The sequence below is a fragment of the Halobacillus litoralis genome (assembly GCF_009856415.1).
Classification (GTDB): domain Bacteria; phylum Bacillota; class Bacilli; order Bacillales; family Halobacillaceae; genus Halobacillus; species Halobacillus litoralis_C.
In genome coordinates this window covers 56,182-113,852 of record NZ_WMEZ01000009.1, presented here as the reverse complement: position 1 = coordinate 113,852, position 57,671 = coordinate 56,182, and the positions used below count along the sequence as shown (strand labels likewise).

At 45.0% G+C, this 57,671-nt stretch carries 55 protein-coding genes and 4 riboswitches (1 of these 59 running past the window's edge); of the genes, 33 read left to right on the top strand and 22 right to left on the bottom strand.

The annotated features are described in order from the left end of the window. On the top strand, window positions 1-142 hold the 3' portion of the coding sequence (locus GLV98_RS17775) for a PAS domain-containing protein (RefSeq protein WP_337193773.1). Its footprint begins 665 nt before the window's first position; 142 of the gene's 807 nt are visible here — the last part of the coding sequence; its start codon lies beyond the left edge, outside the window; its stop codon occupies window positions 140-142. A gap of 99 nt (window positions 143-241) precedes the next feature. Here GLV98_RS17775 and GLV98_RS17770 read toward each other — a convergent pair whose 3' ends face one another. Then, window positions 242-1,534 carry a nucleobase:cation symporter-2 family protein gene (locus tag GLV98_RS17770; protein WP_160917387.1) on the bottom strand — a complete coding sequence of 431 codons (1,293 nt, stop codon included), beginning with the start codon at window positions 1,532-1,534 and terminating at the stop codon, window positions 242-244. Continuing rightward, window positions 1,531-2,118, bottom strand: a complete 588-nt coding sequence (locus tag GLV98_RS17765) for a xanthine phosphoribosyltransferase (RefSeq protein WP_160917386.1) — start codon at window positions 2,116-2,118, stop codon at window positions 1,531-1,533. The genes GLV98_RS17770 and GLV98_RS17765 overlap by 4 nt, the downstream gene beginning before the upstream one ends. Window positions 2,119-2,289: 171 nt before the next feature. Further along, window positions 2,290-2,391, bottom strand: a riboswitch (purine riboswitch). Window positions 2,392-2,529: 138 nt separating this feature from the next. After that, window positions 2,530-2,710: riboswitch (cobalamin riboswitch) on the top strand. Window positions 2,711-2,848: 138 nt separating this feature from the next. On the opposite strand from GLV98_RS17765, the gene GLV98_RS17760 reads away from it, so the two are divergent. Next, the gene (locus GLV98_RS17760) at window positions 2,849-3,319 is read left to right on the top strand and encodes an acyl-CoA thioesterase (protein WP_160917385.1); all 471 of its coding nucleotides are present in this window, start codon (window positions 2,849-2,851) and stop codon (window positions 3,317-3,319) included. A 131-nt stretch (window positions 3,320-3,450) separates the two neighbouring features. On the opposite strand, the gene GLV98_RS17755 is transcribed toward GLV98_RS17760, so the two are convergent. After that, complete coding sequence (locus GLV98_RS17755; RefSeq protein ID WP_160917384.1) at window positions 3,451-4,302, bottom strand: dimethylarginine dimethylaminohydrolase family protein; 852 nt, start codon at window positions 4,300-4,302, stop codon at window positions 3,451-3,453. A gap of 382 nt (window positions 4,303-4,684) precedes the next feature. Between GLV98_RS17755 and GLV98_RS17750 the strand changes: the two genes are divergently transcribed. Next, the gene (locus tag GLV98_RS17750; protein WP_160917383.1) at window positions 4,685-5,851 is read left to right on the top strand and encodes an acyl-CoA dehydrogenase family protein; all 1,167 of its coding nucleotides are present in this window, start codon (window positions 4,685-4,687) and stop codon (window positions 5,849-5,851) included. Window positions 5,852-5,893: 42 nt separating this feature from the next. On the opposite strand, the gene GLV98_RS17745 is transcribed toward GLV98_RS17750, so the two are convergent. Further along, window positions 5,894-6,415, bottom strand: a complete 522-nt coding sequence (locus GLV98_RS17745; protein WP_160917382.1) for a type 1 glutamine amidotransferase domain-containing protein — start codon at window positions 6,413-6,415, stop codon at window positions 5,894-5,896. 45 nt (window positions 6,416-6,460) lie between these two features. After that, window positions 6,461-6,847, bottom strand: coding sequence for a DoxX family protein (locus GLV98_RS17740; protein WP_160917381.1), 387 nt, complete (start codon window positions 6,845-6,847; stop codon window positions 6,461-6,463). Between the two features lie 522 nt (window positions 6,848-7,369). Between GLV98_RS17740 and GLV98_RS17735 the strand changes: the two genes are divergently transcribed. After that, entirely contained in the window at window positions 7,370-8,272 is a 903-nt protein-coding gene (locus tag GLV98_RS17735; RefSeq protein ID WP_160917380.1) for a DUF1002 domain-containing protein, read from the top strand. Window positions 8,273-8,354: 82 nt separating this feature from the next. Here GLV98_RS17735 and GLV98_RS17730 read toward each other — a convergent pair whose 3' ends face one another. After that, the gene (locus GLV98_RS17730) at window positions 8,355-8,933 is read right to left on the bottom strand and encodes an SCO family protein (protein ID WP_160917379.1); all 579 of its coding nucleotides are present in this window, start codon (window positions 8,931-8,933) and stop codon (window positions 8,355-8,357) included. A 155-nt stretch (window positions 8,934-9,088) separates the two neighbouring features. On the opposite strand from GLV98_RS17730, the gene GLV98_RS17725 reads away from it, so the two are divergent. Further along, entirely contained in the window at window positions 9,089-9,853 is a 765-nt protein-coding gene (locus GLV98_RS17725) for an alpha/beta fold hydrolase (RefSeq protein WP_160917378.1), read from the top strand. A gap of 32 nt (window positions 9,854-9,885) precedes the next feature. Here the strand turns inward: GLV98_RS17725 and GLV98_RS17720 are convergent, their stop codons facing one another. Further along, window positions 9,886-11,328, bottom strand: coding sequence for a hypothetical protein (locus GLV98_RS17720; protein WP_160917377.1), 1,443 nt, complete (start codon window positions 11,326-11,328; stop codon window positions 9,886-9,888). A 358-nt stretch (window positions 11,329-11,686) separates the two neighbouring features. Then, on the bottom strand, window positions 11,687-11,857 hold the full coding sequence (locus tag GLV98_RS17715) for a hypothetical protein (RefSeq protein WP_160917376.1): 171 nt from the start codon (window positions 11,855-11,857) through the stop codon (window positions 11,687-11,689). 529 nt (window positions 11,858-12,386) lie between these two features. Here GLV98_RS17715 and GLV98_RS17710 point away from each other — a divergent pair. The 13 genes from GLV98_RS17710 (at window position 12,387) to GLV98_RS17650 (ending at window position 27,765) form a co-directional block, all read left to right on the top strand. Next, a complete protein-coding gene (locus GLV98_RS17710) occupies window positions 12,387-12,986 on the top strand; it encodes an NUDIX hydrolase (RefSeq protein WP_160917375.1) in 600 nt (199 codons plus the stop codon). A 58-nt stretch (window positions 12,987-13,044) separates the two neighbouring features. Next, a complete protein-coding gene (locus tag GLV98_RS17705; protein WP_160917374.1) occupies window positions 13,045-14,190 on the top strand; it encodes a trans-sulfuration enzyme family protein in 1,146 nt (381 codons plus the stop codon). A gap of 73 nt (window positions 14,191-14,263) precedes the next feature. Continuing rightward, a riboswitch (SAM riboswitch) is annotated at window positions 14,264-14,374 on the top strand. A 136-nt stretch (window positions 14,375-14,510) separates the two neighbouring features. Continuing rightward, window positions 14,511-16,289 carry a PLP-dependent aspartate aminotransferase family protein gene (locus tag GLV98_RS17700; RefSeq protein ID WP_160917373.1) on the top strand — a complete coding sequence of 593 codons (1,779 nt, stop codon included), beginning with the start codon at window positions 14,511-14,513 and terminating at the stop codon, window positions 16,287-16,289. Between the two features lie 27 nt (window positions 16,290-16,316). Continuing rightward, entirely contained in the window at window positions 16,317-17,300 is a 984-nt protein-coding gene (locus GLV98_RS17695; protein ID WP_160917372.1) for an aliphatic sulfonate ABC transporter substrate-binding protein, read from the top strand. Window positions 17,301-17,317: 17 nt separating this feature from the next. After that, window positions 17,318-18,154, top strand: coding sequence for an ABC transporter permease (locus tag GLV98_RS17690; protein WP_160917371.1), 837 nt, complete (start codon window positions 17,318-17,320; stop codon window positions 18,152-18,154). Window positions 18,155-18,166: 12 nt separating this feature from the next. Continuing rightward, complete coding sequence (locus tag GLV98_RS17685; protein WP_160917370.1) at window positions 18,167-18,880, top strand: ABC transporter ATP-binding protein; 714 nt, start codon at window positions 18,167-18,169, stop codon at window positions 18,878-18,880. 15 nt (window positions 18,881-18,895) lie between these two features. Further along, window positions 18,896-20,581: an acetate--CoA ligase gene (gene acsA, locus GLV98_RS17680; RefSeq protein WP_160917369.1), complete on the top strand. Its 1,686-nt coding sequence runs from the start codon at window positions 18,896-18,898 to the stop codon at window positions 20,579-20,581. Between the two features lie 454 nt (window positions 20,582-21,035). Beyond that, entirely contained in the window at window positions 21,036-22,274 is a 1,239-nt protein-coding gene (locus tag GLV98_RS17675) for a dicarboxylate/amino acid:cation symporter (RefSeq protein WP_160917368.1), read from the top strand. Between the two features lie 983 nt (window positions 22,275-23,257). Continuing rightward, a complete protein-coding gene (locus tag GLV98_RS17670; RefSeq protein ID WP_146818422.1) occupies window positions 23,258-23,479 on the top strand; it encodes a hypothetical protein in 222 nt (73 codons plus the stop codon). Between the two features lie 323 nt (window positions 23,480-23,802). Further along, complete coding sequence (locus GLV98_RS17665; RefSeq protein ID WP_160917367.1) at window positions 23,803-24,360, top strand: methyltransferase family protein; 558 nt, start codon at window positions 23,803-23,805, stop codon at window positions 24,358-24,360. Window positions 24,361-24,377: 17 nt separating this feature from the next. Then, window positions 24,378-25,883 carry a phytoene desaturase family protein gene (locus tag GLV98_RS17660; protein WP_202410122.1) on the top strand — a complete coding sequence of 502 codons (1,506 nt, stop codon included), beginning with the start codon at window positions 24,378-24,380 and terminating at the stop codon, window positions 25,881-25,883. A gap of 149 nt (window positions 25,884-26,032) precedes the next feature. Beyond that, window positions 26,033-27,019, top strand: a complete 987-nt coding sequence (locus GLV98_RS17655) for a sodium:calcium antiporter (RefSeq protein ID WP_160917365.1) — start codon at window positions 26,033-26,035, stop codon at window positions 27,017-27,019. Window positions 27,020-27,117: 98 nt separating this feature from the next. Further along, window positions 27,118-27,765 (top strand): uracil-DNA glycosylase, encoded by a 648-nt coding sequence (locus tag GLV98_RS17650; RefSeq protein WP_337193772.1) that lies wholly within the window; start codon window positions 27,118-27,120, stop codon window positions 27,763-27,765. A 100-nt stretch (window positions 27,766-27,865) separates the two neighbouring features. Here GLV98_RS17650 and GLV98_RS17645 read toward each other — a convergent pair whose 3' ends face one another. After that, entirely contained in the window at window positions 27,866-28,513 is a 648-nt protein-coding gene (locus tag GLV98_RS17645) for a hypothetical protein (RefSeq protein ID WP_160917364.1), read from the bottom strand. Beyond that, the gene (locus tag GLV98_RS17640; protein ID WP_202410121.1) at window positions 28,506-29,072 is read right to left on the bottom strand and encodes a sigma-70 family RNA polymerase sigma factor; all 567 of its coding nucleotides are present in this window, start codon (window positions 29,070-29,072) and stop codon (window positions 28,506-28,508) included. The genes GLV98_RS17645 and GLV98_RS17640 overlap by 8 nt, the downstream gene beginning before the upstream one ends. A gap of 181 nt (window positions 29,073-29,253) precedes the next feature. Here GLV98_RS17640 and GLV98_RS17635 point away from each other — a divergent pair, with 181 nt between their 5' ends. Further along, window positions 29,254-30,207, top strand: coding sequence for a YndJ family transporter (locus tag GLV98_RS17635; protein ID WP_160917362.1), 954 nt, complete (start codon window positions 29,254-29,256; stop codon window positions 30,205-30,207). A 195-nt stretch (window positions 30,208-30,402) separates the two neighbouring features. Here GLV98_RS17635 and GLV98_RS17630 read toward each other — a convergent pair whose 3' ends face one another. The 5 genes from GLV98_RS17630 to GLV98_RS17610 form a co-directional block, all read right to left on the bottom strand. Next, window positions 30,403-30,495, bottom strand: a complete 93-nt coding sequence (locus tag GLV98_RS17630) for a putative holin-like toxin (protein WP_160917361.1) — start codon at window positions 30,493-30,495, stop codon at window positions 30,403-30,405. A 215-nt stretch (window positions 30,496-30,710) separates the two neighbouring features. Continuing rightward, complete coding sequence (locus GLV98_RS17625; RefSeq protein ID WP_160917360.1) at window positions 30,711-32,108, bottom strand: ammonium transporter; 1,398 nt, start codon at window positions 32,106-32,108, stop codon at window positions 30,711-30,713. 29 nt (window positions 32,109-32,137) lie between these two features. After that, on the bottom strand, window positions 32,138-32,479 hold the full coding sequence (locus tag GLV98_RS17620) for a P-II family nitrogen regulator (RefSeq protein WP_089654735.1): 342 nt from the start codon (window positions 32,477-32,479) through the stop codon (window positions 32,138-32,140). A 213-nt stretch (window positions 32,480-32,692) separates the two neighbouring features. After that, the gene (locus tag GLV98_RS17615; protein WP_160917359.1) at window positions 32,693-33,733 is read right to left on the bottom strand and encodes a ribonucleotide-diphosphate reductase subunit beta; all 1,041 of its coding nucleotides are present in this window, start codon (window positions 33,731-33,733) and stop codon (window positions 32,693-32,695) included. A gap of 18 nt (window positions 33,734-33,751) precedes the next feature. Then, a complete protein-coding gene (locus tag GLV98_RS17610; protein WP_160917358.1) occupies window positions 33,752-35,965 on the bottom strand; it encodes a ribonucleoside-diphosphate reductase subunit alpha in 2,214 nt (737 codons plus the stop codon). A 165-nt stretch (window positions 35,966-36,130) separates the two neighbouring features. Next, a riboswitch (cobalamin riboswitch) is annotated at window positions 36,131-36,304 on the bottom strand. Window positions 36,305-36,534: 230 nt separating this feature from the next. Here GLV98_RS17610 and GLV98_RS17605 point away from each other — a divergent pair. Beyond that, a complete protein-coding gene (locus GLV98_RS17605) occupies window positions 36,535-37,155 on the top strand; it encodes a class I SAM-dependent methyltransferase (RefSeq protein WP_160917401.1) in 621 nt (206 codons plus the stop codon). A 110-nt stretch (window positions 37,156-37,265) separates the two neighbouring features. On the opposite strand, the gene GLV98_RS17600 is transcribed toward GLV98_RS17605, so the two are convergent. Continuing rightward, window positions 37,266-38,114 (bottom strand): alpha/beta fold hydrolase, encoded by an 849-nt coding sequence (locus tag GLV98_RS17600; RefSeq protein WP_160917357.1) that lies wholly within the window; start codon window positions 38,112-38,114, stop codon window positions 37,266-37,268. 208 nt (window positions 38,115-38,322) lie between these two features. Here GLV98_RS17600 and GLV98_RS17595 point away from each other — a divergent pair, with 208 nt between their 5' ends. Further along, the gene (locus tag GLV98_RS17595) at window positions 38,323-38,748 is read left to right on the top strand and encodes a pyridoxamine 5'-phosphate oxidase family protein (RefSeq protein ID WP_160917356.1); all 426 of its coding nucleotides are present in this window, start codon (window positions 38,323-38,325) and stop codon (window positions 38,746-38,748) included. Window positions 38,749-38,788: 40 nt separating this feature from the next. Here the strand turns inward: GLV98_RS17595 and GLV98_RS17590 are convergent, their stop codons facing one another. Continuing rightward, on the bottom strand, window positions 38,789-39,673 hold the full coding sequence (locus GLV98_RS17590; protein WP_160917355.1) for a cation diffusion facilitator family transporter: 885 nt from the start codon (window positions 39,671-39,673) through the stop codon (window positions 38,789-38,791). A gap of 179 nt (window positions 39,674-39,852) precedes the next feature. Next, window positions 39,853-41,226: a DUF2254 domain-containing protein gene (locus GLV98_RS17585; protein ID WP_160917354.1), complete on the bottom strand. Its 1,374-nt coding sequence runs from the start codon at window positions 41,224-41,226 to the stop codon at window positions 39,853-39,855. Between the two features lie 247 nt (window positions 41,227-41,473). Here GLV98_RS17585 and GLV98_RS17580 point away from each other — a divergent pair, with 247 nt between their 5' ends. Then, window positions 41,474-41,917: a GNAT family N-acetyltransferase gene (locus tag GLV98_RS17580; protein WP_160917353.1), complete on the top strand. Its 444-nt coding sequence runs from the start codon at window positions 41,474-41,476 to the stop codon at window positions 41,915-41,917. A 67-nt stretch (window positions 41,918-41,984) separates the two neighbouring features. Then, the gene (locus GLV98_RS17575) at window positions 41,985-43,439 is read left to right on the top strand and encodes an aldehyde dehydrogenase family protein (protein ID WP_160917352.1); all 1,455 of its coding nucleotides are present in this window, start codon (window positions 41,985-41,987) and stop codon (window positions 43,437-43,439) included. 25 nt (window positions 43,440-43,464) lie between these two features. Here GLV98_RS17575 and GLV98_RS17570 read toward each other — a convergent pair whose 3' ends face one another. Both GLV98_RS17570 and GLV98_RS17565 read right to left on the bottom strand, forming a co-directional pair. Next, the gene (locus GLV98_RS17570; protein WP_160917351.1) at window positions 43,465-43,668 is read right to left on the bottom strand and encodes a hypothetical protein; all 204 of its coding nucleotides are present in this window, start codon (window positions 43,666-43,668) and stop codon (window positions 43,465-43,467) included. A gap of 232 nt (window positions 43,669-43,900) precedes the next feature. Continuing rightward, window positions 43,901-45,073: a pyridoxal phosphate-dependent aminotransferase gene (locus tag GLV98_RS17565; protein ID WP_160917350.1), complete on the bottom strand. Its 1,173-nt coding sequence runs from the start codon at window positions 45,071-45,073 to the stop codon at window positions 43,901-43,903. 137 nt (window positions 45,074-45,210) lie between these two features. Here GLV98_RS17565 and GLV98_RS17560 point away from each other — a divergent pair, with 137 nt between their 5' ends. After that, a complete protein-coding gene (locus GLV98_RS17560) occupies window positions 45,211-46,539 on the top strand; it encodes an FAD-dependent oxidoreductase (protein WP_160917349.1) in 1,329 nt (442 codons plus the stop codon). Between the two features lie 66 nt (window positions 46,540-46,605). Next, complete coding sequence (locus GLV98_RS17555; RefSeq protein WP_160917348.1) at window positions 46,606-47,697, top strand: nitric oxide synthase oxygenase; 1,092 nt, start codon at window positions 46,606-46,608, stop codon at window positions 47,695-47,697. 65 nt (window positions 47,698-47,762) lie between these two features. Here the strand turns inward: GLV98_RS17555 and GLV98_RS17550 are convergent, their stop codons facing one another. Beyond that, window positions 47,763-48,545 (bottom strand): carbon-nitrogen family hydrolase, encoded by a 783-nt coding sequence (locus GLV98_RS17550; RefSeq protein WP_160917347.1) that lies wholly within the window; start codon window positions 48,543-48,545, stop codon window positions 47,763-47,765. A 560-nt stretch (window positions 48,546-49,105) separates the two neighbouring features. On the opposite strand from GLV98_RS17550, the gene GLV98_RS17545 reads away from it, so the two are divergent. The 7 genes from GLV98_RS17545 to GLV98_RS17515 all read left to right on the top strand — a co-directional run bounded on the left by GLV98_RS17545 (window position 49,106) and on the right by GLV98_RS17515 (window position 55,574). Continuing rightward, window positions 49,106-50,851, top strand: a complete 1,746-nt coding sequence (locus GLV98_RS17545) for a sensor histidine kinase (protein ID WP_160917346.1) — start codon at window positions 49,106-49,108, stop codon at window positions 50,849-50,851. After that, a complete protein-coding gene (locus GLV98_RS17540; protein ID WP_160917345.1) occupies window positions 50,848-51,576 on the top strand; it encodes a LytR/AlgR family response regulator transcription factor in 729 nt (242 codons plus the stop codon). The genes GLV98_RS17545 and GLV98_RS17540 overlap by 4 nt, the downstream gene beginning before the upstream one ends. A gap of 140 nt (window positions 51,577-51,716) precedes the next feature. Then, entirely contained in the window at window positions 51,717-53,159 is a 1,443-nt protein-coding gene (locus GLV98_RS17535; RefSeq protein WP_160917344.1) for a carbon starvation CstA family protein, read from the top strand. 251 nt (window positions 53,160-53,410) lie between these two features. Further along, window positions 53,411-53,686 (top strand): GNAT family N-acetyltransferase, encoded by a 276-nt coding sequence (locus GLV98_RS17530; RefSeq protein ID WP_160917343.1) that lies wholly within the window; start codon window positions 53,411-53,413, stop codon window positions 53,684-53,686. A 14-nt stretch (window positions 53,687-53,700) separates the two neighbouring features. Continuing rightward, window positions 53,701-54,156: a GNAT family N-acetyltransferase gene (locus tag GLV98_RS17525; protein WP_160917342.1), complete on the top strand. Its 456-nt coding sequence runs from the start codon at window positions 53,701-53,703 to the stop codon at window positions 54,154-54,156. 29 nt (window positions 54,157-54,185) lie between these two features. Then, entirely contained in the window at window positions 54,186-55,067 is an 882-nt protein-coding gene (locus tag GLV98_RS17520) for a diacylglycerol/lipid kinase family protein (RefSeq protein WP_160917341.1), read from the top strand. A 63-nt stretch (window positions 55,068-55,130) separates the two neighbouring features. Next, the gene (locus GLV98_RS17515) at window positions 55,131-55,574 is read left to right on the top strand and encodes a YueI family protein (RefSeq protein ID WP_160917340.1); all 444 of its coding nucleotides are present in this window, start codon (window positions 55,131-55,133) and stop codon (window positions 55,572-55,574) included. Window positions 55,575-55,637: 63 nt separating this feature from the next. Here GLV98_RS17515 and GLV98_RS17510 read toward each other — a convergent pair whose 3' ends face one another. After that, window positions 55,638-55,829, bottom strand: a complete 192-nt coding sequence (locus GLV98_RS17510) for a hypothetical protein (RefSeq protein ID WP_160917339.1) — start codon at window positions 55,827-55,829, stop codon at window positions 55,638-55,640. 1,150 nt (window positions 55,830-56,979) lie between these two features. Here GLV98_RS17510 and GLV98_RS20315 point away from each other — a divergent pair. Then, a complete protein-coding gene (locus tag GLV98_RS20315; RefSeq protein ID WP_160917338.1) occupies window positions 56,980-57,621 on the top strand; it encodes a lytic transglycosylase domain-containing protein in 642 nt (213 codons plus the stop codon). The last annotated feature ends 50 nt before the right edge of the window (window positions 57,622-57,671 follow it).

Genomic DNA, 57,671 nt, shown 5'->3' with positions numbered 1-57,671 from the left:
GATGGGAACAAAGCTTGTGATTACAGGGATTAAACCATCCTTTGCCATCCAAAGTACTCCATATGCAGACTTTAGTGAATTGTCACTCCAAACCTACGCCACAGTGAAACAAGCCTTGAAAGTATTAAGGGAACAATCTTAGAAGAAAAGCAGCGCCGACCAATGAATAACTGGTCGGCGCTGCTTTTTTTGTATGGGGAGTGAATGTTAACTTCCAATATCTGTATGACCTGGTCAGGAACTAAGCACTCTTTTCGTGTAATAAGTGAACTTCTTTAGTCGTTCGTTTCGGAAGCATGTGGAAGACGATGTTGAGCGCGATGGCCGTCACGCTTCCTGCGACGATGCCGTTACTCGTAAGGATTTGTATGCTTTCCGGTAGTTTGGCAAACAATTCAGGGACGACGGTGACCCCTAAACCCATACCAACAGAACAAGCGACAATCATAGAGTTTTCATGTGATTCGGTCATGACACGGCTGAGCATTTTAATGCCTTGAGAGATGACCATTCCGAACATCGCGATCATGGCACCACCTAACACAGGGGTAGGGATGATGGTCGTAAAGGCAGCAATTTTCGGTATGAAGCCCAGGGCAATTAACAGACCACCCATAACGAAAATAACGCGCCTGGATTTTACGCCCGTCATATGCATGAGCCCGACATTTTGAGAAAAAGCGGTATAAGGAAAGGCATTGAATATCCCTCCGAATAGAATCGCTATTCCTTCTGCGCGATAACCACTGGCTAAATCCTTTTCATTCAATTTCTTTTCGGTCATTTCGCTTAATGCAAAGTAAACACCAGTAGATTCCACGAGAGACACCATGGCCACTAAAATCATTGTTAAAATGGCAGACCAATAAAAGCTCGGTGTTCCAAAATAGAAAGGCTCGACCATATGGAAGAAACCAGATTCATGGACAGCTGAGAAATCCACTCTCCCAAAAAGAGAAGCAGCAAGAGTGCCTCCTAAAATACCGATCAGAATGGCGATGGAGCGCATGAATCCTTTTGTAAAACGATAGAGAAGGACGATGAACAAAAGCGTACCAAAGGAAAGAGCAAGGTTGGCAGGTGAACCAAAATCTTCAGCTCCTTGCCCACCACCCATGTTGTTGATAGCAACAGGAATTAATGTAATTCCGATAATCGTTACAACGGTCCCTGTGACGACAGGTGGAAAGAATCGAACAAGTTTCCCGAAGAAGCGGCTGATCAGGATGACGAACAATCCGGAAACGAGAATGGAACCGTAGATGGCCGAAACCCCGTACTGACCTCCAATGGCGATCATTGGACCAACGGCTGTAAACGTACATCCAAGGACGACAGGAAGACCGATTCCGAAATAACGGTTGCGGACGACTTGCAAAATGGTAGCGACCCCGCACATTAAAATATCAATGGCAACAAGATAGGTAAGTTGCTCGGAATTCAGCCCAAGGGCTCCACCGACAATCAAAGGAACGAGAATCGCTCCAGCATACATCGCCAACAAGTGTTGAATGGCTAAAGCCGTTGTTTTCATGAAGATACCTCCTGTGTTTCAAACGTGATTGTACTGTCCTCAAGTGATGAAAGGGTGGCGAGGGATTCTACTTTGATTCCTTGGCGACGTAAGAGTCGTCCTCCTTCTTGAAAACCTTTCTCTATAACGATTGCCACGCCGGCGATGGATGCTCCTGATTGTTCCACAAGGTCAATCAACCCTTTTGCCGCCTGACCATTCGCGAGAAAATCGTCAAGGATCAAGACGTGATCATCAGCACTCATGAAGTCTTTCGATATGGAGATTTCATTTGTTTCTTGCTTCGTAAATGAATGGACCTTTGATGTGTAAAGGTGATCTTTCATCGTCAATGACTTTTTCTTCCTTGCAAAAATGGCAGGGACACCTAGGCTGAGTGCTGTCATTTGAGCGGGTGCGATCCCTGAGGACTCTAATGTCAGGATCTTGGTAATCCCTGACCCTTCAAAACGTTTAGCAAATTCTTCTCCTATTTCTTTCATGAGTACAGGGTCAATTTGATGATTCAAAAACGCGTCAACTTTAATGACGGAAGGAGATAAAACGTGTCCCTCTTCTATGATTTTCTTTTTCAACTGATCCATATCCAACACACCTTTCTAGTATTTATGTCATTACAAGTACAGCTGTCTAATTAAGCTAAGGGAATTTACTTTAAAATAAAAAAGCACGAAAAGCTTGTTTCCTCTATGGAAAGCAAGTCTTTTCGTGCTGGACGAAGACAAAAACAATGAAACCGTGGACAGGAAAGTCCCGGCGTCTTGTACGCTTTTCATAGTCGGTTCATTTACGGTAAACCGGTAGAAACTTGCAGGCCCTATCCCCGCGATTATATGAAAACTTATATTCGAATGATATGGATAGTATATCAGTTTATTGTTCGTAATCAACCCCTTTTATCGGATTTCATTATTAAATAACTAGATTTTGTTCGTGTTGACAAGGTTGTTTGTTTAGGAGATAGTGAATGAGAAGAGAGTTTTTCTCTTTCATTAAAAAGTCAATTGCCTTATGGTGGCTTCATTATAGAAGCTGAAAAGGGAAGTTTGGTGAAAAGCCAACGCGGTCCCGCCACTGTAATGGGGAGGTGCATAGATGACCCACTATTTTAAAAATGGGAAGGGCTATGTGCTGATGAACCTGAGCCAGGAGACCTGCCATAAGGAAGAACATGAATTCCTACGGGAGATAGGAGGATGTTACGTGTATTGGATTCATCAAGAATTTTTTTCGATTCCATGAATCTAAGGGAGAATCGTTGCTTGTATCTTTCCCTTGGCGGGCCATTCACTTTCAAAAAGGAGGAACCCATTCATGGAACCTTTATCTGTTCATTATTCTAGAATGACGCAAACAAGATTAGTGCTACCACCAGATACGAATCACCTGGATACCATTTTCGGAGGGAAAGTCCTCTCTTATATCGACGAAATTGCGGCCCTTACTGCAATGAAGCATTCAAACTGTGTTGTTGTTACGGCTTCGATCGACTCGGTGGATTTCTTATCTTCTGCTAAGGTAGGAGATGCTTTGACGTTAGAGGCTTGTGTGACGAGCACAGGACGTACATCCATGGAAGTTTATGTAAAAGTCTTTGCTGATGATTTACTGCAAGGGCGAAAAGTGATGACGACCGAATCATTTTTAACGATGGTCGCTGTAGATGTTGAAGGGAAGCCGACGCCGGTCCCTGCTATCATACCTGAGACAGTGGAAGATAAACGACTGTTTGAAACGGCTCCATCCAGGAGGGAACACCGAAAAAGCAGACCGGCGCTTCGATGAAAGATATTTAGTGGTCTGAAAACGTATCATCAAGTTCACAGACACCACACTTTAGGTGGTGTCTTATTTATGCTTTTATGGACTCCTTCTATTTAAAAAAAGCAGCCCCTTCTAAAAGAAGTAGGCTGCTTTTAAGTTCGTTTTAATGGCAATGTACAGCAACGGAACGACCCTCCGGATTTGATGATTTCTGAAAGGTCTACAGGAATCACATGAAACCCATATTCCTCTAACTGTGTATTTAGTTGCTCGTTTTGAGGAAGGCTGATCACTTTACGGTTGCCAATGGAAAGAACGTTCGGCCCCATGGTGAACTGTTCCCTATCGTTGACTTCAATGACTTTGTAACGTGCCTTAATGGTTTTTAGACTGTTTGTTGTAAAAGCAGGAGGGTAAAGAATCACAGTGGATTCATCGATAATGTTGAATACGCAATCCAAATGAAGGATGTCTCCACTCAAAGGGATGGGCACAACCTGATGGTCAGAAAGACGTGATTGGAGCTCATGAATCGCTGTACGGCATGTCCTCTTTGTTTCTCCGACCCACACCGTGTTCTCATCTACAACAATATCTCCGCCTTCAATCGATGAGGGGAGGTCTTCTTCTACATGGACGTTATTATCGCTCGCCCAGCTCCGAAGAACATCTGTTTCTTCTTTTCGGACCTTTTCACTCATAGAGCCGATAAACAACCGATTGTTTATCGTGAATCCGATATCTCTTGTAAATACCTGCTCATGGAGGTTTGGTTGACCTGGGAGTTGGATGACTTCAATCTGGTGATCTTTTAGAATTTGTACGAAATGCTCGTGTTGCTGAAGAGCTGAATTAACGTTTATGTTCTGATTTTTGTAATGTTTTTGAGTTTCGTTGATCACGTCAGTAATTTTCATATAAGAAGGTTTGGCGACCACGACTTTTTTTAGCGTTGAATATTCGGTGTCACATTGAACACTGTTTTCCGAAACTATTCCGACCATGTTGGAACCTCCTTTTATTCATATCCCTTTTCTTCCCCGGAGGGTGGATAATAAAACAATAAATTTATTGTAAAACTACCTTCGCGCGGATCTTTAGCATTTAGGTGATTATTTTCTAACGTGCGTTTTTCCAGTTTCCGTGGGCTTTGCCTATGAAACAGATGATTCGTATTTCGACATTTCCCGGGAAATGTCGTGGGAATGATTTGTTAAGCGGGCGCGCCGGACAAAAAATTACATGCGAAGAGGCATATGCTGATACAGAATGATTTTTTGTACATAGGGTATGTTGTAAGGGAGCGAATCAGACAAGCATGGCATTGGCTTTATCCCGAGTTGTTAGGTATGATTTAGTTATAATATAGAATCGGGAGTGGTAGGTTTGGCAGGTGTATGGAAACGATGGATAAAAAACAGTCGACAGCAGGAATTGTTTGAAAAAGCGGAGCGGATTGCGGAAGAGGCGCGCAAACATATTTCAGATACGGATCGTGAAGCCTCTTTTTCTTATGAGACGCTGAATGTCATCAAAGAAGAGAGATACCCATCCATGTCTTTACCAGAATCGGAAGGTGGAAAAGGGTTATCTTTATATGAATTTTTACTGATGCAGGAGAAAATAGCCGAAGGTGATGGAGCTGTCGCTTTGTCAATCGGGTGGCACATGGGGATCATGATGGAACTTTCTCAGGAACAATTATGGGAGAAAACGTCGTATAATCGCCTTGTGAATGAAGTGATATCAGAACAAAAAGTGGTTAACAGAGCGGCGACAGAACCTGCAACTGGAAGTCCGACGCGCGGAGGATTACCGGAAACCAAAGCGGTTCGGCGTGGGGATCAATACATTTTGAATGGAAGGAAATCATTTACCTCCATGGCTGAGCATTTGGACTATTACATTGTGTCTGCTTATGTAGAAGACAAGGATACGGTAGGATGGTTTTTAATTGACCGCCATCAGCCGGGGTTATCTGTTGATAAAACATGGGATACCCTTGGGATGAGGGGAACAGCGAGTGATGACCTTGTGATGGAGGATGTCGAGCTGCAGGAATCCGATCTTGTAGAACTGAAAAGTGGAAGCAAATCTTCGCCAAAGGGATGGCTCTTGCACATTCCAGCCTGTTATTTAGGAATTGCCGTAGCCGCTCGAAACGATGCGGTTGCCTTTGCAAAAGACTTCCAACCAAATAGTCTGGACACTCCTATTTCTGAAGTGTCCCACATTCAAGATAAGATCGGAGAGATGGAGTGGAAGTTGCTGCAAGCCCACTCTTTCTTATATTCAGTTGCAAGAAAATGGGATGAAGAACCAGAACAACGGAATCAGATGGGGGCAGAACTTGCAGCTGTCAAGCTGGCGGTGACGAATACGGCTAATGAAGTCGTCGATCTAGCCATGCGAATTGCAGGGGGTCGTGGCTTATCCAAAACGTATGCGTTTGAAAAATATTACCGTGATGTACGGGCAGGGCTGCATAATCCACCGATGGACGATGCGGTTGTGTCAATGCTTGCTAAACAAGCCATTGTGGAAGATGACTAAAAAACCAGAGCTTTTATAGCTCTGGTTTTTGTTCGTCTATGATTAATCAGCGAGCAGGTCTGCGAATGCTTTGGCATATGGAGGGAGGTCAGGTGGACGACGGGCGGAAACAATGTGTTCGTCTTGGACGACCGCTTCGTCGAACCATTCTGCACCTGCATTCATCATGTCATCTTTAATTCCCGGTGTGCTCGTCACTTTTCGCCCTTTCAGGATATCGGCAGAAATAAGCACCCAGCCTGCATGGCAGATTTGACCGATTGGTTTGCGTTCATTGTCCATGTGTTGGACCATTTCAATGACTTTATCATAACGTCGGAGCTTATCGGGAGACCATCCCCCTGGTACAAGAATTCCATCGTAATCAGCTGGGTTGATGTCTTCGAATGCATAATCCGCCGTGGCAGGAACTCCATATTTGCCTGGGTGTTCTTCACCTGCTTTTTCACCCACAAGGTGGACGGTTGCTCCTTCCTCTTGGAGGCGAAGCACCGGGTACCATAGTTCAAGATCTTCAAAATCTTTACTGACCAGTTGGATGACTTTTTTTCCTTCTAATCGCATAAACAACCTCCTTTTCCTTTTTACTTTCCCTATTTTATCAGACGGTTACACCTCTTTCGAATCTTTGGAAACGACAAGCACCCACCAAATAAGTAAAGGTTGGAAGAGGAGTCGTATCCATAAAGCGGTCTGATTGGTTTCTTCGCTCCATGGAGCCGGAATGCCATAAATGGCAGCATAAAAATTAGCAGGCCAGACGATGAATAGAAAAGCAGCCGTAGCGAACCCAGCCGCTCTCCGCGTTTGAGGGAAAACAAGCAGAAGGGCAAGTAGCCACTCCGTAATTCCTGTCACATACACAATGATCAATTTAAGCGGTACCCAGGAAGGGAGCATCTTGGCAAAGCCGTGGTCATACATGAAATGGGTAATTCCTGCGTAAAACAGAGCGATAGCAAATACATAAAGTCCGATTTGGCGTGCAATCTTCATAACAACGTCCATCCTTTCTTTCGTTTATCCATCCTATAAAGTAGTTGCATAGAAGCTCCCGATTGTGGAAGACTCCGTTACGAGACTTTTGTTGAGTGGATGGGGCTGCGGGGAATGACTCGCTTTCCGCGGGAGCGCGGTGAGCCTCCTCGGACTGCGTCCTGTGGGGTCTCACCATGCACTTTTTCCCGCAGGAGTCTCGCCATTCCCCTCCGTCCCTTTGACATAGCAGTGTCTCAAAACCACTCCCACAAATAGCAGAGCTTCCAAACCATCCCTGATACCTAACAAGGCAACGAACCCCGGAAAACATCTCGAAACCGAGTCTTACACAATCCTGTCATTCTTAAATAAATCTCATGGTTTAAAAGTGGGGGAGAGAAATATTTTTTGAAGCTGAAACTTTTTCTCCCTCTCGTACGTCTATTATGACAACCCGTGCATCTATGTGTCGGGTATAATAGATGGGAGGTTCCGCATAACGTAAGTGGGAATCTACCATTTTTACAAGGGGTCGAGAACATGAAAACACGTGTCAGTCTATGGATGTTGATCGTCGTTTTGCTTACAGCGTTCGTTTTGCCTTCGAGCATTTCTGCTTCGACAGGGGACCAGGGTATTAATGAAAAGTTGGGCCTGCCAATTGTCGTTTATGGAGAAGCCTTGTCTGAAGCACAAAAAGGTGAAGTGTCTGAGCTGCTTGAAGTTAATCAGCATGACCAGGTCGATGAGTTTACGGTCAATGGCCAGGATCTTGCCAACTATATCGGGGGCAACCCGAATTCGAATATGTACTCCTCTGTCAAAATCATTCACCAGGATAATGCAGAAGGGTTAAATATTGAGATCGTAACATCTGATAACATAACACAGGTGACGAAAGAAATGTACACAAATGCATTGCTGACCGCGGGTGTGGAGAATGCGGATGTACTGGTTGCTTCCTCTGTCAAAGTTAGTGGCCACTCTGCGCTTACGGGCATTTATAAAGCTTATGATGCTAAAGGTGTGAAGCTTGATGAAGAACGAATGAAAGTCGCGAGTGATGAGCTTGATATTGCAACAGATATCGCAGAGGAGGAAGGCGTTGATCGGGATAAAATCAGCGAACTTCTAACTGAAATCAAGAAGCAAATTGCTGAGCAGGACCCAGCGACAAGAGAAGAAGTGGAGCAAATCGTCCAAGATCAACTGCAATCCTTGAACATTGAACTGAGTGAAGAAGACCGCCAGCGTTTGATCGACTTGTTTGAACAGATGCGTAATCTGAATATCAACTTCGATCAGGTTCAAAACCAGCTGGAAGATTTAACAGGGAATATTCAGGATTTGATTAATGACGATGGATTCTGGAACAACTTGCGTAATGCCGTGCAAGACTTCTTTAAATCTCTAAGTAATTTTATTAACTCATTATTCAACTAGTGCGTTTTGCTGAGCGTACCGAACCTTAATTTGAATTCTTCCAAAAGAACCTCCCGCTCCTTAATTGGAGGGGAGGTTCTTTTTAGTTAGTGAGGGTTTTTGTATCTTCCACAATTTGTTCAAACGGGACTTCTGTGTCCCCTTTATATTTCTTCACGACCATTCCTTCTTCGTTGATCAGGTAAAAGGCTGTTCCATGAATGACCTGATCGTTCCCTTCCGTTTTTACTGCAGAAGTTTTGAAGCTCTCTTGAGCGAACTTTGCAATTTCTTCCTGGGTGTACTCGGTAATGAAGGACCAATTACTATGGTCAACCCCGTATTTCTTACCAAATTCTTTTAATACTTCTGGAGAGTCTACCGTCGGATCTACACTGAAGGATACAATTTCAGCTTCGACGCCTTCTTCTTTTAACTGCTCTTGAACTTTTACCATATTACGGGTCATGGGCGGACAGACCGTATTGCAGTTGGTGAAGATGAAATTCGCAAGCCAAACTTCTCCTTCCATATCATCGGTGGAAAAGCTTTCCCCTTCTTGTGTCGTTCCTTCAAAAGACTGGACTTCCCAATCCAGCGTATTTTCAAGTTCATTTGATCCGCAAGCAGCCAAGAAGATGGCCGTTCCTGCGAATAAGCTAAGTAATAGAAAACGTTTCATTTTGTTTCCCCTTCCGGACAATATGATACAGGTCTAGTTTACGCCTGCGTGAGAGTAAGGTCAATCGAACCTTAATATATTCGGTAAATGGACATAATTTCAGTCCCTATGGGAATGCTAAGGTTCCATGAATATCGATTAGGGGATGAAGAGCCATGCCTTATTTTACGGAAAAATCCGGGGCGCAATTATTTTATGACGATCGAGGGAATGGGGAAGCCATCGTTTTTATCCACCCACCTGGAATGGGAAGGAAAGTATTCAAAATGCAGCACTCCCTTGCAAGGGAGTTTCGTCTCATTATTCCTGATCTCAGTGGAAACGGGGATTCTGAAGTGATTTCCCATGCGCCTGATGTATCCATGTATGCAAGGGAGGTCGTCCAACTCCTTGATCATTTGAACCTCGACCAAGTTGTAGTCGTGGGCTATTCTTGCGGAGGCATGATCGCACAGGAATTCGCACTCACTTTTCCTGAACGTACAAAAGCGGTCATTCTTGCAGGAGGTTTCCCGAAGGTAGCCACAGGTGGACTACGGTTTGAGTTTTTAGGAGGGATGTACTGGGTGGATAAAAGCCCGGAGACGCTTGCCAAATTACTTAGCCATTCCCATTTCAAAGATGCCGATATTAAACGTGAACTGAATGAACATATGGCGAAGTCCGATCCGGAATGTTGGTACACCTATTACAATCGTGCCCTGTCTTTTGATTGCAGCGGCCGGTTAGACAAGCTTACTCAACCTCTATTACTCGTGTACGGCAATAAAGAGTTTTGGATTAATGAACACTCCAAATACTACAGTGTTTGTCCAAAGGTGAAGATGGAAGTGATCGAGCATGCGTATCACCAGACCCCGGCCACACACTATGATCGTTTCAATGATGCATTAACTCGTTTTGTTCATGAAGAAATATAAAAAAGCAGAGGAGCGACATCCTCTGCTTTTTCCTATTTGTTCAAGTCGAAGGTATGGCCCAATTTGTGAGCGTAAACCATCTTATTTACAGTAACGGTGATTTCCTTTGCGTTTCTTAGTGCAGGAGACTGGAAGTGGATGTCTCCTCTATTATCGTGCCCCCAAATATTAGCCTCTGTGGTTTCGCCTTCATTCGTAACGACTTCTACAAATTTCTCCCGTTCTTCCTGGAGGCTGTTCATCGGGGCGAGTTGAGCACCGACCAATTTTTCTTCTTGATCCGCTTCATGGGGTTCATATTTGAGTTGAAGATTCATATTGGTTCCGGAAAATGAATCGACCTGCTCAAGGATGATATCTGTGTTGTGAGCTTCTCCTACCTTTTCATTTAGAACAACAGATTCATTTGAATGGTCTTTAAACTGAGTCATATCGACGGTGAACGAATAAGGGGTATCATCATGGATGTGAAGAGACCCAAGTTCAAGGCTCACGGCTTCTGTAAGTGGTTCTGATGGCGGCTGGAACCAGGCCTCATACACATTTTCTTCTTCCGTCTCGTTTAGATAAAGCCTGACAGGGTGTTCGGATCCTTCCTCCGTTTTTATTAAAGCATGCACGGACTGACCAATTTCTTTCCCTTCTGCCTTTATCTTCATTTTTACGTAGCTTGAGGCCACGCCGATATTGACGGATGTCGGTTCCACTGTGACCAGGTCATCTGCGTACACCTCGTCTGTTGTATAACTTTGAAGCACATGTCCATCCTTGTCATGGAAATAACGGACAGGCATTCCTTTAGTTTCGATCGTACGGTGATCGATCCGAAGATTGAAGGAAGTTAAGAACTCTTGATCATAATCCTTTATATCATGGGGGTCAAAATTATACCCCCATTCCTCCGTAATGGGAGGGAGCTGAAGGAGACCGTACACTCGATTTTCAAACACAACCGTATCCCTGGGGTGGAGGGGTTGCGAATGCTGCTGAAACGATTGTTGATCGCTCCCATTCATGGACTTGATGTTTATACTTTCTACAGATGGCGGCTGAACGAGGTACTTGGTTTCTTCATCATCGCTATCTTTTCTCGTTAATGCAGAAAGGTCGATGCTGTACAAAACATGAATGGTGGTCCCGCTGTGCCACACCTCGTTGATCTGCATCCGTCCATCTTTATCAGGAATTGAAGTGGACTCCTGCGGGCGGACGGTTAATCCCTTTTCCCTTGCTAGTGATAAACCGTGAATACGCTCTTCATAAAACTCATGGACCTGTTCAAATGTATCGACTTCACGCCATTGAAGAGGGAATTCTTCAAGGTCCACTGATTTGGCTTTTCTCATCGGTTTAGAATCGGTACTATGAGCCAACTTTTCTTCACTACTGTCTGTGAAAAAGTAGGCCCCTATGGCAAAAATCATCAAAGAAACAATGATTAAAATCCACTTGCTCTTGTTGGTGCCTTTCTTCATATGTAAATAACCCTTTCTTTTGGTTTGTTTCTAAACACTTACATGGTAAAGGGGCGGAGGGGAATGGCGAGACTCCTGCGGGAACAGAGTGCTAGGTGAGACCCCGCAAGGCGTCAGCCTGAGGAGGCTCATCGCGCTCCCGCGGAAAGCGAGTCATTCCCCGCAGCCCCATCCACTCAACAAAAATATCTCAAGCCTTCCACAACCCTGCCATATTTTTTCATAACCTTAAAAAAAGTCCGTTCTAGAGATTCTTGTAAAAATTTGTAGGTGGTGTTTCACTCATATGATAACAGAATTTTCGGTCATTAAGGGAAGAAAGCACTAAAAAAGTGATCTCGAAATCGAGATCACTTTCTTAATCTTCATCATCAGAATAATGGTGGTAGAGAGCTTCGCTTTCAGAATGAACTTCCGAATCATCTGCTTGATGGGAGAAGGATTGGTTGTAACTTAACTTTCGGTTGAACACTTGCGCCATTTCATTCGTCTGCTCGACAGTACCACGTCTTTGTTTTTTCTGTTTCATAAAAATTTCCTCCTTTTTGAGTAGTTTTCCTCGTGAAGAAAGGATTAAACTTTAGTTCTAATTTTCCGATATTTAGGAAGAGGGAATAAAAATTTTTGGAGTAGGTGAACGGAATGGCTCGGATTATTGAACATCCTTGGAATACACTTAAGCAGCTTTCCATTCCAGTAAACCTGTACCGGCGAGTCTTGTGAATAACTAAAAAAGGAGGGAGATCGATGTTTTTTTGTGTACTTGCTTCCTGCCTCTTTGTTATTCTTTGGTGGAATAATCTACTTCCTAGGGGAAAGTAAGAAAAAGAAACATTGGAAAAGCTTAGGGATGGGGCTATGGCCACGACAATCATTCAATAGGTCCGACCTTTATTTGAGGGTCTTTAAATGGTATAACTCAAGGGTTTTCATAACAGCAACATCCACATAAAGTTGTCTCATGCTCAGAGTGTCACGCTCTGAGCTATTTTTGTTCTATGTTTAGAGGGTTTTGGAGAAAGAGTGTTGGAATTTCAGAGAAATAGGGAGGGATACATATGGCAGAAATGTTAACAATTTTTGATGAAAAAGAACAACCGATTGGAGTGAAGGAAAGGGACAAAGTACATCAGGACGGGAATTGGCATGAAACGTTCCATTGTTGGATGTTCCGCGCGGAAGGGGGAAGTATCCATCTATTGCTTCAACAAAGAGCTGACCAAAAGAAGGACTTCCCGAGACTGTTTGATATTACCGCTGCGGGGCATATCGAAGCGGGGGAGGATGTGCTTCTGGCTGGTGTCCGGGAAATCGAGGAAGAAGTCGGCTTGAAGGTTGCGGCCGAAGATTTGATCCATCAAGGTGATTTCAAGGAGGAACTGAAGGGTGGGGCTCTCGTAGACCGGGAAATTTGCCGGATCTATCTCCTTCCATGGGTGAAAGATATGTCCTTTACCATCGGAGAAGAGGTGCAAGATATTATATCTGTCTCACTAACTGATATGGAAGAGTTGATGGATATGGAACGAAGCGTGAAGGGCATCTCTATTCTAAGTGGTGATGAAAAAGAAGTGACTCGGAAAAATCTTGTCCCTCATGAAAAAGAATATGAGCGGTATGTTTTCCAAGCGATACGCAGATATGTCGCAAAACTTTGACAATATTCCTGCTTGTTCTATATAATTTCTGATTAAGTGAAGAGAGAGGGGACAAACGATGACAAATACATCTTTTGATACGAAAATAGTTCACCATAAAGCGGATCAAAGTCTTGTGCCGAATAGCAAAAGTACACCGATTTACCAGACATCCGCTTTTACTTTCAAAGACTTGGATCACTTGGAAAGCTATTATGAGGGAAACAGTCCCTATTTATATACGAGAGAGCGGAACCCCAATACAGATGAACTTGCGGGAACCGTTGCGGAACTGGAAGAAGCGCCGGCCGGAGTGGCGTCTTCATCTGGAATGTCAGCCATCCTTGCCGGCATTCTCGCGGTTGCAAAGCCGGGGGATCATATCGTTGCCGCAGAGGATGTTTATGGAGGGTCCCACAAGCTGATCACCAAAGAGCTGTCCACGTTCGGCATTGATGTGACGATGGTTTCTTTTTCAAATCTGGACGAGGTTTCAGAGGCGATCACAGAGCAAACGAAGTTGCTTTATACGGAATCGATTTCTAATCCTTTTTTACGTTTGGAGGATCTTGAAGGCTTAGTCGCGCTTGCTCATAAAAAGAATGTGAAAACGATGGTGGATAATACGTTCGCCACCCCATACTTATTGCAGCCGTACACGCAAGGAGTCGACCTTGTCGTCCATAGTGGAACGAAGTATATTGGTGGACATAGTGACGTGACGTGCGGGGTGCTGGTCGGAAATGAGGATTTGATTCAGGCTGCTACCCAAAAAATTGTCACGTTTGGTGCGAATCTCAGCCCGTTTGAAGCCTGGCTGACTCAACGGGGAGCAAAAACTTTAGGTCTTAGAATGAAAAAACAATCATACAATGCAAAACAGGTAGCAACAGCCCTTGATGAGCATGATGCCGTCCGTACCGTCTATTATCCTGAAAAGGTATCGGAAAGAGGGAACGGAGCCATTGTGACGATCGAGCTTAATGATTCGATTGACATAGAGGCGTTTTTCAGATCGCTCGGATGGGTGAAAATCGCCCCTACGTTGGCGGGAGTGGAAACGACGGTTTCTTATCCTGTACGTACATCGCATCGTGCGTTATCGGATGAGGAACGTGAGAAGATCGGCATCAATGATTATGTCATTCGTCTGTCGATCGGTATTGAAGATCATAAAGATATAATTGAACAGCTGAAAAAAGCGATCGCAGATTCAAAAAGTTAAATTTTCTAAAATGATTGACTTTTCTGATTGTTATCCGTTATAATTCTCAACATACTCAATCAACTGCATACATCTCTTATCAAGAGAGGCTGAGGGAATAGGCCCTGTGAAGCCCGGCAACCTTCAAACATCGGTTTGAAAAGGTGCCAAGTCCTACAGATCAGATTGATCTGGTAGATAAGAGGAGGAAACGAAATGACAAACCCTCTTCTTATTTGGAAGAGGGTTTTTTGCTGTTCGGAAAAAGGTTTATGGACATTTTTTTTGCTTAAAGCCAACTATATCTATAAGAATAGAAAACTTTTGAGGAGGAAATATTCATGACGAATTCATTTGAAAGCTATGATGTAGACACGATTTCTTTACACGGAGGGCAGTCACCAGATCCGACAACAGGATCTCGAGCGGTTCCGATCTACCAAACGACCTCCTATGTTTTCCATGACACAGAACATGCCCAGAGCCTTTTTGCTCTCGATGAGCCTGGAAATATCTATTCCCGAATCGGAAATCCGACCGTCGATGTTTTTGAAAAAAGAATGGCTCTTTTGGAGGGCGGAGTCGCTTCTGTTGCGACGGCTTCTGGAATGTCGGCCATTGCTCTATCCATTCTGAACATAGCAGGATCCGGAGACGAAGTGGTTGCTGCTGCGAACCTTTATGGCGGGACTTATAATTTATTTGCTAACACTTTACCGCGGTATGGCATTAAAGTTCATTTTGTTGACCCGGAGGACCCGGAAAACTTCCGACAAGCCATTACAGATCGGACGAAAGCTGTTTTCGCTGAAACGATCGGAAATCCAAGCCTGCACGTGCTGGATATTGAAAAGGTAGCGGCCGTCGCTCATGACCATAACCTTCCGCTTCTAATCGATAACACATTCGCCACCCCTTATACATGCCGGCCGATTGAGCACGGTGCCGACATCGTCATCCACTCCGCGACGAAATGGATCGGGGGGCATGGGACGGCTATTGGAGGAGTTGTCGTAGATGGAGGGCAGTTCAATTGGGGGAACGGTAAGTATCCGGTTTTCACAGAGCCTGATAGTAGTTACAACGGAATCGTTTATACCGCCGACTTTGGGACACTTGCCTATATTACGAAACTGCGTGTCCAGCTGCTTCGCGATTTTGGATCGTGTTTGAGCCCGCAAAATGCTTTCTTGTTATTGCAAGGATTAGAGACGCTGCATTTACGTGTCGCCCGTCACGGGGACAATGCCCAGGAACTCGCGGAATACTTACAAGGACACCCTGATGTGGAATGGGTTTCGTACCCAGGACTTCCTACACATCCAGCTCATGAATTAGCCAATCGTTACCTTGATGGAGGGTATGGTTCGATCGTAAACTTTGGCATTAAAGGCGGGCGGGAAGCCGGCAGACAAGTGATCAATAACATTTCACTATGGTCTCATGTAGCGAATGTCGGGGATGCGAAATCATTGATCATCCACCCTGCGTCAACGACACACCAGCAATTGTCCGTTGAAGACCTTGCTGCAAGTGGAGTGACGGAGGAATTGATCCGCTTATCCATAGGACTTGAATCGAGCAAGGATTTGATCAACGACCTTGATCGTGCTATTGCGAAAGCGACCGGAAGAGAAACAGAACAAACAGCGATTACTGAAAATGACGAAGGTGTCATCAAATGGGCATTGAGCTCCTCAAAAACCCAAGAAGATGGGGGAACACGTCCAAAGCGTTTGGCAGTTGTAGGGTTGAGCGGGAAGCCTTCACGTCCGAGCCATCGTCTAGCAAAAAAAATGCAGAGGCTGGGGTATCAAATCGTCCCCGTAAACCCAAGAGAAAAGGAAGTACTTGGAGAGAAGGCGTATCCAGACCTGAAATCGATCCCATTCAAAGTCGATGTCGTGCAAGTGTTCCGCAGTCCAGAAGCAGCCATTGAAATTGCTAAGGAAGCAGCAGATATCCGGCCGGACGTTTTCTGGCTGCAAGAAGGCGTCATCGCACCGAAGGCGGCCCAGATCGCAAGTGAAGCAGGGCTTGAAGTAGTCCATAACCGTTGTACTTATAAAGAGGCCCAGCGGTTACGAGGAACGATTGATACGTACGCTTGTGAAATCTAAAAACCAATAAACAGAGGAGAATGTAACATGGGACTAAAGAAAACGTTCATCACTATAGGGTTGCTTGCGACATTGGGTTTGGTGGGTTGTTCAGGAAATGCAGAAGGGGAGAGCGGATCACCAGGCAAAGTGACGCTCGACTATGCGTATTACTCCCCTACGAGTCTTGTATTGAAAGAACAAGGTTTCGCGGAAGAGGTTTTTGAAGATGAGGGGATAGAAGTCGAATGGGTCCTCAGCCAGGGGAGTAACAAAGCCCTCGAATTCCTGAATTCAAGCAGTGTCGACTTCGGTTCGACCGCCGGCGCAGCGGCTCTGATGGCGAAAGCAAATAACGCCCCTGTAGAATCTGTTTATTTATATTCCAAGCCCGAATGGACAGCACTTGTTACGAATCCTGATTCCGGAATATCGTCTGTAGAAGATTTGAAGGGAAAGAAGGTTGCGGCGACGCTCGGAACGGATCCATACATTTTCTTAGTCCGCGCACTTAAGGATCACGGGCTTTCCACCGATGACATTGAGCTTGTGAATTTGCAGCACCCTGAAGGAGCATCGGCACTGACGAATGGAAACGTTGATGCTTGGGCAGGGCTCGATCCTCATATGGCTCGCAATGAATTGGAAGGCGGGGCAGAACTTTTCTACCGGAAGCCGGAGTTTAATACTTACGGAACATTGAATGTTCGGTCAGACTATGCAGAAAATCACCCGGAAATTGTTAAACAAGTGATTGAAGCCTACGAGAAAGCAAGAAAGTGGACAGTCGATCATCCAGATAAAGCAGCAGAAATCCTTGCCGAAGAAGCGGGGCTGGATTTGGAAGTAGCGAAGAAGAGTCTGGAAAGGAATGACCTATCAAATCCTGTGCCAGGGGATGCACTTAGAGAAACTGTGCTCGGAGCGGGTCAAGTACTCCAGGAAGAAGAAGTCATCAAGGCAGACGTCGATATTGAAAAAATTACAGAAGAACTCATCAATCCGAAATACGCACAAGAAGTGATTGAATAAAAGGAGGAAACACGTTTATGTCCAGTCGTACAGAAGCGACCGTCCGTCCGGCATCCAAGGGAAAGAAAACACGTGTTTCGGTGAAGGGAAACCTATCCGGTTCATGGCTGGGTCTAATTCTGCCTGCTTTTATCATCCTTTTGTGGGAGTATGCGTCAAGGGCGGGGTGGGTGGCCCCCCACTTGCTTCCTTCTCCAACGATCGTCGTAGATGAAATGTCATCCATGGCTCAGGATGGGGAGCTATGGGGGCATATCACCATTACTCTCTATAGAGTTTTTGCTGGCTTTCTCGCAGGTGCCCTGGCTGCTGTCATTCTCGGTGCAGCGACAGGGTATGTGAAAGTGATTCATCAGTTGCTTGATCCTATGTTGCAAGCGCTAAGAGCCATTCCGTCTCTGGCCTGGGTTCCATTATTCATCTTGTGGATCGGCATTGGAGAAGCTTCCAAAATCACGCTCGTGGCTGTGGGTGTTTTCTTCCCGGTGTATTTGAATTTGACTTCGGGCATCCAGGGAATTGATCGGAAGCTGATTGAAGTGGGTAGGATCTATAATTTTTCAAGTTTGCAGCAAATCAAGAAAATCATTCTGCCAGCTTCCTTGCCTTCTTTCATCGTCGGTTTAAGAAGCGGGCTGAGTCTTGGGTGGATGTTCGTGGTTGCAGCTGAATTGCTCGGTGCAAGCCAGGGCCTTGGTTATTTGATGGTGTACGGACAGAACACCTCAGCTCCATCACTCGTCATTGGGAGCATCATTCTATTTGCCATCTTCGGTAAAATCACGGATGAAATGTTGAAGAGAATTCAGGTTAAAACACTGAAGTGGCAAGACAATTTGGAGAATGCGTCATAAAGGAGGGTGTCTATGTTAGCTGTCGATCATGTATCCCGTACCTTTCAAAACGGGAAAGCAGGGTTCAAGAATATTGATTTGCAGTTACGGAGAGGAGAGGTTGTGGGTGTCTTAGGAACGAGTGGGTGTGGCAAAAGTACACTGCTGCGTGTCCTCTCCGGTCTGGACTCGCAATATGAAGGGAGGATACGTACGGAAGCAGAACGTCCTGAAGAAGCCTTCGGGATGATGTTCCAGGAGCCCAGGCTCATGCCGTGGTTAACCGTTTTGGATAATGTGAGGTTCGGTTTTTCTAAGAAGGATAAGAAATCAGAGGCTTTGGAGTTGATTGAAACGGTAGGACTGCAGGGGTTTGAAAAACATTATCCGAAAGACCTGTCAGGTGGAATGGCCCAGCGTGCAGCGATTGCCAGATCTCTGCTCAGTCAACCGGATATCTTGCTTCTTGATGAACCCTTCAGTGCCCTCGATGCATTTACAAAAATGCAGCTGCAAGATTTACTTTTGTCGATATGGGAAAAGCGCAAAACGACGACCCTGCTCGTCACCCATGACATTGATGAGGCGCTTTATTTATGTGACCGGATCGTGATCATGCGTGGGCAGCCGGGGCAGATAGAATCTGAAATTTTCATCAACCGGCCGAAACCTCGGAAAAGAGGAGATGCCCATCTTGCGGAGTTGAAAGAAGAAGTATTGAAAGAATTGGATTTCACCAAATCATAAGGAGGATCAAGGATCATGGCAGCAGCGATCATTCCACCGCAATCTGCAAGTTACAACATTGAGACAGAATGGTTGGAAGGGGAGCCTTTTGACTGGAGTACGGTACACGCACGTTTCACATGGAATGTGACAGGTAAAGTGAATATGGCTTATGAATGTATCGACAGGCACGTTGATGAAGGAAAAGGGGAGCGGAATGCTTTACACTACATCTCAGAAGAAGAGGAATACACCTACACCTTCTCTGAACTGAAAAGAGAAGTGAACCGCTGGGCGAATGTGCTGCTTGATCATGGTGTGAGAAAAGGGGATTTCGTATTCGTCTTTTTACCAAAACATCCGCATTGTCACATCGCGATGTTTGCAGCGATCAAAATCGGAGCGGTGGTCGGTCCATTATTTGAAGCCTTTATGGAAGAAGCGGTAAAGGACCGCATCAATGATTGTGAAGGGAAATATTTAATTACAGAGGATTCGTTTCTGGATCGAGTGAACAGAGAAGAGATCCCCAGCCTGACCACGATCTTTACCACGAATAAAACAGGAGGAGTGAATCCTTCCATTACCAGGGAAGCGGAGAAGGCGAGCGATGAACTCGAAACGGTGTGGGTGGACCTCGATGACGGGCTTAACATTCATTACACGAGTGGATCGACGGGAAAACCGAAAGGGATCATCCATGCCCACCGAAACATGATTCAGCAGTATCAGACGGGCCGTTGGGTGTTGGATCTTAAAGACGACGATGTGTACTGGTGTACCGCACACCCCGGATGGGTCACGGGTACGGTTTATGGAGTATTTGCCCCTTTGTTGAACGGGGTGACTACGGTCATTCATGGAGGACGTTTTTCAGCAGAAGCATGGTATGAAGTTTTGGAAAAGGCTGAAGTTTCTGTATGGTACAGTGCGCCCACCGCATTCCGGATGCTGAAAGGCGAGCCCAAAGACATGCACGCTCACTATGACCTTTCTTCTTTACGTCATATTTTAAGTGTCGGAGAACCGCTCAACCCTGAAGTCATTCACTGGGCATACCAAACATGGAAATTAAGAATTCATGATACATGGTGGATGACAGAAACAGGGGCCCAGCTGATTGCTAACCTTCCCACTCGACCGATTAAACCCGGGTCCATGGGAAGGCCGATTCCCGGAATCGAGATTGATATCCTTAATGAAGAAGGTCATCCTCTTCCACCGTATGAAACAGGGCATCTAGCCATTCATTCTGCCTGGCCGTCCCTAATGAAAGAAGTGTGGAAGAACCCGATTAAATTCGCTTCGTACTTTCCGTTTGGAGAAGAGTGGTATTTAGCTGGCGATTTAGCTTACGTGGATGAGGAAGGTTACGTCTTCTTTCAAGGGAGAAGTGATGATATGATCAACTCTTCCGGAGAACGTATTGGTCCTTTCGAAGTGGAGAGTAAACTACTTGAACACCCTGCTGTACGTGAATCGGGAGTTGTTGGAAAACCCGATCCAGTGCGTGGAGAAATCGTGAAAGCTTTTATTGTTGTGAATGAAGGGTTTGAAAAAGGTGACGACCTTTTGAACGACCTCAAGCGTTTTGTGAAAACGGAGCTTGCCGCCCACTGCGCTCCAAAGGAAATTGAATTTATCGAAGAGCTACCAAAAACACAAATCAGTGGGAAAGTTTTACGGAGAGAATTGAAGAAGCGGGAAAAAGTGGATTCTTAATAAAGAACGGCCGTCACACAGGCGGCCGTTTTTTTATGCAACGGGATAATATTATATGCAAACATAAAGCGGAATTCATGAATATGTAATAAATTCTAAACATTCTCATAATCTAGAAATGACTATGAATCTCGCGGTTTCAATGGCCATTGAAAGTTGTACAACACCGTTTGGTACATAGTTGTATAAGAAACTACCAGCAAATTCTATTCAATTTTCAATCATTCTATGTTATAATTTATAAAGCACATTTACACCCGCGTTGGTTGCAACCATCTATGTCGAGCCTGAAACACACTCATATCACGGCTCAAAGGTACCGAATCCCATACTGTAAGTAAGTCTTTTTTTAATGCTTTGATGACATGGTTGGGAACATGTCGACTTTGAAATTTTTCACTTTTTAAACAAAATAATAAGTAAGCGTTTTCATAATGTTGTAGGAGGTAACTTCATGAAACTAACAACCAAGATTTTTATAGGTTTGATTCTTGGTGCTATTGTAGGCTTGGGTCTGCATTTAGCTGCACCGGATCTGTTCAGTACGTTAGATGCTTATGTTTTCGGTCCTTTAGGTACGGTATTCTTAAATCTTATTAAAATGCTAGTTGTACCAATCGTGTTCTTTTCTATCACCTTAGGTACCGCTTCTCTTGGTGATCCGAAGAAGTTAGGTAGAATCGGTGGGAAAACCATCGCATTCTTCCTTGTTACAACGACAATTGCGATCAGTATCGCTATTTCCCTTGCGTACGTTTTCCAGCCTGGGAATATTGACATCAATCCAGAGGGTGCAGAGTATGAAGCTCAGGAAGCACCTGGCGTCGTTGAAACATTTACAAACATTATTCCGACAAACCCAATTCAGGCCATGACGGAAGGGAACATGCTTCAAATCATCGCCTTCGCTATTTTCATCGGTTTCGCACTTGCGATGCTCGGTAAGAAGACAGAAGGGATTTACAAGCTTGTCGAACAAGGAAATGAAATCATGATGTTCCTTGTAAACCTAATCATGCGCTTTGCTCCTTATGGTGCCTTCGGTCTCCTTGCTTCTGCAATCGGAACAATGGGAATTGATGGCATGAAAGGAATGGCGATGTACATGGTTGTCGTCATCTTAGGATTGATCATCCACGGAGTCGTCACATACGGTTCTGCGGTCGCATTCCTTGGGAAAATGAACCCAATCAAGTTCGTCAAAGGGTTTTTCCCTGCGATGACGGTCGGTTTCAGTACATCAAGCAGTAGTTCTACGCTGCCGATTTCTATGAAAACAGCTCAGGAAAACTTGAATGTACCGAAGCCTGTCAGTAGTTTCGTCCAGCCTTTGGGTGCAACCATCAACATGGATGGTACAGCAATCATGCAGGGTGTAGCGACGATTTTCATCGCTCAAGTCTACGGTTCTGACCTTTCTTTTGCGCAATTGGTTATGGTCGTCCTGACGGCGGTTCTTGCGAGTATCGGAACTGCGGGAGTTCCTGGTGTAGGACTGATCATGCTTGCGATGGTTCTTAACCAAGTGTCCCTGCCAGTCGAAGGTATCGCTTTAATCATTGGTATCGACCGACTGCTTGATATGTTACGTACATCCTTGAACATCACGGGTGACGCAGCATGTGCCGTCGTAGTCGCTGAATCAGAACGAAAATATGGCATCGATGAAGATGCCAAACGTATGGAAGCATAAAGCATAATCAACAAAAGTGCAACCTTTTTGGTTGCACTTTTTTTATTTTATTCAACAAACTGGCAGAGTTGTGGAAGGCTCAGTTTCGAGACTTTTGTTGAGTGGGTGGGGCTGCGGGGAATGACTCGCTTTCCGCGGGAGCGCGGTGAGCCTCCTCACTCTCAGGCTAAGCATTAAGGGGTCTCACCAAGCACTCTTTTCCTTTAAGATATCCGGTTCCGGCGCCTAGCGGCTAGTGAGACTTCCCTCGCTTCTGTACGATAAGTCAACATCGAATCACTTCGTTCTTCGGGTTTCCTTTATCTCCGCCAGCTCAGTCCAGTCCATACGCCGCTGATTGAGGCGCCTCCACACTTAAGATAGGAGTCTCGCCATTCCCCTCCGCCCCTAGGCTATATCAGTTTCTCGAAACCACTTCTCGGCAACTCCTCTAGTATACTTAAACAAAGTGAATAATATAAAGTTGTCTCCAGTGGTGATTCTCAGCGTGAAAGGCCTGACAGAGCACTTTATGTATGTTTTTGGGTTGGGGTGGAAGACGTTCCCCATCTTGGTATAGGAGTTCGTTTCTCACATACATCGAATGGGGTGGTTGGGAAGCTGCGAGACTCCCGTGGGAATGGATTGGCTGGCGAGACCCCACAGAGCGAAGCTCGAGGAGGCTTGCCGTCATCCCCACAGGAAAGCGAGTAGCTTCCCAGCCACCCCTGATGCCCACACGGCAACGAACCCTAAAAGTATCTCGAAACTGAGTCTTCCAAAATCGGGAGTGTTTGTGGAAGTTGGGATTATAATGTGTCTGGCTGTGTGATTCATGCAGCCGGACTTTTTTTATGGGAAGCTTCTGGATTTGTTGTTGGGACACAAAGGGTTTTGGGTGGGAAAGCGGAATATAAGTAAGGAAGAATGAGAGAGAGGGTGACGTGTATCCAAGGTCTCTGATGGGTATAGTAACAGATAGATAACTTGGAAGAGGTGATACGATGTTTTATTCAGTGACGTTACAAAAAATAATTTTCCTTACAGGAATCGGTGTCATTATCGGTGCCATCATCGGTTTTTCTTCCGTTCTCGGATTCGGTCTTGATGGTTCTGTTTTTGTCCTTTCAATGTTCTTGAGTATCATAAGTGTGTATGCGACGGCCATGTACGCGGAACTCTATCATATCCGTGAAGCCATCAATAAACAAAACAAGAACCTTTAACGGGAATCATAGAAAAAAACTGTATAAGAGAATGGTTATGTATAAAACCCCTATAATCGCCATGGTCCAATAGGTGGCCTTCGTTATTTTTTTAAAGATCACGAAAAAAGTGGCGATGACCGCGGAAATGATAAAAACACTATAAAATATGTCCATCTCCTTTAACCCCTTTCTTGATTATTGTTGCTATTGTAATGGAAACGGAACAATTATGCGAGGAAGAGAAGAGAGTGAAATGTTTGAAGGTGAGTGGGTGGCTGCGGTTTATCTGCAGGTTGTAAAGGGAACAATGGAAGATAGTATCCAGAGAGGATGGGTGTTCCATGACCCTGTTTGATGGATTGTTTTTAGTAGTGACGGCTATTTGGCTGGCGGAATTTTTAATCTTTAGAAATGATCGGTCGGGAGAAAGCGGTTCTCATGAACGTCGCTCTTTTCTGCTGATCCTCGCGGCCGTGGTCGTGACGCTCGTATTTTCTCTCTTTATGCAGGAATGGGACATCGGGATTATTCATCATCGAGGAATCTGGTGGATGGGGTTGATGGTATATGCCATTGGAGTAGGCCTGAGATATTGGGGGATTCTCCACCTGAAAGATCAATTTACGCGCAATGTCTCAGTTCAAGAAGGAGACCGCCTTGTAAGTAGTGGTCCTTATCGTCTGCTCAGACACCCTCTTTATACAGGGCTTTTATTTATCATTATCGGGTTTTGTTCAGGACTCGGCAACCTGTACGCCGCCCTCATTTGTGGAATTTTCATGGCGATCGCATTACTACATAGAATTAAGCTCGAAGAAGCGATGCTCGTGAAGCAGCATGGGGACCGATACAGAGAATGGTGCCGCTCGAGGTACCGGCTGATTCCTTTTGTCTATTAATTTTGGAGGTGGATGGTTTGAAAAAGAAAACAGCGGTTGTAGTGGGAGCAGGTTTAGGTGGGATGTCAGCGGCAATTCGGTTATCGGCAGATGGGTATGATGTGAAAATCATTGAAAAGAACAGTAACATTGGCGGAAAACTGAACCGCAGGGAAGGGAAAGGGTTCACGTTTGATACTGGACCATCCATATTGACGATGCCATGGGTTCTGGAGCAGCTTTTTGAAAGTGTGCACCGTCGTCTTGAGGACTACATTACTGTAGAACGTGTCGAGCCGCAATGGCGTACATTTTTTGAAGATGGTACACAACTTGATGTAACAAGCGACCTGCCTAATATGCTGGAAGAGATGGCTAAGGTAACGGAACGGCCGAACCGAAAGCTGACAGACTTTTTGTCCTACAGTCAGGATATGTACGAGCTCTGTATGAAGAGTTTTTATAAATATAGTATCGAAGACTTGAAAGATCTGAAGAAGCATCATAAATTAAGTGAATTATTCCAGATGGATCCGATGAATACGGTAGCGAAAGCGACACACAAGCACTTTGATAATAAATATTTGGAACAGCTGTTCAATTATTTTGTAATGTATGTAGGCTCCAATCCTTATGCTACACCGGCTATTCTGAATCAGCTTGTCTATGTTCAGCTCGGACTTGGCATCCATTATGTTAAAGGCGGCATGTATAAAATTGCTGAGGGTATGGGGCGTCTTATGGAAGAACTGCGGATCGATGTGGAATTGAATACTCCGGTCCAGCGCTTTGTCGTTGATGGTGATCGTGTCATCGGTGTAGAGACGGCTGAGGGAACGGTTCACGAAGCGGATGTAGTTGTGTCCAACCTTGAGGTCATTCCGGCATACAGGAAGCTTGCCCCGCAAACATCCAAAGTGAAGAAAGAAACGAAAGCACTCGAGAAAAAATTCGATCCTACTGTATCAGGACTTGTGCTGTTACTTGGGACGGATCGCAAATTTGAGAATTTGAAGCATCATAACTTCCTTTTCTCTGAAGATCCGGAAAAAGAATTCAAACAGATCTTTGAAGAAGGGAAGCCGGCGGATGACCCGACCATTTATATCGGAATTTCGGCAAGGTCTGATGAAACACAAGCGCCTGAAGGGAAAGATAATCTTTTTGTACTTACGCACGTTCCGCCGCTTGAAAATAAAAAGCGTAAGCCAATTGACTGGGATGCTTATCGTGAAACGGTGTTGGATAAGTTAGAGCGTATGGGTATGGAAGGGTTGCGCGAGTCGATCGAGTTTGAGTATCGTTTTACTCCTGAAGATCTAGAAGCGTTGTATGGTCCTAATGGTGGATCTATCTATGGTATCGCGGCTGACCGTAAGTCCAATGGTGGGTTTAAGATACCTTCGAAGAGTCAAATTTATGATGGACTCTATTTTGTCGGTGGCTCTACTCACCCGGGTGGAGGTGTACCGATGGTCACATTGTCGGGACAGCTGACGGCCGACTTGATAAAAGAGAGAGAAACAGAACCTGTTCACCAGTAAAACAAAAGCTCAGCGCCGTCGAGGCACTGAGCTTTTGTTATGAGGAGTGGGAATTTATTTTGCGTTCCATTCATTTACTGTTTACCGGTGCAGAGGGAAGGGAATGGTTGAAAAATGCCATACTGAAGTTGAGTTGAAGGAGTTTTTTTATGAGCGACTGGATGATTTTTGCTCTGTTTTTTATTTCAGGAATCTTAACCTTTTTCATAGCCTCAAGGCTTGCGATTTTTGGGGATGCGGTGAAAGAGAAAACGAGAGCATCTTCTGCTTTCATGGGAGCGATCATTGGTATAGCCATCTCGCTTCCTGAATTAACCTCAAGTGTTACGGCGATTGTTATCGACAGTCCTGACTTGGCTGTTGGAAACTTGATTGGAAGCAATCTGTTTAACATCATGGGCCTTGCGATTTTTGACATTGTTTATCGGCGCTATCAAATATTGACGCATGCAACGGTGGAAAGTAAGTTGTACGGCTGGCTTGTGATTTTGATGACGCTTATCGTCATGGCCGGTTTGAGTTTGACCCTTCCTACCCATATTTTCCACATCAGTTATACGTCGATCGTTATTGTGCTCCTCTACTTTATTGGTTCCAAGTTCATCAATGACCGGACAGAATACAAGGGGAGAAAAGTGAAACGACAAAATGAACGATACAAGGAATATTCATACAAGCAGGTGCTTTGGCGCTTTATTTTATATGCTTTTCTAATCATGGTTATTGGCAGCGTTTTGACCATTACGGCTGAACGGATATCTGTCATAACGGGGATTGGTGCGTCCTTTATCGGTGCCTTCTTAGTTGCCATTAGTACGTCATTACCTGATGCTGTCAGTGTAGGGACGGCACTCAAACTCAGGAATTTCAATCTCGGAATCAGCTCGTTGCTCGGGAGCAATGCCTTCAACTTGATGATTCTTGCGATTACCGACTTTATCTATTTTAAAGGGAACCTTTTACAGGAATCGTCACCTGCAAACATGATCACAGGGGTGACGTCGATTTTGTTCATTCTATTAATCATCTACAGCATTACTCGTAAAAATGTTCGTGCGTGGAATTACTTGATTCCTTCCTTCTTGATTATTGTGAGTTATTTTGTCACGACGTATCTGGCGTTTCAAATGAAATGATGTGAGATCTCTCCTCGGAAAAAAGTGGAGTTGGTTACTAACCGGGAATTTTTGAACCCAGACACGCCTGGCATAGAAGGGAAGATAAGGAGTAAAAGGTGGGAGATCCGATGGAATGGCCGGAACGTTTAGTAAATGAAGCGAAAAAGAGGATGGAACCTTATGACGTAGAGGGGTTCGTTCTTGGCAAAGGGGACGATCGTGGTGAGATCATGATTGTCGGAGAAGCCCCTGGTGAAAATGAAGCGGTTAAAGGGGAGCCCTTTATTGGAAGGGCGGGCGATGAGCTGGACAAGCAGCTCGACTATCTCGGTTTGTCTAGAGAAGATGTTTACATTACGAGTGTTGTAAGGAGTCGGCCCTACAAATGGGTGAAGACGAACAAGAAGGGGATGGGAGGCAAGCGGAAAGCCAACCGCAAACCAAACCAAAAAGAAATTTATGCTCATGCCAAGCTGCTTGATTACCAAATTGAACAAATGAAACCCAGCCTCATTATCGCTCTTGGGGGAGTGGCGTATGAGCGGCTGACCGGTGACAAGGGAAAAATCAGTGATGTCGTCGGTAAAGCCATCCACACCCCTGTGCAGAGGGAAGAGAGAGGTGGGTATGTAGAGACTGAAGAAAAATATACCATCGTTCCCCTCTATCATCCGGCGGCCGTCTTTTATAATCCGAAAATCAAGGAAGATATCTATCGGTCTCTTGATCACTTGAAAGAATACCTGGAGCGTGAAGGGGATTGATTCCTCTTTTTCCTTTATTCTGTGGGTGAGTGTGAGTTTCTGTTAAGAAGAGAGCCACCCAAAGCGGTGGCTCTCCATCTCTGTGGGAAAAATAAAGGGATCAACTATCGTTCTTATGGTTTATCTGTACTTTTTCAAAGATAAAGTAGCCTTGTGTACTGGCCGTTGCAGACCCTAGGCCTGTGCTTCTCCAGCTACGGATAGCAATTCGGTTTTCATCTTCTTCTCCTTTGATTCTGTAAATTTTCGTTTCAGGGAGAAAAGCGGTCACGCTCTCTAATGCGTCAGACTCCTCGCCGGGGTTTTTGTGGTTGATGGTTCCGATGACTTCTCCGAGCTCCTTGGGTGTGACCCTCTTAGCCGTTTGGAAAAACTGCTCATCCTCATGAATGACGTACGTTTCCCTGACCATCATCGAGGTCTTCTGTTTTTGTGAGTTATCGGCTTTCACAAATGTAGAGGGTGGTTCTACAGCTGCTGTCTTCAGCTCGGGAATAGCGTCTTTGGTCATCAGTAAACTGGCTGTGTGCGGTGGTTGTTGGTTTTGAGAAAGTTGCCAACCTGTAAACAGGAGAATGGTTGCCGTGGGAATGAGGAGAGTCTTCATGCCCACGTGCGGTTGTTTAGGCGGCTTTTTTTTAGAAGATTGCAGAACCATTTTTTTCATGTGACGTTCATCAAAGGGAACTTGATCATATTTCACGTTCTGGTCTAGTTTTTTTAATTTGCGATCAATCAAATCACTCACTCTGGGAACTCCCTTCCGATGTTAACCGTTCTTGCAGTAGTTGGCGTGCGCGCCTTAACCGAGTCTTTATTGTATTCGGACTTGTATTCAGCACGTTCGCCAATTCATTGATGTCGAACTCTTCAAAGTAATATAAAATGATGATTTCTCTGTATTTATCTTCAAGCTTCAGCACATGAGCCAGCAGGGTTTCATCCTCATCCTGCTGTAGCACAAATTCTTCCGGAGTCTCCTTTGTTGAAGGGATGGATCGGAATAGCTCCGTTCCTTTTTTGACCACTCTTTTCATGTACGAACTTTTTAAGTGATCCTTACACAAGTTGATAGTAATTTTGTACAACCATGTTTTTATGGTTGATTCTTTTTTGAAACTGGCATATTTCTGGTATGCTTTAATAAATGTTTCTTGAGTAATATCTTCGGCAATCGCATAATCTTTTACATACGAATAAGCGAGCCATTTTAAATCATGGCCGTATTCTTGAATCCATTCTTCCAGCCGTTCCTCACCATGTTCATCGGGTTCATATGTAGATTGTGAGCGTTGGTTGCGTATCAATTTTTCCCACCTCATCTGTTTAGACGACACTCCCCGAGAATAAGTTTTTGTTTGGCTTGATTTCTTATGACTTTATCTATGTATTCGATAGATTTCACCGTTTTCCTTTTTAAAAAAAGAGGGAGGGTCGTGGGTGGATGAAAAATTCCTCGATCCTCTATGAATATCGGAGGCGTATGGAATGCAAAGACCTGGACGTTGGCTTGCTGTTGTAGGGTTTTTCTTGTGGTTGATATGGAAATTCTCCTTTTCTATTGAGTGGCTGGAATTTTCAATAGGTTTCAGTTTATTAGTCCTTGTTCCCCTTTTACTTGAAGAATCCGTTAAAGATTCCCGGGAAAATCGAGCGGATCATTGGTTGTGGCAGTGTCTTGTATGTTTGCTTCCCTTTTCCATATCAGGTGCCCTTTCTTTATCCATGCAGGGAGGGTGGGAAGCGGCAGCTTGGGGTTTGATTTGGTTTATTTATACATTGTCTGTAGCAGTTGGAGGGATCTGGCGTTTTCGGTCGCGTGAAGGGGCGAGGGTGGAAGAGTTGAGCATTGATGCCGGCTTTCTATATTTAGCCTTCGCTGGTCTTTTCCTCTTCTTCTCCCGTATCCCTATAAAAAATTTTGGTGGGTTATCGATAAGGGAATGGCTGGTTTTAGCTTTGTTTTTTCATGGGGTCGTCTTTTTGTTAGCGGTGATTACCGGGTTCTTTGGTCGATATCGAAAAGAGATGGCAATAAAGCCGAAAAATCAAATTGATCGTCCTTATCGTTTTTTAGTGATTACGGTTCTTATTAGTCCAGTCATTGGTTTCTTCAGCCTCTTGTATGGAACGGAAGCCATCATTCTTTCTGTGGTCACCTTTTCATTTTTGCTTGTTTGGATGTGCCTTTGGTGGTTTTGGTTATCGGTTGAGTTTAAGCCGTGGGTACAGACGGCATTGATTTTGACGAGTCTGATGGGGTTCAGTATCGTTGGTAGTGCGTTGTGGAAGGGATTGAGTATCGGTCGTTTAAGTAGTGTGGGGATGCTTGCGACCATTCCACCGTATGGATTCTTTTCTGCCTTACTCTTTTCGTGGCTGGTTGTTTTTGCGTGGCGGGGTGTAAATAAATCCCAACGAGTCATCCAAGATAATGATTAGTGGGGTGGAAAATGTTTCACGTGGAACTTGACCCATCCTGTCGATTTTTGCTGGATTCTACGCTGGAGAATAGCGGAAGCTTCCTCTTCAGTTATCATGGATTTATGCTATAATAAAAGTGAAACGGCGACAGCTGCAACTGTCGCCAGATACCGTTCGCTTGGAATGGTTTTGACCTTCACTTCTTGTGGGGGTCTATTTTTTATTCATTTTTATGATAAGCGCAAGGAGCGTAATGATGAACGTTCCGAACGCCAACATAATCATAAGAGATTCATATGTGCTCATCGATGGCCTCACACCCTTTCTACCACAGTCTTTTTCTTCAAATAGAGAACGGTATCTATCTACAAGGATACCATATTTTGCGAAAAATAAGAACGTGTGTTCGTAAAATAGACAGAAGGAACTAAAAACTCCAGCTCATCTCTAAGGAGAGCCGGAGTTTTTTATATGATTAACCTTGGGTTAATAGGGGGACCAAGGTGAATCCACTGAAGACTTTATTGTGCTGTTTTTGTTTCTTTCGGTGTTTTTGTTTCAGTATTCAGGCTATCAAGTCGGTGGAGCAACCCGACACCAAAATCGCCATCGACACTTGGATTGAGGTTCTCGTTGAAAATGCCGCGGCTTGTTTCATAAGCCTGGGATCCATGTTCAGAGAAGTCGAGGCCGGAAATTTCCTCTTGTCTTGAAACGCGGATACCGACTGTACTTTTTACGATGAAGACAACAGCTGCGGTTGTTAGCATCGTCCATGCAATGACAGATAGGACTCCGATCGCCTGAATGCCTAGAAGGCTTGCGCCACCACCGTAGAAGAGACCACCTTCAACGGCGAAAAGACCGACCGCAATCGTACCCCAAATACCGCAAATGCCGTGAACAGCGATAGCGCCGACGGGATCATCAATTCGTACGACTCGATCTAGAAACTGAACGGCTTCTACTAATATAATACCGGCGATCAACCCGATGGCTAGAGCACCAGCTAAGGAAACATTGGCTGTTCCTGCTGTGATCCCTACTAAACCTGCGAGAGCGCCATTCAACGTAAGAGAAGCGTCAATGCGTGTGAACTTAGCGTAAGAATAAAAGGCAGAGCTTATAATACCTGCTGATGCAGACAAAAGCGTGGTTGCGATAACGGATGGAACAAGAGACGGATCGGCAGCCAGCGTACTTCCGCCGTTAAATCCGAACCAGCCGAACCAAAGGATGAAGACACCAAGAGCGCCTAAAGGAATGTTATGACCGGGGATGACATTTACTTTTTTACCACTGTATTTACCGAGGCGTGGCCCTAAGAACAGGACCGTGACGATGGCACCAAGTGCACCTGTTAAGTGGACGACAGTTGAACCGGCAAAATCAACAAATCCGAGCTCGGAAAGCCACCCTCCACCCCAAACCCAGTGACCGACGACAGGGTAAATGAAGCCTGTCATAACTACAGTAAGGAGAAGGTAGGAGCCTAGTTTCATACGTTCCGCGACAGCACCGGAAATGATTGTTGCACACGTAGCTGCGAATACGGCTTGGAACACGAAGAAACCAATTTGGTCTTCTTGACCGCTTAAGAGGAAACCATCCATACCGATGATCCCGCCGCCGGAGGTACCAAACATAATGCCGTAACCGACAACAAAATAAAGAACGGCTGCGATGGACATCGTCATAAAGTTCTTCATCAGGATGTTCAGTGCATTTTTGGAGCGAGTGAACCCGGATTCGACCATGGCGAAGCCTGCGTGCATGAAGAAGACTAAGAAAGCGGCAATCATGACCCATACCATATCGACGGATTGCAAAATAGATTCTGCGGAAATCGCTGTTTCAGCGCTTGCCACGACTGGGAATCCTAGGAGAGCAAATAAGAACAAAGGAACGACTTTTCTCATAAATAAATTCTTCCTTTCGAAATAAAGTATTAGATTAGTGCTTGCTTGCCGGTTTCTCCTGTTCGGATGCGGAACACTTCATCAATCGTAGAAACGAAAATCTTCCCGTCACCTACCTCATCGGTAGCGCAAGTGTTAATGATGACATCAATCACTGATCCTAGTTCACTGTTCTCCACAACCATTTCTACTTTTACCTTTGGATAGAGCTTGATTTCAAACCGACTGCCTCTGAAGATGCCTTCCTGACCTTTTTGTTGACCACACCCGGCAACTTCTGACACTGTCAATCCTTTCACACCCAGTTCATCAAGGCTCTGCCTTAAATCCTGGAATGCTTCAGGTCGGATGATTGCCTCCACTTTTTTCATGACTATAGTCCTCCTTTTTACATTGTGTAAGGTTTCCTGACACAATGAGTGAGTAATTAAATCTAACTATAAAATAAATATTCTGAAAAATCAATACACTTTTCTGCTTTATGTTAGAAAAGTTGACATAAAACGCTTTCTTGTATAAAAAGCAAGACCAGGTCATCCATATTCTGGATGACCTGGTCAGGTAATAGTTGGTATATACCTACATTAAAGGTCGTCGAAGCCGTTGGTTTCGGATACTTTGGTGTACTGACGTGATTTTTGTTCGAAGAAGTCAGATTTTCCTTCATCGACCTCCTGATAAGCCCGAATCCATTTTAATGGATTTTCTGTGTAGGATGGGAACGGCTTTTCTGCACCAAGGAGGCGGCAGCGTTTGTTGGCGATGTAACAGATATAGTCTTCGAGATCTTGAATTGGGATCCCTGGGAATTGGTTGCCGATCAGGTGATTCGCCCATTTGATTTCGAGATCAGCCGCTTGTTTGAACGTTTCAGTCACGAACGTCCGGTAGTAATCGTGGTCCAACTCAGGGTTTTCATGTAACGTTTCGTTAAAGATATGCCCGAACAGGCTGATATGAATTTGCTCATCACGGTTGATATAGTTGATCATCGTACTTGTGGAGACCATCTTCTGATTCCTCGCTAGATTATAGAAAAAGGCGAAACCGGCATAGAAGAAGAGGCCCTCAAGAACGACATCATACACGATTGACTTGAGGAAGCTGTCCACAGAAGGATCATCAGCGAATGATTGATAGCCATCGGTAATAAAGGTATTGCGTTCTTTGAGTACTTCATCATGTTTCCAGTAATCAAATATCTTTTCCTGTTCTCCTTGATCGACGAGTGTGGACAGAACATAAGAGTAAGATTGATTATGGACGACTTCCTGAAAGGCGAGCACCTGCATTAAGGCAGAGAGACTCGAGTCGGTTAAGTAGTCCGCGATTTTTCCTGAATAATCGGTTTGTATAGAATCCAAAAAAGCGAGCAGACCGATAATCTTTTTGAATGCAGTTTGTTCTTGCTCTGAAAGCTCCGGCCACTGCTTCAGGTCGTTGCTCATGTTAATTTCATTGGGTATCCAGAAATTTGCAAGCATGGTTTTATACATCGGGTATGCCCAAGGATAGCGGGTATCATCCCAATTTAAGATATTCGAACTTTTACCGTTGATCACGCCTGTCGAGGCATTTGGTGCTTCATAATCGACGAGTTTTCTTTTTTGTAACGATGCAGTCATAGTGGACGTCCTCCTTTTTTATGATGAACAGACTTCACATTCGTCAAATTCTCCCTGACTGGATGTTGACCGCGTATAGTAGGTCGTTTTCAGTCGGTGTTTCCATGCGGATAAATGTAAATCCAACAACTCTTTCGCCTGGATGTTATTCCGTACATACAGGTTAAATGAGACGGATTGATCGATATATTTCTGCCTGATGCTGTTTTGCCTGATGGATGCGTGTTGGTCGACATCGTAGGCGGATGGATAATACCCATAGGTTTCATGGGTTAAATCAGGTGCGGTGACTGGAATCTTGTAATCTTTCTTCTCTTCGGAATAAAACTTTTTGAAAATCGGATCAATACTGGCCGTACTTCCAGCGATGAGAGATGTGCTTGAGTTCGGTGCTACAGCCATCAAATATCCATTTCTCATTCCATTCTTGGAAACCTTGTCTTGCAAGGCTTTCCAGTTCCATGTGCCCTCTTGGTCAAACGTTCGTTTAATGAAAAATTCCCCTGTCTGCCAGTCTGACCCTTCGAATAGAGGGTAACACCCTTTTTCAGCAGCCAAATCAGCGCTTGCTTCAATAGCATGATAGGCAACAGCTTCATACACTTCCTGTGTATAGTTGAGTGCTTCCTCGGATTCCCAGGCAATCTTCTTCTTGGCAAGAAGGTGGGCCCATCCAAAAGTGCCCAGTCCAACACCACGGTAAGATTGGTTCGTGAGCTGTGCTTGTAAAACGGGAATGGTATTTCGGTCGATGACGTTATCGAGCATACGAACTTGAATGGAAATCAAGCGCTTCAGGACGCCCTGCGTGACGGCGCGACCGAGGTTAATGCTCGAAAGGTTACAGACCACAAAATCTCCAGGTGTCTTCACAGAAATGATTTTACCGTCTTCCACGTATTGTTCATCCTGGATGGTCGGCTTCTGGTTCTGGGTGATTTCTGTACAAAGATTGCTGCAATAAACCATACCTGCGTGGTTGTTTGGATTCATGCGGTTGACTTCATCCCTGTAAAACATATACGGCGTCCCTGTTTCAAGCTGACCAATCATGATGCGCTTCATAATTTCAATCGCCGGCACTTTCTCTTTCGAAAGGTCGGGATGGGCGACACAGGCGGCATATTTCTCTCGGAAGGACCCAGCCCCCTTTGTTTCATCAAAGGAGTCTTCCAGTGAGTAGCCCATCACGGTGCGAACTTCATGAGGGTCGAACAAGTACCAATCGTCGCGGGCTTCTACGGCCTCCATAAACAGGTCAGGAATGGACACCCCAGTGAAAAGGTCGTGAGTTCGCTGGCGTTCGTCTCCATTATTCAACCGGCTGTCCAGGAAAGGGAAGATGTCTTTATGCCATACATCTAAGTAGACAGCAACTGCTCCCTGGCGCTGCCCCAGTTGATCCACGCTGACCGCTGTGTTGTTCAGTTGTTTCATCCATGGGAGGATTCCTGACGAGACGCCCTTGAATCCACGGATGTCGCTGCCGCGGCTTCTGATCTTACCTAAGTAAACACCGATTCCCCCTCCGTGCTTACTCAGGTTGGCGATATCTGTATTGCTGTCATAGATGGACTGTAAGGAATCGTCGATGGTGTCGATGAAACACGAGCTCAGCTGTCCATATCGTTTGCCTGCATTCGCGAGGGTAGGGGTAGCGACTGTCATATACAGGTGACTCAGCGCCCAATAGGCTTCTTTGACAAGGGGAAGGCGCTTGGATGCTTTTTCTTCCGCCATCAACACCATGGCAATGATCATGAAACGTTCCTGGGGAAGTTCATAAATTTCCTTCGCTTTGCTTTTTGCAAGATAGCGGTCGCTTAACGTCTTCAAACCAATATAGGTGAAGAGCTGATCGCGATCAGGTACGATAGATTCCTCTAATTCTCCTATTTCCTTCTTCGTGTAGTATGTAAGGAGCTTCCTGCTGTAGATGTTCTTTTCAATTAATGTTTGCATCAGTCCGTAGAAATCCTCATAAGGTCCGGGTGTGGATCGGTTATGAGCGGACTTTTCATACATGTCTTCCAGGTGAATGCGACTCGCTACATACGTCCAATCTGGGTTTGTTTCATCGATCTCGGCCAGACACTCTAATATGAATGCGTGTTTGTCATTCTTAAGGCTGGGGGACTTTTCGATAAGTTGTTCTAAATTTAAATGAGGGAAGTCTGCTTTCCACTGTTGAATTCTCTCTTGCCAGGACGTGTTTTTTGTTATGGTTTCCATTCTTTATCACTCCTTGAAAATGAAGGTGTACGTTCATGAATAATCAGGGTCGGAAAAATAAAAAAATCCGCTCAACGAAAATTGAGCGGATGAAACCATGAAACGAAGAGAAGACAGGAAGCCTTCGTTCCATCGCTTCATCTTCTCAATCCCCGAAGAAGTTGAAACTACAACGAACGAAGACAGGTCTCCTGGCTGACACTCGATCTTACTCTGGTCCTTCCCGTGCAAAGCACAGTGGAATGTCCATTTCGCGAGTGATGACAGTTGCGGGGGCAGCTCCGGATTTGAACCGGATTCCCTATTAAGCCTTGTGGCATCTTCTGTTCGTAGATACTATATATAGTGTTTATTTTTATATTAATTAGCTTATATTGTGTTTCTATCATAACGCTGAAGGAAGAATCATGCAACTATTTTTTATCCAGCTTCGACAAGAATAGGGCTATCATGTCTTTTGTGTTCCGATATAATGGAGGGTAGGAAATATATTTGAAAGGGATGAGGATGTGGCACAAACATTTAATTGGCATAAGGAAGCGGAAAAGCAATGGAATGATCGTGCAGAAATGTGGAATTCAAAAAGTCGGGAGATGTGGGACGACGGGAGCAGATGTACAATCATCCCTTTTCTGACCAAGCATATTACGAAAGGAAAGGTCGCTGATCTTGGATGCGGAGATGGTTATGGGTCGTATCTGCTTTACAAAGCGGGCTTTGATGTTACTGGACTCGATTTGTCAGAGGACATGGTCGCGCGCGCGAATGAACGAGTGAATGGTGAGCGAATCTCATTTGTTCAAGGAGATCTGACAGACCTGCCCTTTAAGGATGAATCTTTTGACGCGGCGATGGCGATTAATTCATTGGAATGGACGGAAGTTCCGTACAAGGGCCTGGAAGAGATGAAACGTATCTTGAAACCAGGAGGCCGCTTATGTGTCGGACTACTCGGGCCTACAGCGATGCCACGCATCAATAGTTACCGAAGGGTTTACGGAGAAGAAGTCATTTGTAATACGATGATGCCATGGGAACTTCAAAAAATGGCAGAAGAAACTGGCTGGACCTGTGTAGATGGGCAGGGAGTGTACAAACGTGGAGTAAAAGACCATCATGTCGCGGAACTGGACGAAGAATTAAAACAAGCCTTAACCTTCATGTGGATCTTTATCTTTGAAAAACAATAACCAAACAAAAAGCACCCAGTATGGGGTGCTTTTTGTTTGGGAATAAATGTATGACCTGGTACACCTGATAAATACACAAATGTAAATAAATGTATGACCAGGTCCATTCATTATTCTCCTTCCTCGGTCCAGAGGAATTCTTTCAGTAATTGGTCGACTTCTTTTAGTTCGTGTAAGCCGGAATGTGTGGCCAGTGGGTTGTAGAGGCGCTTTTCCTCATACTGCCCAAAGGGTACGATTTCTTCTAATCCACTCACGCTTGAGGCGTGGACAAGGCCGTCCCAATGCTCGGCTTCACGATCATCTCTGTTGATGACACCAGCTACAGCGAATACTTCCACATCATTCGGGAACTGATCTTTGTTTTGCACCATCTGCTTTAAGGCTTCAGAATTCGGCCGCAGGTCAGTTGTTGCGGCTCCGTAGTTGGATGCAAAGTAGCTTTCTTTTTCAATGCCTTTAAAGGGACTTGCAATGACTGACAGTTTCTCTACTCGAGGAACAGAATAGTGGTGATCGCTCAGCAGGTAATTGACCGATGCGAGACCTCCCATTGAGTGGCCGACCAGGTTGACCTGTTGGATATTGTAATCGGCTTTTAACCGCCGCATGATTTCAGAAAGCCAATGGGTCTGGTTATAGATGCTGGCACGATTGTTTTCAAACAATACTTGGATGAATGGGTTGTGGGTTTCTGCAAAGCCACCTCGAATCGTGACATGTCCACGGCTGGATACATAAACGGTCATATGTTTCTGTCCCCATTGTAAGTTTTGCATCCGGTCCATCATAGTTTCGAAGCTTCGCGGTCCGCCTTTGAAGCCGTGCACGAACAAGGTGGGGACAAGGTCTTCGCGGTCCACGGGTTCAGAACTTCCGGGTCTAGAGTTGATCATAAAAAAGAGCAGGCCGATCAGAAGGGAGCCCATCAAGATCGGCGCCCATTTTTTCCATAGCATAACGTTTTCCTCCTGAAAAACAGATCTATGAATAGTGTAACGGGAAACGCGTGTCACTTCCTGGTATATTTATGAAAAAAGAATGACAATGTGTCGAAGATATCATTAGCATACCCGGATCTGTCAATGGGCATCGAAGGGTTTATCTCCCATTTTTCGGGGAAAACTGAAATTGTAAAACGATTGGATTACGGAAAGGAGCTTTCCATTGAATCAAGAAGAATTGAAAAAGAAGATCCACGAAGTCATGGAGCAGCATAAAGTTGGAACGCTTGCCACAGTAAAGGATAATAAACCCCATTCGCGTTATATGACGTTTTGGAATGATGATGAATTCACATTCTACACACCGACAAACAGAGAAACACATAAAGCGGATGAAATCGAAGCGAACCCGCATGTCCATATTCTTCTCGGGTACGAAGGGGAAGGCTATGGGGATTCGTATTTAGAAGTTGAAGGCCAGGCAAAGATCCGAGAAGACCAGGAGATCAAAGATAAATTATGGAATGATCATATGGATCGCTGGTTTGATGGCAAGGATGACCCGGAATATGTGGTTCTTGAAATTCTTCCGGAAAATATACGCTATATGAATCAAGGACAGGAAACGCCTGAACGTCTTGATATGTAATAGCAAAGAGTGGTCAGCTGTTAACAGCTGACCACTTTTTTTATTGAAGGGAACAAGGTTCGTCCTCATATTCGATTTCCAAAGTGATGTGCTCGAGTGAAATGGGGTGTAAAATTTCTTTGACCTCCTCTTTCACTTTGCATATCTCTTCCTTTGTCGCTTCCGCACGCACAACAATGTGAGTGGAAAAGGCATGATTTTCTCCATCCATGGACCAGAGATGAGTGTGATGAGTGGACTGGACCTCACTCAAATCGTTGATCTCTCTTGAAAGACTCTCAAGGTCAACCCCTGATGGTACACCTTCCAGAAAGAGACGCATCGTCTGGATGAGGTTTTTCACCACATTATATAAGATGAACAAGGTAATCCCAATGGAAGCGATCGGATCCAAAATCGGCACATCAAAAAACAGCATCACAATACTGACACCAAGGACGGCTACCCAGCCAAGGACATCTTCGAGTAGGTGCCAGGTCATGACCTTCTGGTTCATAGAATCTCCGCCTTTAAGCCGGAACACGGCTGCACCGTTAACAAGAATCCCTAAGATGGAAAGAGCGATCATTCCTCCCGCATTCGGCTGCTCGGGGTTCAAGAGGCGAGGTACGGCCTCTGTCAAAATGAAAACGGAACCGACAATCAGGACCACGCTGTTGATTAAGGCGGCTAAAAGAGAAAAGCGCCGATATCCGAAGGAAAAATGATCCGATTGTTCTTTTCGGGAAAACTTCTGTAAAAACCAGGCGAGACCGAGAGAAAGAGAGTCCCCGAGGTCATGTAAAGCGTCGGAAAGAATCGCCATACTATTGGTTAGTAATCCTCCGATCAACTCGATAATGGTAAAAAAGAAATTCAGGAAAAAGGCGGTCTTGATTTTACCAGTCGTTGAATCGATGTGATGGTGGTGATGATGATGTCCCATAGTTCTCACCTCCTCTTTTAATATATGATTATATGCTCATATATATAACATATGAAAAATGAAGAGTATTGTCAATCCTTTTAGGTTTTACCTCCATTGGGATGACTATGACTCTCCATTAGATTTTTCGTCGCTCATGATTAGAACATGGTTTCTGTACATTTCTCAATGCTTTGATTTTAATCGATCGGATAGAACCTCCGGTGGATGGAGTAATAATCGAGCTTGTTGCCTGTCACTTTTGATAATCTCTCCAGTGCCTCCAACAGGAAGGTTTTGTCCAACTGGTAGATGACTTCTGTTTCGATATGGTCGATGGTGTTGCATGCGAATTCCCACAGCATTTGGTGCTTAGAGCTGTCGATCGATTCGGCAACCATCGCAATGGAATCAACGAGCTCCGTGATAATCAGGTGATTGTCACGAGCGTAGTGCCGAATAAAGCCAAATCCTCGGTAAATGTAGGACTCAAAGGATTCGGAAAGAAGAATCACTCGGACCTGTTCATCGTTGTCCATCAAGTAAGGAGTGAATGTAATGTAATCCTCCACGGTGAGCATCAATTCGGCCATCTGGTGGATGGTGTTGGTTGCGGTTTTCGGGTCGTTGTTTCCGAGAGATTTAATCGCAATTTCACCGAGTTTGTGCATCCCCATTTGGATGTCCTGCAGTTCTGTTTCTTTGTAATCAATAATGATCATCTTACAATATTTTGCTTCATCAATGTTTTCAGCCCCAGGCCCCCAGTAGCTGATCAACTTGTTGTTTTTCAAAATATAATCGCCTACTTGGGCATGAAATTGAATGATGATGTCATCTTTTCTTGCTTCCTCGATCATCTTCCTATAATCGACGAGTTGAATGTATCCAGATTTAATGGCCCCGATGGGTTGCGCTTTCGAGCGTTTCGCTTCCATCAAGTCTCCCGGTTCTTCCGTGCGGTACTGTTCAAGGTCTTTCCTTAGGGTCTGGTTGATGATTTTCTCGGATGAGTGTTTCATCGTATCAGTGATGTTGTGCACTTGCATCCAAGTTGTCGCATGGTTGATAAAGTAAATGAATGTAACGGAAGACGTGAAGGCAAGGAAGATGGTGACAATCGGAACAGCTACGAAAAATTCATGCCTTGTGTTTCCGATAAATAGGAAGACGAGTAGGACGTAGACAAAATTTCCATTGAATATCCCAAGGGCGTGCTGGGTCCTGCGGTCTGCGACAAAGTTGAGGAGCATCCTTGGTGAGAACTGGCCACTGAATGTCGTCAAAACGACGAGCAAGGAGTTCAATGTAAAAGCGCTCAGTGTCAGAATACCACCGATGAGTGTACTGACCAGCATTCGGGTGATTTCTGCATTGATACGGAAAAATTCAAACGTGTATTGTTCGATTTGAAAAACGATATCCAATAACAGGGTGACAACAACGAAAAATATGGACAATAAAATATAATAAAAAGGCATGTACCATAAGGTCATCTGCATTTCATGCTTACGCTGCCGTCTAGACATTTTTATATACTTCTGTAAAGAGACGGGTAACATCTTTAAGAACATAGGGCTCCTCCTTTCCTACTAAGAATTGTAATCGTAGTTTCCCCCTTGTCCGGATTGATAAAACGAGAATATCGTATTTTTCTACAAAAAAACTCTTATTTCGGAGAAAGGTAAGATTCAGCAGGAGCTACCTCAGAAAAAAGGTTTCATAGGTTGTGCTTTCGTTCAGATTTATAGCTCGAACCTTTGTCAGTTCAGGAGGAGTGAGGTATATTGAAAAGATAATCATGGAAAAGGGGGATTCATCATGGTGTGGGTACATAAAACGTTCGCTGAACTTTCGAAGCAGGAATTGTATGATATTTTACAGACAAGGGTCGATGTATTTGTCGTAGAACAGGAATGTCCTTACCCTGAAATTGATGGTAGAGACGAAGCTTGTTTACATATTTGGATGGAAATAGACGAGGAGATGGTGGCCTACTGCCGGATCGTACCACCAGAAAACGGAGAGCCGTACCACAGTATCGGCCGCGTGCTCGTGAAAGAAGGACATCGAGGGTGTGGCTATGCCCGTCAGGTGATGGACCGTGCAATTAAAGTGCTGAAGGAAGATTATAAGGTTATGAACATCTGGCTGCATGGCCAGGAGCACCTGCGCCATTTCTACGGATCTTTTGGATTCAAAGAAGTATCAGATGTCTACCTTGAAGACGGAATTCCGCACGTGGATATGCTGATGGATGTCTAAATCGTTTCGACTCCTCTCTAACCGGGAATGATAGCTTTGTGAAAAGTTTCCGAATGGAGGTCTTGAAATGAGTCCGCAAACATTTACAAAACAATACATCAATGGTCAGTGGAAGAATGGTTCCAGTGAGAAATATGTAGATAATGTCAATCCTTATACACAGCAAACGATTGCTTCGATCCCTTCTGCCAATGAAGATGATCTTAACGAAGCCTACGAGGCGGCAGTAAATGCTCAGGAGTCATGGATGACGACACTCCCTGCTAAAAAGCAGGCGTCTTTTGATCAGCTGTTGAAAGTCGTCCATGAGAGGAAAGATGAAATTATCGATTGGCTCGTGAAAGAAGCGGGTAGCACACTCGTCAAAGCGGAGGTTGAATTTCAGGCGGCTGTAGGCATCATCCGGGAATCGGCCAGTTTTCCGACACGCATGAGCGGACAGATTTTGCCATCCAACACACCAGGAAAGGAAAACCGTGTGTACCGCTCTCCGAAAGGTGTCATCGGCATCATCGGCCCATGGAATTTCCCTTTCCATCTAGCGATGAGGTCCATCGCTCCTGCTGTAGCGACAGGGAATACCGTCGTCGTTAAGCCGGCTTCTGATGCACCGGTTACGTCAGGATTATTAATCGCCGATTTGTTCGAAGAAGCAGGTTTCCCTGAGGGTGTAATCAATGTGGTTGTCGGTCGAGGATCAGAAATCGGAGATGCCTTTGTAAAACACCCGGCAGCAAAGCTGATTTCATTTACAGGTTCGACGGAAGTCGGCAGTCATATTGGTGAACTCGCCGGGAAGTATATTAAGGAGACAGCTTTAGAGCTAGGCGGGAACAATGCCATGATCGTCCTTGAGGATGCCGATATCGATCAAGCAGTGGAAGCGGCCGCTTTCGGAAAGTTTCTGCACCAGGGGCAGATTTGCATGTCGCTGAACAGGATCATCGTTGACGAACATGTCCATGATTCGTTCATCGAAAAATTCAAAGAGAAGGTTGAAAGCTTGAAAGCTGGTGATCCGGCGGAGAAAGATACCGTCATCGGCCCTCTCATCAACAAAGATGCCATTGAACGTATTCAGGAGGATGTGAAAGAAAGTGTCGGTCGTGGCGCTGAAATTCTCACAGGTGGGGAGACAGATGGCAGTGTCATGCAGCCGACCGTTTTAACAGGGGTAACGAGCGATATGCCGATTGCGAAAAATGAAGTCTTCGGCCCTGTTGCTTCTGTGATTAAAGTTTCGTCTGAACAAGAAGCGATCAAAGCGGCGAATAGTTCTCCGTATGGATTGAGCGGTTCTGTATTCACTCGTGATGTCCACCGTGGTGTGGAAGTAGCCAAACGTGTGGAGACAGGAATGATCCATGTGAATGATCAATCCGTAAATGATGAAGCACACGTCGCTTTTGGTGGAGAAAAAGAATCCGGCCTCGGACGTTTCGGTGGCGAATGGGCGTTGGATAAATTCACAACTGTCAAATGGATCGGTGTGATGAACGGATATCGCGAATTTCCGTTTTAACATGTGAGGCAGGAAAAGCAGGAGCTCAAGAAATGGAGCTCCTGCTTTTTTTAATTTCACTCAATAAGTATTCCTGTACTTCCCATTTCGGACCGGATTGTATATGTCCATTCAATTTTTCCGCATACTTCATAGCTTCTCCTTCTTTGGGGAAAACCCGGTCTCTACGATCAATCGGGTCTTTTAAGACTTCTAATAAACGATCATCTTTTCTAACAAGCGCATACATGTGAACCCCTCCTGTATAGTTCGTGTAGGATATTTGTATAAAATAATTAAAATACATTTTGAATAAGTATTCAATCATTATTTTTATAAAAATTGTCCAACAAACAGACTCGTTTCGACAGAAAAAAAGAGGTGGATATTCGGTTGCGCCAACGATCTGATTTATGGAAGCGCTTATTATATTGGGAAAATAAAAGACAGCACCTTCGGGTTGGAAAGTGCTGTCCTTCATCTTACTTCTGCTTAAATGCTTTAAATCGTTTTACCGCATCCTGCAATGTCTCTTCAGAATTGTTCAATCCGATGCGCACATAGCCCTCTCCATGCTTGCCAAAGCCGATGCCTGGGGCAACGAACAAACCTGTCGCTTCCAATAAATCATCCGCAAAGCCTTGGGAAGTATAGCCCTCAGGAACTTGCAGCCATGCGAAAAAGGAACCCTGGCAGGGGGCGACATGATATCCCGCATCTTTTAACCCATGGACGAGAAGGTCACGTCTTTTTTCATAAGTTTCGGCAAGTTCTGTGACACATTGTTGTGAACTTAATAAGGCGGTCGCTGATGCTTTCTGTAATCCGCCGAAAATACTGCAGAAATAGTGATCCTGGATGACCTCAAGCGCATGGATGACACTTGGGTTACCGACAGCAAAAGCGACACGCCAGCCGGCCATGTTATACGTTTTCGACATCGTATAAACTTCAACACCGACGTTTTTTGCGCCTTCGAATTGCATGAAGCTGAGTGGTTTGTTTCCATCGAATCCGATGGCTCCATATGCGAAGTCATGGACAACGCAGACATCGTTCTTTTCGGCCTCTTTGATGGTTTCTACAAAAAAGTCCGCATCAGCCATAGCACCAGTCGGATTATTGGGGTAGTTCAAGAACATGAGCTTTGCTTTTTCCCAGCTCTCTTTATCAATTTCTCTGTAATCAGGCAAAAAGCCGTTCTCTTCGCGAAGCGGCATGGACTTCATTTCTGCACCGACCATTTCAATGCCGGACCAGTAATCCGGGTAACCAGGGTCAGGAACGAGCGCGACATCCCCTGGATCAAGAAAGCATTGGCTAAGCTCAACGAGCCCTGTTTTGCTGCCAGGCATAATGGCGACCTCTGTTTCTGGATCAATGTCCACGTCATATTCGCGCTTGTAGAATTCAGCCACGGCTTCCTTTAAGAATTCATATCCGTGGAAGGGAGGATATTTATGGAAGTTCGGATTCTCGGCGGCCTCCTGTAGGGACTCCACAATGTGGGAGGGGGTCGGTTGGTCAGGGTTTCCCTGCCCTAAGTTCAAGGTGTCATATCCCCGATTCTTGTATAGATTTAATTTATCGATCATCGTTGCAAAAAATTGGTCCGGAAGCCGCTGGATGGCTTTGGATGTTTGGAATTGCTTCATGTCCTTCACCTCGAATGATTTTTTTGAAAAGTCGTACAAAAAGATAATATCGTTAGTTTAACATGAGAGAAGTTTGAGTGGGAACCATATAGGCAAAGAAGTAAGAGAATAGAAGGTACGTAAAAGGAGTGATTGGGATGGATTTTGTTATTATCGGAGGAGATGCTGCCGGTATGAGTGCAGCCATGCAAATCGTAAGGAATAGTGAGGGGCATTCCATTACCGTTTTGGAACAAGGAGGGATTACATCTTATGGGCAATGCGGCCTTCCGTATGTACTGAGCGGAGATGTCGAGTCTACAGAAGACCTCATCGCACGTGATCCTGAAACGTTTCGCGAAAAATACGGCATTGATGTCCGAACCTATCACACGGTGACGGAAGTGGATTGCGACCATAAAGTCGTGTACGGAAAAGATCATGAGGGACAGGGTTTTGAGTTGTCTTATGACCGTCTCCTCGTAGCTTCCGGTGCAGCACCGGTCATTCCTCCATGGGAAGGACGGGAGCTTGAAGGGATTTATTCATTAAAAACCATTCCCGATATGAAGGAGATCATGGCAGCGACCACAAAGGAGAAGAAACGTGTGACCATCATCGGCGGCGGATACATAGGTCTTGAAATGGCCGAAAGCTTCGTGTCGATTGGAAAAGAAGTAAGATTGATAGACCGCGGACCTCAACTGGCGAAAATTTTCGATGAAGATATGGGGGAATTGGTCCATGCAGAAGCCGAACGGAACGGCGTGGAACTACACCTTGGGGAATCGGTTGAAGGATTTAGAGGGGACCAGCATGTTCAATCGGTCATCACAGATAAAGGAGAATATGAATCCGACCTTGTCCTTGTCGCCGTAGGAGTGACACCGAACACGTCCTTTATGAGGAATACAGGCGTGTATAAAGGAATGAACGATGCGATTGCCGTGAATGCTTTCATGGAGACAAGCATTCTGGACATTTATGCTGCCGGGGATTGCGCCACCCAGTATCACCGGATCAAGAAAAAGGATGATTATATTCCTTTAGGAACGCATGCCAACAAACAAGGGCAAATTGCCGGACTGAACATGATTGATCACAGAAGGTCATTCCGAGGAATTGTGGGCACGTCAATTTTGAAATTCTTTGATTTAACGCTCGCCCGCACCGGTCTTTCTGAACGGGAGGCAGAGAATGAAAGGATTCCATTTAAGAAAATCACGATTGAATCGACACATGCCGCCGGCTATTATTCCAAGGAAAATCCGATGACATTGAAAATCGTATATCATGAGCAAACCGGTCAGTTGCTCGGGGCACAAATCATCGGAGGTCAGGGAGCTGATAAACGGATTGATGTCTTGGCTACTGCGCTATTCCATGAAATGACGATCGACGAATTGGAAGACCTGGACCTGGCCTACGCACCTCCTTATAACAGTGTGTGGGACCCTGTGCAGCAGGCAGCCCGTAAAGCAGACTGAATCGTGTAGGAAGTTCATCATGTATGGTAGGATAGGAATGAAGCACCATACAGGAGGATTCATGCTGTGAATACAGATTTATATAAAAAGGCGGAAGCATTCGTTCGTCAATACCATCAGGAGCAACAGCTTTCGGGTACAGATGATAGGCTCAAAGAAATCGAGCAGGAAATCAGTGAAACGGGGAGCTATACGCACACCTACCAGGAACTTGAATATGGCGCCAAGGTCGCTTGGCGGAACAGCAACCGCTGCATCGGACGTCTTTTTTGGAACAGCTTGAAGGTTTTTGATGCCAGGCATATCGATACAGAGGAGGGCATGCGCGATGCCCTTCTCGATCACTTGGATTATGCAACGAATGGGGGGCGCATCCGCTCGACGATCACCATTTTCAAACCAAAGACCTTAGAAGGGAAAATACGGGTTTGGAATCATCAGTTGATTCGTTACGCCGGCTATGAAGAGAACGGAAGCGTGACAGGAGACCCGGCTTCTGTAGCGTTTACGAAGGAATGCGAGAAGCTCGGCTGGAAAGGGGAAGGTACGTCGTTTGATGTGTTGCCTCTTGTCGTCCAAATGGATGGACGGGAGCCCGTGTGGTTTGACATTCCTTCAGACAAGGTATTAGAAATACCGCTTCGTCATCCCGAATATGCTTGGTTTGAAGACTTAGGCATGCAATGGTACGCCGTTCCGGTAATTTCTGATATGCGCCTTGAAATCGGTGGACTGGATTACACTGCCGCCCCGTTCAACGGTTTTTATATGGAAACGGAAATCGGGGCCCGTAACCTCGCCGATGACTTTCGTTATAACCTTTTGCCTACTGTAGCGGAAGCGATGGGTCTTGATACGAAACGAAATTCTTCCTTGTGGAAAGACCGCGCTTTGATTGAGCTTAATCAGGCTGTGCTGTTTTCTTATCAATCCGATGGGGTAAGCCTTGTCGACCATCATACAGCTGCTCAACAGTTCCATCAGTTCGAGAAAAAAGAACAGTCATGCGGCCGTGAGGTCACGGGTGACTGGACATGGCTCATTCCGCCTGTTTCACCAGCAACAACACACATCTTCCATTCGGCCTATGAAAACCGGATGGACACACCGAATTATTTCTATCAACCTCCAGCCTACGAAAAAAATCCTTCCGAATGATGCGGAAGGATTTTTTCATTGTCTCATTTATGGGTAGTATCGACTGAATTTATATTGAGAGAAACTCACTCATATAAGTCCGGACGGCGGTCCTGAAAAATTGGGATCTGCTCCCGAATCGCCTCGACAGCGGTGAAGTCGACATCAGCATACACGATTTCTTCATCAAAACCACCTTCAGCTAATACGCTTCCCCATGGGTCCACAACGATTGAATGTCCTCCAAACTCATTGTTTTGATCAGCACCTACACGGTTGCAGGCGATGACGAAGCATTGATTTTCAATCGCCCGGCTGATCAATAGATTCCGCCAATGCTCAACACGGGGTTTTGGCCACTCCGCAACGACAAACAACCCTCGCGAACCATCCAGCATATGTGTTCTCATCCATTCAGGGAAGCGGATATCATAACAAATGACACCGGCCACCGGCACATCGCCAAGATTGAAATTCCCTTTTTGGTTCCCTGATTCCAAATATTTTTCTTCATTCATCAAGCGGAATAAATGCGCTTTTCGGTAGTTGAGCAGCCGATCACCCTCAGCGTTATAAGCAACGAAGGTGTTGTAAAACTTCCCGTTTTCTTCTTCAGCGATTGATCCGGCAATGATGACCTTGAGTTCCTTTGCTAAAGAAATCAAGAGCTGATGTGTCGGACCTTCGAGTGTTTCTGCTATTTCTTCAAAACGGGAAAGATCATATCCTGTCGTCCACAATTCAGGCAACAAGATGACCTCGCTTGCTTGTGTAGCCGCTTCTTTTATCTTTTCTTGTGCAACTTTCCGGTTCTCTTCAGGACTACCGAAGACGATGTCCATTTGAATGATCGCTATTTTTGTTGTCATCCTATCACCTCATTTTCTTCTTAGTGTATCAAAAAATTCTGACGTTTCCCTAATGTTTTCGCACAGGATTTTGTTTGGAAGGTGAGAATTCTTCTCTTTGTTTCATTCTGTGTATCGAAACAAACCGCCCATGCTACAATAAACATAAACCGCTATTCAATGATATAGCAGGATTGTTAAGAATTGATTTCGAGATTTTTGTGTGAGTTTAGGGGCTTCGGGAAAAGGTTCGCTTTCCATGGGGCGGGCGCTGAGCCTCCTCGGACTACGTCCTGTGGGGTCTCAGCTGTCCCGCATACCCCATAGGAGTCTCACCGTTTCCCTCCGCCCCTTTTACCATATGAGGTTCTCGAAATCGCTCTTTTGTTCCCTGGATATTGCTGTATGAAATCCTGTATAAACCGTGTCGATATAGGATTTTTAACCATAAAAAAAGCTCACGTTTCTGGAAGGTAGTTTCGAGAACTTCTTAAGCCCCCATCCACTCATCAAAAATCTCGAAACTGATTCTCCAAGAATAGGGAGCATATCTGCAAGAAAGAGTAAAAGGAAGTGGGAGTATGTTTGAGTTGTTTCTTCCGATGCTTGAAAGGCTTGGAATTATTGTAACGGTTGCGTTCATCATTACTCGCTTCCGTTTTTTTCGGGAATTGATCGATCAAAAAACACTGGACCAACGTCAGCGGTACATGGCGATCGCTTTTTTTGGGTTGTTCGGAATCATTGGTACATATACAGGCATCACCTATGATACAAGTTCCCTTGATTATGGACGCTGGGCTTATAATCTTATCGAATCGGAAGCGTTGGCAAACTCAAGAGTGATCGGAATCGTGGCGGCTGGTCTTTTCGGAGGCTACCGCATTGGCATAGGGGCTGGGGTGATTGCTGGTTTGCATCGTTTTTCCCTTGGAGGGTTCACGGGGGTCGCTTGCGGGATATCCGCTGTGGTAGCAGGAATCATTGCAGGTTACTTCCATAAAAAAGAGGAGCCTCTGAAACTGAAGACGGCTTTATTCGTTGGGGCTCTTGCAGAGACGGTCCAGATGGGAATCATCCTGCTCATCTCAGATCCTTTTCCGCGTGCGTGGGCCCTTGTCCAGGAGATCGGTGCGCCTATGATTGTAGCGAACGGTGTCGGTTCCGCATTGTTCTTATTGATCATCCGCAATGTTCTTCATGAAGAAGAGAAAGTCGGAGCTTTGCAGGCACAAAAAGCACTCAAGTTGGCAGAATCAACGGTTTCTCATCTGCGAAAAGGATTGACGATGGACTCTGCAGAGAAGGCATGCCAAATCATTTATGGGGAAGTTCAAGTGAGTGCAATTTCCATGACTGATAAACAAAGAATTCTTGCTCATGTCGGACAGGCCGATGACCATCATAAGGCGGGAGAGCAGATTCAAACGGACGCCACTCGTGAAGTCATTGAGACAGGAAACCGTGTTGTAGTCAGGCATGAAGAGATTCAATGCCAACAGCCGGATTGTCCGCTTGGGGCAGCGGTCATCGTTCCATTGAAGAAACGTCAGGAAGTGGTCGGAACTCTGAAGTTTTACGTTTCATCACAAAAAGAAATTTCGAATGTTCTATTGGAATTGATCCAAGGGTTGAGCGCTCTCCTTAGTCAGCAGTTGGAGCTTGCGGATGCTGAAAAAGCGCAGGAGCTCGCACGGGAAGCGGAAGTAAAGGCCCTGCAGGCACAAGTTAATCCGCACTTTTTGTTTAATTCGTTAAATGTCATCGTTTCGTTGACCCGCACGGAACCCGACCGGGCGAGAGCGTTGCTTATTGCGCTTTCTAAGTTCTTCAGGCAAAACCTGGGGGCGACCACCAAAACCTGGACGTCTTTAAAAGAAGAGCTGAAACATGTAAAGTCTTATCTTCTTATTGAAGAGACGCGTTTCGTCGATCGACTGCATGTTCACTATGATGTTGATGAATCCGCATTATCCGCACGAATCGCGCCCTTAACCCTACAGCCCCTGGTCGAGAACAGCATCAAGCATGGAATTAAGGACCGAGATGGTGGATCGGAAATTACGATTCGTATCTGTAGAGATGGAGATAACGTCAACATTAGTGTAGCGGATAACGGAAAAGGGATTGAGCCGATGAGATTACGCACATTGGGTGAACAATCGGTCACATCTGAAAGTGGGACAGGGTTCGGGTTATATAATGTCAACAAACGTTTAGAATACATGCACGGAAAGAGTGCGAAGCTGCAAATTAGGAGTGAACAAGGACAGGGGACAACGATTGCATTTACGGTTCCTCATCATGAAAAGGAGACAGGGTCATGAACGCAAAAATTACAGTGCTCATCGTCGATGATGAGCGCTTTAGTCGAGAAGAATTGAATTTTTTGCTCGAACCTTATGAAGGCATCGAAGTCGTAGGAGAAGCGGGGTCAGGTGATGAAGCCGTCATGCAGACGTTAAAGCTTCAGCCTGATGTTCTTTTTCTGGATGTGGAGATGCCGAAGATGGATGGAATGGCGGTAGCGAAGGCGGTCCAAGAGCTCAAGAAGGTCCCGGAGATCGTCTTTGCCACCGCGTATCCGGATTTTGCGGTCGAAGCGTTTCGTCAGAAGGCCATCGATTACTTGCTCAAACCTTTTGATGAAGAACAGTTGAGTGAAACGGTGGAAAGAATCGAGAAGAAATTTGCGCCGGCGGAGGAGAGGACCGCCTATCCTCCTTCCAAATTGGCGGTAGAAGTGGAAGACACGATTGAATATCTTGATCCCTCAGAAATTATGTATGTCCATAGAGAGGACCGTGTCACCAAGATTGTCGGCAAACAAAAGGTCTATGAAACGAGGGATGCTCTCAAAGATGTGGAGCAGCGTCTTCAAGGTTTTTCTTTTTTCCGGATCCATAAAAGTTACCTCGTGAACTTGGATTACGTCCACAGGTTAACTCCTTGGTTCAATGGGGCTTATCAGTTGGAACTCCAGGAAACGGAAGAGAAGCTTTCCGTCAGCCGAAACTATGTGAAGGAATTACGAAAAAAGCTGGAGTTGTAATCCAGTTGTATTTCAATCCTTTATTTCGACATCTTGAACATAAATCCTGACATGTTGAACAGAAAACCCTCTTTTGTAAGCGTTCTCTTGATATATTACATGTAAGCGATTACAGACGAACGCGAAAAGGAGGATTCACAATGATTACTTTTCTAGTGAGTATTGCACTTTTAATTGTCGGTTATCTTACGTACGGTAAATATGTTGAAAAAACGTTCGGTGTCAACACAGGACGTGAAACGCCTGCCTATTCTCATGGTGATGGTGTCGATTACCTGCCGATGGGAGAGAAAAAGAATGCTTTAATCCAGCTCTTGAACATCGCAGGGGTAGGTCCTATTTTCGGTCCTATTCTTGGAGCTTTATATGGACCTGTCGCTTTTCTATGGATTGTGTTCGGAGCTATTTTTGCGGGTGCTGTCCACGATTATTTAACAGGGATGATTTCCATCCGTAACCGTGGCGCCCACCTGCCTGAACTTGCAGGGAAGTTTTTAGGGAAAGTGATGAAGCACGTGGTCAATGCGTTTGCGATTCTTTTGCTAGTCCTTGTAGGAACTGTATTTGTTACAGCACCTGCCGATCTATTACACAACATGACGAGCAGCTGGCTGGCTCTTCCTGTCATTCTGCTTGTGATTTTTGCTTACTATTTGCTAGCAACAATGCTTCCGATTGATAAAATTATCGGACGGTTTTATCCGATTTTCGGAGCTCTATTACTCATCAGTGCGATTGGAGTCGGCGTATCTCTCGTCGTAACAGGAGCACCAATCCCAGAATTGTCATTTACGAATATGCATCCGGATAACGCACCGATATTTCCACTATTGTTCTTAACGATTTCTTGTGGTGCTCTGTCAGGATTTCATGCGACACAAACCCCTATCATCTCAAGAACGACACAAAGGGAAAAACAAGGACGTCGGATTTTTTACGGAATGATGATTGCTGAAGGTATCATTGCCATGATCTGGGCTGCTGCGGCTATGAGCTTGTTCAACGGTTCTGCAGGATTAAATGAAATCCTTGCAAGCGGTGGACCAGCAGCTGTCGTCAGTGAAGTTTCAATCGCTATGCTTGGTGCCGTCGGGGGTACACTGGCTGTACTAGGTGTCATCATTTTGCCAATCACATCAGGCGATACAGCTTTCCGAAGCGCACGTATGATCATTGCGGATTATATTAAAGTTCCACAAAAGAAAATCATGAGTCGTGTATGGGTTGCCCTTCCATTGTTCGTCATCTCATTCGCACTGACACGCATCGATTTCACTTTGCTGTGGAGATACTTCTCCTGGGCGAACCAATCGACAGCCGTCATCGCGCTTTGGGTAGGAGCGATGTACTTGTTCCTGTCACGTAAAAATTACTTTATCGCAGCCGTACCTGCAACGTTCATGACCATGGCGACTTTCACCTATATCTTGAACGCGCCGATCGGATTCGGTCTGGCCCTGAATGTTTCCTACATCGTTGCAGCCCTCGGCACTGTTGCGGTTGTTACAGCCTTCATCATAGCCGCCCGCCGCGGATTACAGAAGGATATTCCATTAGAAGAAGATCTGAAACAAACCGCCTAATGTTAAAGAGCACCTACTTTTCTAAAAGTAGGTGCTCTTCTTTTGTCTATGGACACTTAAGAAGGGTAGTGGAATGATGAGCCTTTTGTTGTTATGTCGAATACTCAATGAACGGTGTCGAATTCTAAAATAACGATGTCGAATACTTCAATATCCCTGCCAAGCACTCTATTCACCCCCTTAAACCGTCGTGTGGGAATGTTTTTCTTAACGATGAAAGGGTATCCTTTATAGGGAAAGGAGAGATTGTTGTGGAACAAGAAATCCAAGAGAAACAAGGGACGTTTTTTATAGGAGATGAACAGGACCCGAAAGCTAAGCTTCTATTTGAAGAAAATGACAATACAATGGTCATTACAAGTACTTTCGTTGCACCGTCTGAGCGTGAACAGGGGTTAGGCGGAGAATTAATTGATTATGCCGTGAACTACGCACGAAAACATAAATTAAAAATCGAACCGGTCTGCTCCTTCGCCCGGGAAGTCATTGAAAATACACCGGAATATCAAGTGGTGTTAAAAGCGTAGAGGGGGAGTTTTTGATGGTTAAAATTAGGGAACCTGAGGAAAAGGATTTGATGCATTTTACAAGGTACAGCATCGATTTTCTTCATGTGACCAGTTCTGAGAGGCTGACCAATGAAGAAGTAAGAGATCGCAAGTATTGGGCAGCCGATCAATTTTTAGCAAAGAATCCGAAGCAGAAGCTTCTGGTTTCTGATATGAATGGAAGAATGATCGGATATGTTCTTGGGATTATCGAATCACACGGGGAAGAGGATGTGTATGGATATGTCAGAGAAGTATTTGTGGATGAATTTTATCGACGAGAGGGGATCGGAACAGACCTGTGTGACGAACTAATCAAGTGGATGTATGATCAGGAAGCGAAAGCCATCCAGGTAAGTCTCCGTCCGCATCAAAATGGTGTAAGTGAATTTATCCGCAGAATCGGTTTCTCTTCTGTCAGCACCCTTTATGAATACCAGTCCGAATGATAAAGGAAGTTTTAGAGAGGAGGTAAAGAATGAAAAAGGCTATGCTAATCGTCAATCCTTCTTCTGGAAAAGAGGAAGCCGTTGATCATGTTGAACAAATCGAACACATTTTATCAGAAAAAGGATACGAAGTGGAAGTTGCTCAAACAGAAAAAGAGCTGGATGCCACAAAGTATTGTCAGCACGCATGCAGAGATGAATTTGATCTCGTAGTTTCTATGGGTGGGGATGGTACCCTTCATGAGACCATTAATGGAATGGTGGACGAAAGCCATCGTCCCCTTTTAGGGATTATCCCACTGGGAACTGTCAACGATTTTGCAAGAGCCCTTGATATCCCATTAAAGGTCGAAGAGGCTATTGATGTTCTCCGTTCCGACCAGAACAAATCTGTAGATATTGGAAAATTCAATGACCAGTATTTCGTCAATATCGTCGCAGCGGGAGCCCTCGCTGAAGCGACGTATGAAGTGACACCTGAACAAAAAACCAAATTTGGTCCGCTTGCGTATATGATGGAAGGGATGAAAACCTTGACCCAGCATAGCAGTTATCCCATGCGGATTGAATATGACGATAAGGCCTGGGAAGGAGAGTCTTTTCTTTTCCTAGCAGCGTTAACGAATTCAGCAGGAGGTTTTGAGAAATTATCTCCGGAAGCGAAAGTGAATGACGGGAAAATTCACGGATATATCGTACCTAAAGTGAATATGATACGACTCGCATCCATAGTTTCAGCCATTCTTCGAGGTGGACTTAAAGAGGAGCAGGATGTGGAATACTTCAAAGCGGATCATATTCGTATCACATCTGAGGAAAATCTTGTGACGAACGTCGACGGAGAAGAAGGGGATTCCCTGCCCGTGGAGTTGTCCGTCCTTCCATCTCATATATCCGTCGTTGTAAAATAGGGAAAGGCTGTCAGGTGTACAGCCTTTTTTCTGTGCCATACTAGGAGTGAATGAGGTGGGTCTATGAAGAAACCAGATATGGAAGATTACTTACAGGAAGGCATTTATGGAAGTCGGCAAACAAAACCAGGCGAAAGAAAACAATACCTTGGTACGTTAAGGGAACGAGTTTTGATTGCTTTGACAAAGGGACAGGTGATGCAGGAACAGGGTCAGGAAAAGTTGACAGATCTAATGAAAAGCTACCAAGATGCCAAACTGCTTTTAAACGGAGACGTGAGCTATCGTTTTTTATCTCCCTACATGGATCTAGCCGATGAGCATAACATCCATCACTCGACCGTTTCGAACCAGGAAACACAATCAGAGTTCGGGGCTGTCCTCACCTTGGATTACGCGATTGAAAAAGAGCATATCACGGTTGAAGAACAAAAAGAAGACGAACAGTCTTCTGACCAGAACGGATGGACAGGCTTCTTCAAGTCTCTTTTCAAACCATCAAAATAAAAGAAAGGCTGCGGATCATCCGCAGCCTTTTTTCACACGTCCCCCTCACATGGAGAGGCCATTTTATTTGTACTGACTCAAGAATCTTGCCAGCCCGACGATAATAATAGCAAAAGAAAAAAGTATCATTGCAATGTAGCCGGCGTAGAACAAGAATTGATCGAAAAAGTTCCCAGCAGTGTCACCAATGCTGTACAGCGCATACCCGGAAAGAAGAGCAGCTAGAAACAGAAACACACGGTTGTTGAAGTCCATCTTTATTCCACCTCCTTTGTACTTTCAATATATGATGTACAAACGTGGAATATTTAGCTTTTAAAAAATTTATTTGACGGCTTGTCCACACTAACCACAGATCCTGTCTAAATTTGAGCCCTTATTCAACCATATGGCAGGAATTGTGTAAGCCTCGATTTCGAGATGTTTAGGGAATCGTTGCTTGGGATGAGCGTCAGGGGTGGCTGGGAAGCTACTCGCTTTTCTGTGGGGATGGCGGCAAGCCTCCTCGAGCTTCGCTCTGTGTGGTCTCGCCAGCCAATCCATTCCCACGGGAGTCTCGCAGCTTCCCAACCACCCCATTCATCGTATGCGGGTAACGATCTCCTTTGTCGAATATGAGGGTCTTTTAAAACTCCTGTTCTATAGTTATAAAGCGAGCTATAGCAAGCTTTTTTATACAGAATAGCGATTATGGAAATTCATATTGCTCCACTATCCTTGTAAGTATAAGCATCCTACTCCGGTAGTGGTTTCGAGACTCTGATATGGCAAAGGGCGGAGGGGAATGGCGAGACTCCTGCGGGAAAAAAGTGCATGGTGAGACCCCACAGGACGTAGTCCGAGGAGGCTCACCGCGCTCCCGCGGAAAGCGAGACATTCCCCGCAGCCCGCATCCACTCAACAAAAGTCTCGAAATTTGAGTTTTCAAGAATAGGGGGCATTAAGGAATAAAAGAGAATAAAAAAAGCCCCCTTTTGAATGGGCAAAAGGGGGTGATGGTATGTGTCTTTTCATTGAAGGAAGACAGACCATGAAATCTACAGGTTATTTTTCCTGGCGGGGAAAAATAATAGGGTGATTCGACGTAAGAGACAAAAGAGAGTACTCAAGAAAGAAATGAATACAAATAAACAAATAAACCATGTGCAAAGCCGTGGACAACCAGCACGACAGCGCACGAGCACGATTCAGTATCTCTTTTGCTATCTCTTATTGTATCACCTTTTCCCATGTTGCTGCTTTGGGAAAAAAACGTTCGAAAATGATAACTGAATTGAGGTTTTAAGAAAAGATTTTCTCAAGTTTTGTCTACTATTGGTAAATTGTAAAATATATTCAGAAGAGTGATTGTTGAAGAAGCATGAATCTTGTACACTTGAACTATCAACTATATGGAGTGGAGCACATGGATGTCAGTAAAATCCAACTAATGATTCAAATGCAGGCCATGTCTATGTTAGGGAATCGGAATTCGAACACTTTTTCAGGCGGAATGCAGGATATGACGTTCCAAAGCCTGTTGAATGCAGCGATGGAACAATCGTTTCGTGCGAGCGGACCTTCTGTGCCACCCCCCCTTTCAACACAACCAGTGAGCAGCCACATGGCTCAGCAAGTACCAGTTCCTGTGGAGAAAAGCCAGGAAGGGAATAACATTGCCAATGTAACAAGTGGAAACGCGGATGTAGATCAGCTCATAAAGAAAGCCTCAGAGCGATATGGGGTCGATGAAAAATTGGTACGCTCTGTGGTGAAGGCTGAATCGAACTTTGATGCTCGTGTCGTCAGTCATGCAGGGGCTCAAGGATTGATGCAGCTTATGCCCGCTACAGCAGAGGGCCTTGGTGTTACAGATCCATTTGATCCGGAGCAGAACTTGATGGGCGGGACAAAATATTTAAGGCAAATGCTCGATCGTTATGATGACAATACCGAGTTAGCGCTTGCTGCTTATAATGCTGGCCCTGGCAATGTAGACAAGTATGATGGTGTACCACCATTCCGGGAAACGCAAAATTACATAACTAAAATACTTGGAAGAGCATAAAAAAGCGCGGGCGTCCTATAAAAGACCCCGCGCTTTTTTATATCGATAGG

Excerpts from the sequence above, each read along its gene's own strand:
- GLV98_RS17770 (WP_160917387.1), bottom strand. The coding sequence starts at position 1,534 with ATGAAAACAACGGCTTTAGCCATTCAACACTTGTTGGCGATGTATGCT.
- GLV98_RS17765 (WP_160917386.1), bottom strand. The coding sequence starts at position 2,118 with ATGGATCAGTTGAAAAAGAAAATCATAGAAGAGGGACACGTTTTATCT.
- GLV98_RS17760 (WP_160917385.1), top strand. The coding sequence starts at position 2,849 with ATGGAACCTTTATCTGTTCATTATTCTAGAATGACGCAAACAAGATTA.
- GLV98_RS17755 (WP_160917384.1), bottom strand. The coding sequence starts at position 4,302 with ATGGTCGGAATAGTTTCGGAAAACAGTGTTCAATGTGACACCGAATAT.
- GLV98_RS17745 (WP_160917382.1), bottom strand. The coding sequence starts at position 6,415 with ATGCGATTAGAAGGAAAAAAAGTCATCCAACTGGTCAGTAAAGATTTT.
- GLV98_RS17740 (WP_160917381.1), bottom strand. The coding sequence starts at position 6,847 with ATGAAGATTGCACGCCAAATCGGACTTTATGTATTTGCTATCGCTCTG.
- GLV98_RS17735 (WP_160917380.1), top strand. The coding sequence starts at position 7,370 with ATGAAAACACGTGTCAGTCTATGGATGTTGATCGTCGTTTTGCTTACA.
- GLV98_RS17730 (WP_160917379.1), bottom strand. The coding sequence starts at position 8,933 with ATGAAACGTTTTCTATTACTTAGCTTATTCGCAGGAACGGCCATCTTC.
- GLV98_RS17725 (WP_160917378.1), top strand. The coding sequence starts at position 9,089 with ATGCCTTATTTTACGGAAAAATCCGGGGCGCAATTATTTTATGACGAT.
- GLV98_RS17720 (WP_160917377.1), bottom strand. The coding sequence starts at position 11,328 with ATGAAGAAAGGCACCAACAAGAGCAAGTGGATTTTAATCATTGTTTCT.
- GLV98_RS17715 (WP_160917376.1), bottom strand. The coding sequence starts at position 11,857 with ATGAAACAGAAAAAACAAAGACGTGGTACTGTCGAGCAGACGAATGAA.
- GLV98_RS17710 (WP_160917375.1), top strand. The coding sequence starts at position 12,387 with ATGGCAGAAATGTTAACAATTTTTGATGAAAAAGAACAACCGATTGGA.
- GLV98_RS17705 (WP_160917374.1), top strand. The coding sequence starts at position 13,045 with ATGACAAATACATCTTTTGATACGAAAATAGTTCACCATAAAGCGGAT.
- GLV98_RS17700 (WP_160917373.1), top strand. The coding sequence starts at position 14,511 with ATGACGAATTCATTTGAAAGCTATGATGTAGACACGATTTCTTTACAC.
- GLV98_RS17695 (WP_160917372.1), top strand. The coding sequence starts at position 16,317 with ATGGGACTAAAGAAAACGTTCATCACTATAGGGTTGCTTGCGACATTG.
- GLV98_RS17690 (WP_160917371.1), top strand. The coding sequence starts at position 17,318 with ATGTCCAGTCGTACAGAAGCGACCGTCCGTCCGGCATCCAAGGGAAAG.
- GLV98_RS17685 (WP_160917370.1), top strand. The coding sequence starts at position 18,167 with ATGTTAGCTGTCGATCATGTATCCCGTACCTTTCAAAACGGGAAAGCA.
- acsA (WP_160917369.1), top strand. The coding sequence starts at position 18,896 with ATGGCAGCAGCGATCATTCCACCGCAATCTGCAAGTTACAACATTGAG.
- GLV98_RS17675 (WP_160917368.1), top strand. The coding sequence starts at position 21,036 with ATGAAACTAACAACCAAGATTTTTATAGGTTTGATTCTTGGTGCTATT.
- GLV98_RS17670 (WP_146818422.1), top strand. The coding sequence starts at position 23,258 with ATGTTTTATTCAGTGACGTTACAAAAAATAATTTTCCTTACAGGAATC.
- GLV98_RS17665 (WP_160917367.1), top strand. The coding sequence starts at position 23,803 with ATGACCCTGTTTGATGGATTGTTTTTAGTAGTGACGGCTATTTGGCTG.
- GLV98_RS17655 (WP_160917365.1), top strand. The coding sequence starts at position 26,033 with ATGAGCGACTGGATGATTTTTGCTCTGTTTTTTATTTCAGGAATCTTA.
- GLV98_RS17635 (WP_160917362.1), top strand. The coding sequence starts at position 29,254 with ATGCAAAGACCTGGACGTTGGCTTGCTGTTGTAGGGTTTTTCTTGTGG.
- GLV98_RS17630 (WP_160917361.1), bottom strand. The coding sequence starts at position 30,495 with ATGAGCACATATGAATCTCTTATGATTATGTTGGCGTTCGGAACGTTC.
- GLV98_RS17625 (WP_160917360.1), bottom strand. The coding sequence starts at position 32,108 with ATGAGAAAAGTCGTTCCTTTGTTCTTATTTGCTCTCCTAGGATTCCCA.
- GLV98_RS17620 (WP_089654735.1), bottom strand. The coding sequence starts at position 32,479 with ATGAAAAAAGTGGAGGCAATCATCCGACCTGAAGCATTCCAGGATTTA.
- GLV98_RS17615 (WP_160917359.1), bottom strand. The coding sequence starts at position 33,733 with ATGACTGCATCGTTACAAAAAAGAAAACTCGTCGATTATGAAGCACCA.
- GLV98_RS17610 (WP_160917358.1), bottom strand. The coding sequence starts at position 35,965 with ATGGAAACCATAACAAAAAACACGTCCTGGCAAGAGAGAATTCAACAG.
- GLV98_RS17605 (WP_160917401.1), top strand. The coding sequence starts at position 36,535 with ATGTGGAATTCAAAAAGTCGGGAGATGTGGGACGACGGGAGCAGATGT.
- GLV98_RS17600 (WP_160917357.1), bottom strand. The coding sequence starts at position 38,114 with ATGCTATGGAAAAAATGGGCGCCGATCTTGATGGGCTCCCTTCTGATC.
- GLV98_RS17590 (WP_160917355.1), bottom strand. The coding sequence starts at position 39,673 with ATGGGACATCATCATCACCACCATCACATCGATTCAACGACTGGTAAA.
- GLV98_RS17585 (WP_160917354.1), bottom strand. The coding sequence starts at position 41,226 with ATGTTCTTAAAGATGTTACCCGTCTCTTTACAGAAGTATATAAAAATG.
- GLV98_RS17580 (WP_160917353.1), top strand. The coding sequence starts at position 41,474 with ATGGTGTGGGTACATAAAACGTTCGCTGAACTTTCGAAGCAGGAATTG.
- GLV98_RS17575 (WP_160917352.1), top strand. The coding sequence starts at position 41,985 with ATGAGTCCGCAAACATTTACAAAACAATACATCAATGGTCAGTGGAAG.
- GLV98_RS17570 (WP_160917351.1), bottom strand. The coding sequence starts at position 43,668 with ATGTATGCGCTTGTTAGAAAAGATGATCGTTTATTAGAAGTCTTAAAA.
- GLV98_RS17565 (WP_160917350.1), bottom strand. The coding sequence starts at position 45,073 with ATGAAGCAATTCCAAACATCCAAAGCCATCCAGCGGCTTCCGGACCAA.
- GLV98_RS17560 (WP_160917349.1), top strand. The coding sequence starts at position 45,211 with ATGGATTTTGTTATTATCGGAGGAGATGCTGCCGGTATGAGTGCAGCC.
- GLV98_RS17550 (WP_160917347.1), bottom strand. The coding sequence starts at position 48,545 with ATGACAACAAAAATAGCGATCATTCAAATGGACATCGTCTTCGGTAGT.
- GLV98_RS17545 (WP_160917346.1), top strand. The coding sequence starts at position 49,106 with ATGTTTGAGTTGTTTCTTCCGATGCTTGAAAGGCTTGGAATTATTGTA.
- GLV98_RS17540 (WP_160917345.1), top strand. The coding sequence starts at position 50,848 with ATGAACGCAAAAATTACAGTGCTCATCGTCGATGATGAGCGCTTTAGT.
- GLV98_RS17535 (WP_160917344.1), top strand. The coding sequence starts at position 51,717 with ATGATTACTTTTCTAGTGAGTATTGCACTTTTAATTGTCGGTTATCTT.
- GLV98_RS17525 (WP_160917342.1), top strand. The coding sequence starts at position 53,701 with ATGGTTAAAATTAGGGAACCTGAGGAAAAGGATTTGATGCATTTTACA.
- GLV98_RS17520 (WP_160917341.1), top strand. The coding sequence starts at position 54,186 with ATGAAAAAGGCTATGCTAATCGTCAATCCTTCTTCTGGAAAAGAGGAA.
- GLV98_RS17515 (WP_160917340.1), top strand. The coding sequence starts at position 55,131 with ATGAAGAAACCAGATATGGAAGATTACTTACAGGAAGGCATTTATGGA.
- GLV98_RS17510 (WP_160917339.1), bottom strand. The coding sequence starts at position 55,829 with ATGGACTTCAACAACCGTGTGTTTCTGTTTCTAGCTGCTCTTCTTTCC.
- GLV98_RS20315 (WP_160917338.1), top strand. The coding sequence starts at position 56,980 with ATGGATGTCAGTAAAATCCAACTAATGATTCAAATGCAGGCCATGTCT.